Origin of the sequence: Nocardiopsis tropica, from assembly GCF_042660575.1 — a bacterium.
GTDB lineage: Bacteria > Actinomycetota > Actinomycetes > Streptosporangiales > Streptosporangiaceae > Nocardiopsis > Nocardiopsis tropica.
In genome coordinates this window covers 1-57671 of record NZ_JBHSUF010000032.1, presented here as the reverse complement: position 1 = coordinate 57671, position 57671 = coordinate 1, and the positions used below count along the sequence as shown (strand labels likewise).

36 protein-coding genes and 1 pseudogene (1 of these 37 running past the window's edge) are annotated in these 57671 nt (G+C 71.4%); 10 read left to right on the top strand and 27 right to left on the bottom strand.

All coding sequences use genetic code 11. The features are described 5' to 3' along the window. From ACFQBR_RS32310 to ACFQBR_RS32240, 15 genes and pseudogenes are all read right to left on the bottom strand, one after another. On the bottom strand, positions 1 to 4697 hold the 5' portion of the coding sequence (locus tag ACFQBR_RS32310; protein ID WP_344182080.1) for a DEAD/DEAH box helicase. Its footprint begins 208 nt before the window's first position; 4697 of the gene's 4905 nt are visible here — the first part of the coding sequence; the start codon lies at positions 4695 to 4697; its stop codon lies beyond the left edge, outside the window. 238 nt (positions 4698 to 4935) lie between these two features. Beyond that, positions 4936 to 6021, bottom strand: coding sequence for a hypothetical protein (locus tag ACFQBR_RS32305; protein ID WP_344182082.1), 1086 nt, complete (start codon positions 6019 to 6021; stop codon positions 4936 to 4938). Next, positions 6018 to 8045 (bottom strand): methyltransferase, FxLD system, encoded by a 2028-nt coding sequence (gene fxlM / locus ACFQBR_RS32300; protein WP_344182084.1) that lies wholly within the window; start codon positions 8043 to 8045, stop codon positions 6018 to 6020. The genes ACFQBR_RS32305 and fxlM overlap by 4 nt, the downstream gene beginning before the upstream one ends. Further along, positions 8038 to 9276, bottom strand: a complete 1239-nt coding sequence (locus ACFQBR_RS32295; RefSeq protein WP_344182086.1) for a lanthionine synthetase C family protein — start codon at positions 9274 to 9276, stop codon at positions 8038 to 8040. The genes fxlM and ACFQBR_RS32295 overlap by 8 nt, the downstream gene beginning before the upstream one ends. Next, entirely contained in the window at positions 9273 to 11471 is a 2199-nt protein-coding gene (locus tag ACFQBR_RS32290) for a lantibiotic dehydratase family protein (protein WP_344182088.1), read from the bottom strand. The genes ACFQBR_RS32295 and ACFQBR_RS32290 overlap by 4 nt, the downstream gene beginning before the upstream one ends. A gap of 60 nt (positions 11472 to 11531) precedes the next feature. After that, positions 11532 to 11690 carry an FxLD family lanthipeptide gene (locus tag ACFQBR_RS32285; RefSeq protein WP_344182090.1) on the bottom strand — a complete coding sequence of 53 codons (159 nt, stop codon included), beginning with the start codon at positions 11688 to 11690 and terminating at the stop codon, positions 11532 to 11534. A gap of 110 nt (positions 11691 to 11800) precedes the next feature. After that, on the bottom strand, positions 11801 to 12658 hold the full coding sequence (locus tag ACFQBR_RS32280; RefSeq protein ID WP_344182092.1) for a helix-turn-helix domain-containing protein: 858 nt from the start codon (positions 12656 to 12658) through the stop codon (positions 11801 to 11803). Further along, on the bottom strand, positions 12659 to 13183 hold the full coding sequence (locus tag ACFQBR_RS32275; protein ID WP_344182094.1) for a DUF6879 family protein: 525 nt from the start codon (positions 13181 to 13183) through the stop codon (positions 12659 to 12661). Beyond that, the gene (locus ACFQBR_RS32270; protein ID WP_344182096.1) at positions 13167 to 13361 is read right to left on the bottom strand and encodes a hypothetical protein; all 195 of its coding nucleotides are present in this window, start codon (positions 13359 to 13361) and stop codon (positions 13167 to 13169) included. The genes ACFQBR_RS32275 and ACFQBR_RS32270 overlap by 17 nt, the downstream gene beginning before the upstream one ends. Before the next feature lie 659 nt (positions 13362 to 14020). Continuing rightward, complete coding sequence (locus ACFQBR_RS32265; RefSeq protein ID WP_344182098.1) at positions 14021 to 14146, bottom strand: hypothetical protein; 126 nt, start codon at positions 14144 to 14146, stop codon at positions 14021 to 14023. Between the two features lie 77 nt (positions 14147 to 14223). Beyond that, positions 14224 to 14514 (bottom strand): hypothetical protein, encoded by a 291-nt coding sequence (locus tag ACFQBR_RS32260; RefSeq protein ID WP_344182100.1) that lies wholly within the window; start codon positions 14512 to 14514, stop codon positions 14224 to 14226. A gap of 11 nt (positions 14515 to 14525) precedes the next feature. Then, positions 14526 to 14855: a hypothetical protein gene (locus ACFQBR_RS32255; RefSeq protein WP_344182102.1), complete on the bottom strand. Its 330-nt coding sequence runs from the start codon at positions 14853 to 14855 to the stop codon at positions 14526 to 14528. Positions 14856 to 14995: 140 nt separating this feature from the next. Beyond that, positions 14996 to 15187: pseudogene (locus ACFQBR_RS32250) on the bottom strand (BldC family transcriptional regulator); the annotation flags it as partial. Positions 15188 to 15443: 256 nt separating this feature from the next. Further along, positions 15444 to 15671 carry a hypothetical protein gene (locus ACFQBR_RS32245; protein ID WP_344182104.1) on the bottom strand — a complete coding sequence of 76 codons (228 nt, stop codon included), beginning with the start codon at positions 15669 to 15671 and terminating at the stop codon, positions 15444 to 15446. Then, positions 15668 to 16153 carry an ATP-binding protein gene (locus ACFQBR_RS32240; protein ID WP_344182106.1) on the bottom strand — a complete coding sequence of 162 codons (486 nt, stop codon included), beginning with the start codon at positions 16151 to 16153 and terminating at the stop codon, positions 15668 to 15670. Before ACFQBR_RS32240 ends, ACFQBR_RS32245 begins: the two co-directional genes overlap by 4 nt. 277 nt (positions 16154 to 16430) lie before the next feature. On the opposite strand from ACFQBR_RS32240, the gene ACFQBR_RS32235 reads away from it, so the two are divergent. The 3 genes from ACFQBR_RS32235 (at position 16431) to ACFQBR_RS32225 (ending at position 17846) form a co-directional block, all read left to right on the top strand. Further along, positions 16431 to 17243, top strand: a complete 813-nt coding sequence (locus tag ACFQBR_RS32235; protein ID WP_344182108.1) for a helix-turn-helix domain-containing protein — start codon at positions 16431 to 16433, stop codon at positions 17241 to 17243. Further along, positions 17240 to 17419: a DUF397 domain-containing protein gene (locus ACFQBR_RS32230; RefSeq protein ID WP_344182110.1), complete on the top strand. Its 180-nt coding sequence runs from the start codon at positions 17240 to 17242 to the stop codon at positions 17417 to 17419. The genes ACFQBR_RS32235 and ACFQBR_RS32230 overlap by 4 nt, the downstream gene beginning before the upstream one ends. 88 nt (positions 17420 to 17507) lie before the next feature. Further along, a complete protein-coding gene (locus tag ACFQBR_RS32225; RefSeq protein ID WP_344182112.1) occupies positions 17508 to 17846 on the top strand; it encodes a hypothetical protein in 339 nt (112 codons plus the stop codon). On the opposite strand, the gene ACFQBR_RS32220 is transcribed toward ACFQBR_RS32225, so the two are convergent. Then, a complete protein-coding gene (locus ACFQBR_RS32220; RefSeq protein WP_344182114.1) occupies positions 17824 to 18279 on the bottom strand; it encodes a MarR family winged helix-turn-helix transcriptional regulator in 456 nt (151 codons plus the stop codon). The two genes, ACFQBR_RS32225 and ACFQBR_RS32220, sit on opposite strands and share 23 nt — an antisense overlap. Positions 18280 to 18478: 199 nt before the next feature. Between ACFQBR_RS32220 and ACFQBR_RS32215 the strand changes: the two genes are divergently transcribed. From ACFQBR_RS32215 to ACFQBR_RS32190, 6 genes are all read left to right on the top strand, one after another. After that, positions 18479 to 19681 (top strand): MFS transporter, encoded by a 1203-nt coding sequence (locus tag ACFQBR_RS32215; protein WP_344182116.1) that lies wholly within the window; start codon positions 18479 to 18481, stop codon positions 19679 to 19681. Between the two features lie 465 nt (positions 19682 to 20146). After that, the gene (locus tag ACFQBR_RS32210; protein WP_344182118.1) at positions 20147 to 20620 is read left to right on the top strand and encodes a nitroreductase family deazaflavin-dependent oxidoreductase; all 474 of its coding nucleotides are present in this window, start codon (positions 20147 to 20149) and stop codon (positions 20618 to 20620) included. Between the two features lie 346 nt (positions 20621 to 20966). Beyond that, a complete protein-coding gene (locus ACFQBR_RS32205; protein ID WP_344182120.1) occupies positions 20967 to 24404 on the top strand; it encodes a phosphodiester glycosidase family protein in 3438 nt (1145 codons plus the stop codon). A gap of 124 nt (positions 24405 to 24528) precedes the next feature. Beyond that, complete coding sequence (locus ACFQBR_RS32200) at positions 24529 to 24981, top strand: CoA-binding protein (RefSeq protein WP_344182122.1); 453 nt, start codon at positions 24529 to 24531, stop codon at positions 24979 to 24981. Positions 24982 to 25739: 758 nt separating this feature from the next. Further along, on the top strand, positions 25740 to 27086 hold the full coding sequence (locus tag ACFQBR_RS32195) for a condensation domain-containing protein (protein ID WP_344182124.1): 1347 nt from the start codon (positions 25740 to 25742) through the stop codon (positions 27084 to 27086). Positions 27087 to 27404: 318 nt separating this feature from the next. Beyond that, positions 27405 to 27677 (top strand): phosphopantetheine-binding protein, encoded by a 273-nt coding sequence (locus ACFQBR_RS32190; RefSeq protein WP_344182126.1) that lies wholly within the window; start codon positions 27405 to 27407, stop codon positions 27675 to 27677. A gap of 33 nt (positions 27678 to 27710) precedes the next feature. Here ACFQBR_RS32190 and ACFQBR_RS32185 read toward each other — a convergent pair whose 3' ends face one another. The 11 genes from ACFQBR_RS32185 to ACFQBR_RS32135 form a co-directional block, all read right to left on the bottom strand. Further along, positions 27711 to 28991, bottom strand: a complete 1281-nt coding sequence (locus ACFQBR_RS32185) for a condensation domain-containing protein (protein WP_344182128.1) — start codon at positions 28989 to 28991, stop codon at positions 27711 to 27713. Beyond that, the gene (locus tag ACFQBR_RS32180) at positions 28988 to 30130 is read right to left on the bottom strand and encodes an acyl-CoA dehydrogenase family protein (RefSeq protein WP_267944986.1); all 1143 of its coding nucleotides are present in this window, start codon (positions 30128 to 30130) and stop codon (positions 28988 to 28990) included. The genes ACFQBR_RS32185 and ACFQBR_RS32180 overlap by 4 nt, the downstream gene beginning before the upstream one ends. 73 nt (positions 30131 to 30203) lie before the next feature. After that, complete coding sequence (locus ACFQBR_RS32175; RefSeq protein WP_344182130.1) at positions 30204 to 31382, bottom strand: threonine synthase; 1179 nt, start codon at positions 31380 to 31382, stop codon at positions 30204 to 30206. Between the two features lie 106 nt (positions 31383 to 31488). Further along, entirely contained in the window at positions 31489 to 34170 is a 2682-nt protein-coding gene (locus tag ACFQBR_RS32170; protein WP_344182132.1) for a condensation domain-containing protein, read from the bottom strand. Position 34171: 1 nt separating this feature from the next. Beyond that, the gene (locus ACFQBR_RS32165) at positions 34172 to 35413 is read right to left on the bottom strand and encodes a class-II aminoacyl-tRNA synthetase family protein (protein ID WP_344182134.1); all 1242 of its coding nucleotides are present in this window, start codon (positions 35411 to 35413) and stop codon (positions 34172 to 34174) included. Between the two features lie 71 nt (positions 35414 to 35484). Further along, positions 35485 to 35736, bottom strand: a complete 252-nt coding sequence (locus ACFQBR_RS32160) for an acyl carrier protein (RefSeq protein WP_330157644.1) — start codon at positions 35734 to 35736, stop codon at positions 35485 to 35487. Positions 35737 to 35768: 32 nt separating this feature from the next. Further along, entirely contained in the window at positions 35769 to 36620 is an 852-nt protein-coding gene (locus ACFQBR_RS32155; RefSeq protein WP_344182136.1) for a 3-hydroxyacyl-CoA dehydrogenase family protein, read from the bottom strand. 46 nt (positions 36621 to 36666) lie between these two features. After that, a complete protein-coding gene (locus ACFQBR_RS32150) occupies positions 36667 to 42084 on the bottom strand; it encodes an SDR family NAD(P)-dependent oxidoreductase (protein WP_378554949.1) in 5418 nt (1805 codons plus the stop codon). Further along, entirely contained in the window at positions 42084 to 46706 is a 4623-nt protein-coding gene (locus ACFQBR_RS32145) for a type I polyketide synthase (protein ID WP_378554948.1), read from the bottom strand. Before ACFQBR_RS32145 ends, ACFQBR_RS32150 begins: the two co-directional genes overlap by 1 nt. Next, positions 46703 to 51271, bottom strand: a complete 4569-nt coding sequence (locus ACFQBR_RS32140; protein ID WP_378554947.1) for a type I polyketide synthase — start codon at positions 51269 to 51271, stop codon at positions 46703 to 46705. Before ACFQBR_RS32140 ends, ACFQBR_RS32145 begins: the two co-directional genes overlap by 4 nt. Beyond that, positions 51268 to 53862 (bottom strand): non-ribosomal peptide synthetase, encoded by a 2595-nt coding sequence (locus ACFQBR_RS32135; RefSeq protein ID WP_344185092.1) that lies wholly within the window; start codon positions 53860 to 53862, stop codon positions 51268 to 51270. The genes ACFQBR_RS32140 and ACFQBR_RS32135 overlap by 4 nt, the downstream gene beginning before the upstream one ends. A gap of 960 nt (positions 53863 to 54822) precedes the next feature. Between ACFQBR_RS32135 and ACFQBR_RS32130 the strand changes: the two genes are divergently transcribed. Further along, on the top strand, positions 54823 to 57671 hold a 2849-nt coding region (locus tag ACFQBR_RS32130; protein WP_378554946.1), incomplete at its 3' end, for a non-ribosomal peptide synthetase.

The following is a 57671-nucleotide window of genomic DNA, read 5'->3' as shown; positions in this document are numbered from 1 at the left end:
TAGCGGTAGGCGCGCTCAGGGATCCCGCTGACGGTCACCCGGTCGTTGTAGGTGATCGTGGACCGGTCGTCCTTGTCCGGGAACCTCATCTTCCGCACGCGGTACAGCTCGTCGAGAGGCGTGGGTGTGGGGCCGGTGACTTTCTCCTCCAGCGGGTACGGTTTCACGCTCTCGTAGCCGATGTGCAGCGTGGCGAGCCTGCGTCCCGCGTCGGCGAAGCCGTGGAAGTCCGTGACCTTGGGGACGCGTGGCAGGGACTTCTTCAGGTCCGCCGAGAACTGGCTGCGGTACTCGGGGGAGTGGAGGAGGCCGTAGGCGTAGTAGAAGACGTCGTCCTTGGTGACCCCGAGGCCGTAGGTCTTCCGGTAGTCGGTGAGGGCAGCATCGGTGATGTTGTCGACCCGCTCCAATCCCGGTTCTTCGGAGGAGCTGAACAGATCGTCGCCGTTGCCGGTCTCGCGGTAGGTGTACCGAGAGAAGAACTGGCCGTTGCTGGAGCCCCAGAAGGCGAGGTCAGGGATCTGGTCGACCATGCAAGCAGAGAAAGGCTTGTCCGAACCCATGCCGGTCACGTAGAATCCGAAGTTCTTTTCCTCAGGTGAGGGGAACATAGAGGGGAGCTGGTACGTACGCTCGTTGAGCCTGCTGTTGAAGTAAACCAGTTGCTTGTTGAAGGGTCGGTATGTGCCTGTGGCGATGGAATCGCCATCGAGGCAATATTTCTCCTTCTTCTTCAGCCTGCTCTTGTCAGCGGTGTTCCAGCTTATTTTGGTTGAGTCATAGTCGATGAATGACTCAACGTCTTTGGGTTCGGGCTGGATGATCCCTATCGCCTTGCAGTGATTCTGGAACGCGTCCACCTGACCGTTGTAGAAATCGATCATGCGCTCGACGTTGTGCTGAAGCTTGGCCCCGTCGTGGTTGTACACCCACGCGTCACGGTTGGTCTTCAACCCGCTGGAGTACGCCGCGAAGATCCCCTTGCCCGTCTCCCGGTCGCCGATGGCCCTGAACTTTAGGAACCGGGGATCGCGTTGGTTGACCCAGTCGCCCTGCTCGCTCGGGGTGAGCTCCTGCCAGTCAATCGTGTCCAAGTCGCTCTCGGCCACGATCCTGAGCTTCTGCTCGCGGGAAAGGTAGTCACCGATGTCCCTGTAGAACAGGCGGCACGGTCCAACAGCGCTGCTGTCCTTGACTAGGAGCAGAATCGCGACGGTGCTCCGGCTGCCCGAACCGAAGACCTTGCCGCCCTCCATCCGGGACTGCTCTCCTGCCGTGCGCTGGTTGCCGCGCAGGTTGAAGCAGTAGATCGTGCTGAACTCGTCGGTCAGGCTCTTACGGAGCCCGTCGGCGGTGTTGCCGTCGATGTAGCCGCCGTTGGACACAAAGCAGACGACGCCTTCATTCCCCACGCGGTCCGAGGCCCAACGGATCGCGCGGATGTAGGAGTCGTACAGCGAGTTCTTGTTCTGTGCTGTGGACTTGGCTGCGTAGGTGTCCGTGATCCGCTCGTCCAGCTTCGGATACTTCTGGTTCTGGTTGTTGTCGTTCTGGCTTGTCTGCCCGGACGAGTACGGCGGGTTGCCGATGATCACCCGGATGTCCTGGGCTCTCTGCCGACGCAGCCGCGCGTTGTTGTCGTCGAGCATGGTGCCCTCGATGGCGTTGTTGCTCTCGGTCAGCTGGAAGGTGTCGGTGAGCACGATTCCCTCGAAGGGCACGTACTCCCTTTCGTCCTCTCCGCTACCGTCCTCGCCGTGCTGCTGACCGTACTGCTGGTGGAAGGCCGCCTCGATGTTCACCGCGGCGATGTAGTACGCCAAGAGCACGATCTCGTTGGCGTGCAGCTCCTCGGTGTACTTGCGCAGCAGGTCCTCGGGCCTGATCAGCCCCGACTGGAGCAGGCGCACCACGAACGTTCCCGTTCCGGTGAACGGGTCGATAATGTGCACGCCCTCACCGGACAGCGTCTTGTCGAAGTGCTTGTACAGCGCCTGGTTGGTAGCCCGCAGGATGAAGTCGACCACCTCCACCGGGGTGTAGACGATCCCGAACGCCTCGGCGGTCTTGGGCAGGGCCTTCTTGAAGAACCGCTCGTACAGCTCGGTGATGATCCGCTGGCGGCCCTCGTGGTTGTCGATGCCCTCGGCGCGCTTGCGCACCGACGCGTAGAAGCCCTCCAGCGTCTCGGCCTCACTGCCGATGGACTGGTCCTCCAAGACCTGGAGGATCTTCTCCATGGCCAACGACACCGGGTTCCTCGTGGAGAACTCGTAGTCGCCGAACAGCGCGTCGAACACCGGCTTGGTGATCATGTGCTGGGCGAGCATGTCCACGGCGTCCTCGCGCGACACCCCGGGGTTGAGGTTGGCGCGCAGCTCGGCGAGGAAGCGCTCGAAGGCCTGAGCCTTGTCCGAGTCCGGATCGCCGATTGCGACCCTGATCCGGGTGACGTGGCGCTCGGCGATCGTGGCGATGTCGCCCGCCCAGTCCTCCCAATAGTGGCGCTCGCCGACCTTGGTCACGATCCGCGCGTAGACCATCTCGCGGAGCTGGCCCCAGTCGTAGGCGATCATCTCCTGCACGGCCTGGTCGGCCCCGCTGGTGCCGTCGGGGCCCGCGCCGCCCTCGCCCTGGCCGTCGCCGCCGATGCCGTCGCGGGTGCCGTCGAAGTCCTCCGCGGTGACCGAGCCGACCATGATGTTGTCCGGCTTGTTGCGGTTGAAGTCGATCTGGTTGACGGTGGCGTTGAACCGGTCGTCGTGGGAGCGCAGGGCCTGGAGCACCTGCCAGACGGTCTTGTAGCGCTTGTTGTCGCCCAGCGCCTTCTCGGGTTTCTCGGTGGTGGGGATGCCCACCGGCAGGATGATGTAGCCGTACTCCTTGTCGTCGGCCTTGCGCATGACGCGCCCGACCGACTGCACCACGTCCACCACCGAGTTGCGCGGGTGCAGGAACAGCACCGCGTCCAGGTCGGGGACGTCCACGCCCTCCGACAGGCAGCGGGCGTTGGTCAGGATGCGGCAGGTGTCCTCGCCCGGGTCGGCCTTGAGCCACTCCAGGAGCTTGTTGCGCTCCAGGGCGTTGAAGGTGCCGTCCACGTGCTCGATCTCGCAGCGCAGGCGGGCCTCGCCCCGCTCGTCGCGCTCGGTGTTGACCCCGTCGACGATCGTGGGGAACTTGTCCCGGATCTGCTTGGACTCGGCGATGCTGCGGGCGAAGGCCACCGCCCGGCGCATGGGGGCCTCGCCGGGCTTGAACCCCTCGCCCTCGGGGGTGTGCCCGGCCCGCTTGGACAGGCCGTTCCAGCAGCCGACGATCTTGGCGGCGTCGTCGATGTTGAGCTCGCCGTCCTCGGCCAGCTGGGACTGCAGCGTCGAGGACAGGGCGGTTTCGTCGACGTTGAGGATGAGCACCCGGTAGTCGGTGAGCAGATCGCGCTCCACAGCCTCGCCGAAGCCGAGCCGGTGGAACTCCGGGCCGAAGAGGGACTCGTCGCTCATCGAGCACAGGACGGCGTCCTTGTCCTTGGCGGCCTTCTCCATGTTCGGGTCGAACACCTTGGGGGTGGCCGTCATGTACAGCCGCTTGTCGGCGCGCAGGTAGTCGTTGTCGTGCACCTTGACGAAGTGCGACTCGGTCTCCCCGGCCAGGGTGACGCCGGTGGTGCGGTGCGCCTCGTCGCAGATGATGAGGTCGAAGTCGCCCAGCCCCGCCCGCTGTGCCTCGTGCACGGCCCCGATGGACTGGTAGGTGGAGAAGATGACCCGCAGACCCCCGTCGCCAGCCCCGGTGAGGCGGACCTGCTGGACGAGCTTGGCGGCGTCAGTGGTGGCGGGCAGGGACAGGTCGTGGGTGGCCATGTCCTGGAAGTCGGCCTCGGTGGCCCTCTTGCCAACCTTGGTGTCGGAGCACACCGCGAAGCTGCGCAGGGGCGTCTGGCACTGGGCGGACCACTCGCGCAAGGTCTGTGAGAGCAGGGAGATGGACGGGACCAGGAACAGCACCCGGGTAGGGCCCTCGCTCTCCTCGGCACGTTCACGGGCGAGGCGTTCGGCGATCTTGAGCGAGGTGAAGGTCTTGCCCGTGCCGCAGGCCATGATGAGCTGCCCGCGGTCATGCGAGGGGAGGTTGCCGAAGACCGCCTCCACGGCTTCATCTTGGTGGGGGCGCAGCTCCTTGTAGGGCGCGCGTTCGAGCTCGATCTCCACATCGAACGCGGGCCAAACCCGTTCCCACGCGATGGGGCTGGCGGAGATCTCGTCCAGGCCCAAACGTGCCACCGGAATCTGCTGCTGCTGGAGCGCGATCTCGGCGTTGGTCCCCCACCTGTCGGTGGTGGAGATGATCAGGCGTTCGGTGAAGGGAGCCTTGCCCGAAGCGGTGAAGAAAGAGTCAATATCGGTCTTTTGCAGGGTGTGGTGCGGCTCGTAGAACTTGCACTGGATCGCGCAGTAGCCGCCGTCGACGGTCCGGGCGACCAAGTCGATACCATCGTCGTTCCTCGCCGGAGCGTCGGGCCAGTCGGCCCAGCGCCACACCTTGTCGAACCGGTTGGTGTAGGTGGGATCAGTGGTCAGGTAGGCGACCATGAGGTTCTCGAAGAGGGTGCCGCGCTGGTGGTTGCTCGTCGAGATGTTTCGGATGTGCTCGACGATGTCGTGCACCGTCCTGGAGGGGCTGGTCGTTTCGGCCACTGCGCACCTTGCTTTCCGTACCGCTGACGGTGCGCTGTACCCACGCTGTACCCGCACCAGATCCTGAACCAGAGTAGTGCTCAGACCTGACTGACAAGCCGTCATGGTCCACACTGAGCTGAGCCACAAAGGAAGGTTTTACGGCCTTGCAGGTGGGTGATAGCTACCCCTTTCGTGAGGAGTATTGGCTCCGGGTACACGCAGGTCCCCGCAGCCCTTCGGCTACGGGGACCGTATGTCATGTAAGAACCGAGTGATCACCGAGTCTTCGGCTCGCTTTGTTGATCGCAGTGTGGAGCTCGTGGGACAGCTGCTCAGGGAAGGTTTGCCTGTCAAGGCCGGAAGATTCGAGTACAGGGTTCAAGCTACCCATCTGATCGGATGAAAGCTTCCCTCCCCATGCGGTGAGCAGGTCTCTGGCCGCGTACCCGTCCTGTGCGCGGACGATGGCGACGACCAGCTGCGAAGCGAGTTCGGAGACATCCCCTTGGAGATCTCCGAGGAGCTCCGTCGTGATGATCCCGAGTCGTGTCGTGAACACGACCCGGCCGTTGTCGACGTCACGGACACGGCCCAGAACCGTCTCGACGTCGGCGGTCGTGACCTCGACGGATTCCCTGCGACACCACAGAGCCAGGACCGCCTGGACGGCTCTCTCCCACGGTTCCCGAACCTCGCTATCCTCGGCCATGGCCAGCGCAGCTCTCGGATTACCTTTGGTCAGTGCCGCGATGACGGCGACCTGGCGGCCGTCGAAGAGACGGTTGCCGATCCCGCCGTGTTGCTGGGCGTGCTCGGCGGCCTCCTGCCACCTTCCCTCTGCTGCCAGAGCCCGCATTCCGTCTCCCAGCCAGACTGTCCACAGCCAGCGGTGCAGCTCTGCCCTGTCCCCGCTGGACGCGACGATTCGGTCCAGCGGGATCTCATGGCCGTCGATCACGGTGGCCGTGGCAGCGCGCACCCCCTCGCGCAGAGCGGTGAGCATCGCGAAGGCCTCTGTGCCGTCGCCCGCTCGGATGCGGAGCCGGGCCAGGTTGATCACCGGTTCCAGGGCGCGTTGAGCCATGATGGCGTTCAATGGCAGGTGCGTCAGGTACGCGTGTGTGTGCTCCCAGCACCAGTCGCGGGCCAGTTCGGGCAGGCCGACGTCGGAGGCGAGCAGGGCCGCGCCGTTGTAGACCTGCGCGGCGGCGGCCAGAGCCTCCTCCCCTGAGCTGAACCGCGCGGTCCGTCCCGCTGTGGTGAGGCGTTCTACGCGCGTGTTCAGGCTGCCCGCGGGCGGGCGCGGCCGGGGGATGAGCGGGAACCAGTGCGCGAATCTCATGCGGGCTCGCCCCAGGAGACCATCAGGGTGGAGTGGGCCCGTGCCAGCAATCGCCGAGTGGCGGTGGAGGGTTCGGGGACGGCGTTGTAGTGCAGGGCGAAGGAGAGTTCCTCGGTGCGGTGGGATTCCCAGGCCCGGATGTGTTCGGCCATCTGCTCGGCCAGCTTCTGCCCGGCAGGGGCGTGCCCGATGACGCCGACCTCGTGGCGGCCTTGCTGGCCTTGCACCGGGCGCATCGTCAGATACGCCACCCCCCGCTCGCCCGCGGGGACGCTGGCCATATCCCCCCAGGGCAGCCCGGGGGAGACCAGGCCGCTGGCCACGGCTTGAGGTTGGACCGGCATGCGCGAGACGCGGTTGTCCAGGCGGGTGGCCAGCCACAACCACATCGGGTCCAAAGGCTGTCCCTTGCCGAAGTTCACCCCCGTCCAGGTGGTGGTGGAGGGCTCGTCGAGCACGTGATCCACCTGCTCGGGTGTGATGCACTGGTCCTGGTTGCTCTGGAGCAGAACCGTCCCGTCGGAGTCCAGGGCCAGTATGCGGCGGGGGTCGTCACCGACGCCTCCGCCGCGCAGGGGCATGAACGTGCACAGCTGGCTGTCCACGGATACCCAGTGGTCGCCGCGGGCTTCGAAGACGATGGAGCGGGAGACGTCTCCGGCGATGCGCACCGGGGCGATGAGCCTGCCGCCGGGGGCGAGCTGGTCCACCCAGGCACGGGGCACGTCGTGGCAGCCCACCGTGGCGATGATCCGATCGAAGGGCGCCTGTTCGGGGTGGCCGAGCGCGCCGTCGCCCAAGACCACGGTGACGTTGGCGGCGCCGTTCTCCTTCAACCGGGCACGCGCGCCCTCGACCAGGTCCTGGTCGACATCGATGGTGGTGACCGACCCGGCCAGTCCGACCAGGTGGCTGACGAGGGCTGCGTTGTATCCGGTGCCGGCGCCCAGCTCCAGTACGCGCATGCCCGGTTCTAGTGCGGCCTGTTCCAGCATGGTCGCGACGACTCCGGGCTGGGATCCGCAGCTGATGGAGGCGCCGTTGTCGTCGTGCTTGATGTGTACGGGGGCGTTGGTATAGGCCTCCTCCAGGGTGGCGTTGGGGACGAAGGCGTGGCGCGGTACTGCGCGGAACGCTTCCTCTACCGTTGGGGTGGTGAGGACACCGTTCTCCCGTAGCTGCTGGATGAGGGCCTCGCGCAAGGCGTCAGCGGTTTCTGGTGCGGTGTCGTGGGTGGTGTCGGTCATGGCGGCCTCTCTAGCGGTGTGGGACAGGATGTGCTGGTCCCGGTAGGGCAGACCCCACCGGTTGAAGGCGAAGATCAGGTGATGGGCACACACCGCGCGCAGGCCCCGGTTCAACCTGCCCTGGGCGGCGAAATCGGCGAGGGCAGCTCCGGCCGTAGTGAAAACCTGCGCCCAGCTGCTGGTGTGGCGCAGCGGCCCCGACGCGGCAGTGGGGCGCGGATTGAGGGTCATGAGGGCGCGCGCTGAGGAGAGCAGCTGCTCTTCCATACGGAAGGGCTGTGGGAGGGCGCGTAGCGCGGCGATCTTGGCCCAGACGTCGGCCTGCTCGAACCAGTCCAGCCGTGCTCCGCGCAGGAAAGCACTGCCGAGCAGGAGGGCGAGTTCGCGACGGCCGAGCTCAGCATCGGGGGCCGTATCTCGGCGCGTCAGGTAGGCGAGGAAATGGCGGCTGTCCTCGCAGAACACGGCGTGGGCCAACGCCATCCCCGCCGCTCCGCCGAAAACCCCGGTTTCGGGTTCGTAGACACCGTGCACCCACCGCTCTACAGCTCCCTCGCGGTGGAGCTGCTGTAGTTCGGTGTCGAGGAACTGCCGGGCCGGACGGCCTCCGGTGTAGCGCAGCCGCCAGTGGGGCTTCTTACGGATGAACCACCACGACGGTACAAGCCCCTCTCTGTGGGCTCGCTCGAGCGCCGGGCCCAGGCTGTGAACAGCCCAGCGCTCGGTGGAGGCCCAGTCGGCCCACTGGATGAGGATCTGCGGCTGTTCGTCACCCATCACCGTGGTGCTCCTTGTAGTCGAGGAGAAGGAAAGCAGCCCATCCCATGTCGGGGGAGGGGGCGTGCAGTGTGTGCAGCGCGGTGGCGATACCGGCTGCCCCCTCCAGCAGGCCGGTCCCGGTTCCGGTGACCAGGTCGTCTGTCACCGCTGCGGCATCGCCGTCCGAGAGCGCGGCGCACAGCCCGGGAGCGTTGCCCAGCGCGGTGGAGTGGGCGAGTACCGCCAGACCGGCGCGGCCGTGGCACAGCGAAGAGTTCAGCGCCATGGGCGCCTCGGTGAAGACGCGGGCAAGGGCGCTCTGCGCAGTGGCGTAACGGCGCTGGTCCCCGAGTGCATCAGCGGCGAGCAGCTGCGCGCGGGCCACGCCCGCAGCGCCGTAGCACCACGACGGCCGCTGCGGGCCAATCAGGCCTCGGGTCCCGTCGAGCTGGGCACGGGTGACCCAGTACGGCCACCACGCCCCGGACGGAGACGTCTGTTCCCAGGTGTCGAGCCAGACCAGGATGTGATGGATGGCTTCCACGTGTCCGTTCGCCTCGATCCCGCGCCGCAGGGCGGCTGCGAGGAGGGTCAGGGGGCCGGCGATGCCGTGGGCCATGCCGGTGTTCGCGTGCCCACCCGGGAAGGCGGCGTTCTTCTTTCCACCGGGGCCGACCGGGCTCCACCAGCCGGGAAGCGTACGGCCGTGGACGGTGACTGGCGCGGTCAGCCGCACCAGATAGGCCAGCACATCGCGGAAGAGCGGGCCCTGCGGGTCGCGGGCCAGGAGCAGGGCGCCCAGTCCGGTCAGCCCTCGGATGGTGTCGAACTCCGCGAGCAGCGGAAGATCACCGGCGTCCATCCGCGCGTGCGCCTGTTCCAGGCGGGAGAGCACGATCCGTTCCACGGCCCTGTCCAGCCGGGCAAGCTCACGCTCACACCCAGGACGGACTGTCGCGGCCCGGTGCAGGACGAACGCCACCGCGGGCGCGCCGTAGTACAGGTGCGCGCTGGGAGAGGAGTCCGCGCCCTCGGCGATCGCGCACTCCAGCCACCGCTGGACGCGTTCCCACGGCCCGTGACCGGTGCGCGCCCGTTCGATGTGCAACAGCGCCACCCCGGCCGCGCCGTGTGCCAGCGACTGGGGCCACCACCGGTCTCCGGCCAGAGCACGGCCCTGCTCGGGTGTGGCCAGGCGGCCGGCCACCAGTCCCGCTATCTCCGTCGCTTCGGTGGTCGTGGTGGTCACGCGGCCTCCTTCCGGCAGAGCTGAACGAGAACCTCGGTCGGCCGCCCCTCGCACCATCCGGAGGAGCGCGGGTCGGGAGCCTCGGTGAGGACCGTGCCGCCTTCCTTGTCCACCTGGGCGCGCAGCAGGAACAGGTGCGCCGGTTCGGCAAGGTCCAGGCGCAGCCGCTGGTCGCCCTTGCCCAGGTCCACCACGCCGGGCAGGTTGCGGCGCTTCGCCCAAAGCGCCCACTCCCGCCGCCACCACGGCCACGGCGCGGTACGCGGGGGAAGGTCAGCAGCTCTGACACGCCAGCGGGCGTTGGCCAGGACCACGTTGCCCGAGCGCACACGGGGCAGGAACGGCAGCGAGGAGGCCGCGCCCCAGTCGAACCCGATAACCACCGCGCGTCCGGCACGGGGAAGTTCGGCCAGGAACCGGGCCAGCAACGGGGCGTAGCGCAGGTTCAGCGCGTGAGGCACGACAGGCTCAACCCTGCTCGCCAAAGTGCGGGACCACAGGAAGAGGCCGCCGTCATCGCACCCGACCGCGAGATCGCCCACACCCAGCTGTCCAGGCCCTGGACAGGGGTATTCGCCCACGCTGACGACGTGATCGAGAAGCCTCCCCGAGCGGACCAGATGGGCGCTGCGGGCTCGCAGCGGCGGGAACGACAGCTGTACCGGCACCGCCCCGGCGGAGGTGGTGCGCGAGACGGCTTCGCGCAGGCCGCCCCGGACACCGGCAAGGGCGGCAAAGCGGCCCGCCATGGTGGCCGCGCTGCGGGAGGCGCCCAGCACCGCGATGCGGAACCGGCCGCTGTCCAGTGCGGCTCGTGAGGGCGACTCCACGCGCAGGTTCAGTTCCGTGTGCCCAGGAGGTAGCGCGGACTGCCGGGCGGCTAGTTCGTCCAGGAGTGCGTCTGCGCTGATCTCCCGTCGCCGGTCCAGAGCGGCGGTCTGGGCCTGTTCCAGCAGCCGACGGTCACGACTGGTGAAGGGCTCGGCGCGGCCTTCGGCGTCGGTGATGGCGTATCCGGCGGGGAAGCCCAGCCCGGTCTGGGGGTGCACGACCTCGCGGACGGGCACGAGTGCGTCGCCGTACCGGTCGGCGAACTGCTCCCGGTACGCGCGCCACGCGGGCAGCCCGTCCGGGTAAGGGGACAGGACAGTCAGCATGTGCGCGGCCCGCTCCGCCGCGCGCGCCACCTCCACGGGCAGGGCCAGGTCGGCGTCCATCCGCACGTCCACTCCCAGCGGCTGGACCCGGGACACGCGCCCGACCGCCTTGCCGACCTCTCCCAGAGTGCTGGACCCGCCACTCCGGTTGTACTCCTCCACCGCCGTGTGCGCCTCCTGAAGAAGTGACACCAGCGGTCGGACTTCGGGTAGAGCGCAGCCGTTGATCTGGGTGAGGAAAGAGACGAGGCAGTCGAGGGGATCGGTTCCGGTGGACGCCGGAGCGAGAGAGGTGAGTAGTGCCTGCACCTGGACCAGCCGGATGAGCATGGCGTCAGTGCTCACGGCAGATTCATCGGGATACTCGGCGGTCAGTTTGGCCCGAAGCGTCGACCACGGCACCGGCTGGAGCGCTGCTTCCAAGGCCAGGCGTACAGCGCTGTTGACACGGACCTCGACCTGCTCCGTGTCCGCCCCGGACGCACCCGGGTCGGTGCGCACGTACTGGGGTACGACGAGGTGCCCGCGCTCTTCAACGGCGGCGTTGTTGACGACGACCAGCAGGTGCTCACGCACCACAGGCAGGGCCTCCAACGCGCTGACGACCTCGGCCACCCATGCCCCGCCCGGAGAGACCACCCTCCGGTGGGCGCCACCCCACACCACTCGTGAGCGTTCGGAGAAGGTCGCGGCGGTTACGCCGGCGAACAATCCGAAGGGAGTGGCACGGCTGTCGGCCCGCAGTACGTAGCGCAAAACGGAAGCGGTCGCCTTCCGGGCCCGGCGTACCCGCACCGCGGCCGGATCCTGGTCGAGCAGAGCCTCCACACCGGCGGCCAGGTCAGGCGAGGCGTTCCGGATCGCCTCGGTCAGACCCGGGTGCTCCCACACGCGGCGCAGCCACTCCAACCACGGATGCGGGTCACTACCGCTCAGGTCCGGTACGCCGCTCGTCGGTAGGTCGCTGAGCAGGCTCGCTCGCACCAGCGGTCGGTCGACCACACGCCAACCCACGTGCCGCTCCTCGCCAGAACCCATATTCCCTCCTCCCAGAAGTGCTGGTCGGCACCGGATCCAGGCCGGTGCCGACCGTGCCGATCAGTCCGCGGCGCTCGTGGTGCAGGAGTTGGGGCAGCTGGAGCCGCAGCCGTCGTCGGTGAGGTTGATCAGCTGGGCCAGGGAGTCGCTGTTCTCGATCAGCCGGATGTCGAGGGCGAAGGGAGATTCCGAACTGGCGCTGTCCTGCGTGTTCTGCACAGGTCTTTCCTTTCTCATGGGGCCTGTGAGCACAGCTCAGATTAGGGACCCGCACAAGACAGGTGAAGGAGTTTCCCGCCAGGGAATAAATTCGTTCCCCGAGGTGCCGGTTATGCCCGGTTGCGGTATTCCTGGGCAAGGCCGCGCAGGAATGACCTGGTGTTTTCACCTTCGAGTGCGTGTTCGTGGAAGAAGGCGAATATCTCCATGCTGTAGGAGATATCCTTCGGATCGCGCAGGGCGAGCTTGCCCGTGAACACCTCGACGGTCACCAGACGGTCGTCGTAGACGGTAAACCCGTTAAGGGGACCGCTGGGCACAGGAGGATCGGCAGGCACGACGCGGATGTCCACACTGGGCAGCTCGCTGAGCGAGGCGATCCGATCCATCTGCACCGCCATCGCCTCCGGACGGCACAGCGGCCAACGCAGGGCGGCCTCGGTCAGGAGGAACACAAAGCGCTTGCCCTCGTCGTAGAGCACCGTCTGGCGCTCCAAGCGCCGAGCGAGCGCCGTCTCCCAGCTCGCCCCGCGGTTCACCAGCGTGTGCGACAGGGTCTGACGCGCGTAGTCCGGGGTCTGCAGAAGCCCGGTGATCATGCAGGGCAGGAAGAAGCGGATGGTGGACGCCGAGGCCTCGATCGCGGCCAAGTCCCGCTGCGTCTCCCCGAGACCGCGCTGGAGCGCGGTACGAAACCCCTGGTAGTCGGTGTTGGCCACACGGGCCAACTCCAGCAGGCGCGCGGCCTCCTCCTCCCCGGGCGGAACGTCGAGCGCACGCAGGATGCGCTCGACGTCCAACGCGGAGGGCAACACGCGGCCGTTCTCGAGCTTGCTGACCTTGGCCTGGCTCATCCCGCTGCGGACGGCGAGTCGCGCACCGGTCAGCCCCGAGGCGCGGCGGAGGCTGCGAAGGGCCTCCGCCAGCTCGCTGCGCGGCTGTTGGGCACGGTCGGGCTCAAGCGTCAATCAGTCGGCCTTGTAGTACTCGGTGAAGGGGACGGCGTGACCCAGGGCCAGGTTCTTGTAGGCGACGTAGGGGACGGGGTCGACCCCCTCCAGGAGTTCCCGGCCTCTCTGGGTTCCGTCGGCAGCGTAGTGCATGAGCACCACGCGGGCGTCGTCGAAGAGCCAGAAGTCCTGGCGGGGCAGGCCGGGGTCGGGGGTGGTGGCGAAGTCCAGGATGTTGACCTCCTCACCGGCCTGCACGCTGAAGGCGTACCCCCATTCGAACTGGAACCGCAGGTGGTCGCTGAGAGGACTGGTCAGGGTGTGGACCCGTCGGATCCGGCGTCCGGACTCGATGTGGTTGCGCACGCGGAGCAGGTAGCTGTCGGTGTGCAGCTCCTCGGCCGGGCGGGTCTTCCCGGCCAGGAACCGGCGCAGTTCCTCTTCCTCCTCGGGCACGGTGTAGCTGGGCAGGGTCTCCAGGCGGAACGCCTCGTGCTGGAAGGAGTCGAAGAACTCCCGCCAGGCGTCACCTTCCAAGCGCACGGGCGGCCTCCTCGATCAGGTGCGTGGGGATCTCGACGGCGGCCTCTCCAGGGGAGGGGGTGAGGCCGGTGGTGTCGGTCAGGAGCGTGCCCTGCACGACGACGGTCCCGTTGTCGGTGGAGTAGATTCCCGGGCAGTCATCCCGGTTGCAGTCGCCGGAGAGCTTCTCGAACTTCATGGCATGGCCCTTTCTTGAAGGGTCGAAACGGAATTTACAGTAGAGAAGTGTGCGGGATCGGTCAATCTCTGGCCGGATATTCCTGCCTGGGAATAAAAACAGGTTGTGTGGTCGGCTGTGTACTGCTTTGGTGAAGCGATGATTCCGCGGAAGCTGGAGCGTTTAGCTGGTTATGCCACCTTCCTGCGGAAGGCTTCGAAGGCTGCGGCATTCCGTCACAGCTGTCTCAGCTCCTCGCGCAGGTTGGTGGCGAGGTCGGGATCGGCGATCCTGACCGCTCCGTCCCGGCGCCCGAAGCGGGTGTAGGCGTGCAGGTACACCACGGCCGCCTCGCAGAGGCCACCTCCGGCAGTGGCTAGTCGGCTTCTATGTGTCGTACCTGGTCTGGGCTTCCCACGAGGATGCGCCGACCGGCCTGGTTAGTCCGGTCTAGGGTCAACCAGGGTGTACGCCCGCAGCCGGTGAGGGGGCGGTTGGGTATCCACAGGGTTGTCAGAGACAGGTCGCAGGACGCGAACTCCGCACATTCGGCGGCGTGCCTTCCGCGCTCCGGGAGGAGTAGTTCCTCGGCCAGGTTGCTGGCCGTCGCTGGGGGCGTGTTCGGGGTGGTGGGGACGAGTTCGGATATCGGGGCTCCGGTCAGAAGAGGGAAGGTCCAGTCATGGTTGTTGGGGCGGGCCCAGCTGCTCGTCCCGCTCCGCTTTCTCCCGCTCCTGTTGTTCCTTGGCAGCGTCGCGGCGCTCCTGGGCGTCCTCAGGGTCGAATCCGGGAAAGCTCTCGGTCACGTGGCTCCGTTCGCAGTGGGCTAGCCGGGGGTGTGGTGTGGGGTCCGTGCGTCACCCCCACAACGCACGGACCCGGCTCAGGGGGTAGTGGCTAGGCGGTGCCACTGGCGGATGGCTGTGCCCAGGTGCGCGGTGTCGGCGGCGTCCACCTGTTTCCGTGCGGATTCCAGACGGGCCTTCGCGGCGTCGAACTGCTGCTGGGCAGCGATCTGCTCCAGGCGTGCCAGCCCGGCGGCGGCATCAGCGGCAGCCCGTTCCCGCTCGCGCATCACCGCGTCCGCGCGGTGTTCGGCGTACTCGGTGTAGCGGGGGATGATCGGGGTCCCGTCGCTGGCGTGCGCCGGCCTCGGCCGGGTCTGGGTGGTCACCGGCTCTCTCCCTACAAGCCGTGCTGGGAGCGGGCGGCACGGATGCGCTTCTTCAACTCGGGTGGGGTCTCGGCGTGCACCACCAGGCTCTCCGTGGGGTGCTGCGCCCATAGGCCGTCCAGGTGCTCCACGGGGGTGGTGCGGTGGAGGAAGCCCACGTACCAGCCGGGGTGGGTACGCTCGATCTCCTCCAAGGCGAGCAGTTCTGCGCGGACCTGGTCGGGGCGCAGAGTGCGGATGGTGTGCCACTCGTTGTCCCACGGGCGCCGGAAGCTCAGGGCGGGCCAGCCGTTCACGACGGTGTCGTCCATGCACCAGCTCACCGGGGGTGACGGAGTCATGAGGACTCTCCGGTTCCGGTGCGCAGGGTGGCGATGAGGGCCGCGATGTGCCCGGCGTCGCCCAGCGCCCCGACGTCCAGGGCGAGGGTGCGGACTTCCTCCAGAGCTCGGACGACCTCGCTGCTGCCCGTCCCGGCGTGCAGGACGTGGGTGATCTGTGCTCGGGGGTAGCGGCGGTGGCCGCCCAACGTTTTGACCGAGGCGAGGCGGCCGTTCTTCTCCCAGCGGGTGACGGTCTTGGGGTCAACACGGAACAGGCGGGCGACCTCGCCGGGGGTGAGAAGGTCGTCGGCGGTGTCGACGAGGCTTGGCCGGGGCGAAAGGGCGGGCACGGGGTCTCCATCTAGTCGGGTCGGGGCCGGGCCGGGGAAGTACGCCCGGCCCCGGGAGGGTGGGGCGGGGCCACCAGCCCCCTTGCTGGTGGCCCCGCGGGCTGGTGACGTCGCACCAGCGGGGAGTGGTCTTGGAACCCGGGCCAGGCGAACCACCAGCCACGGTCCGGGTGTGGTGCGGCAGCGAAACCCTTCGTGGGAGGAGGGCGCATCATCGCCGCACCGGCCGCTGAGTATGGGGTCCGGCGGGGTCTTCTCAGGGGGAGCGGCCGGCCGCCAGGATGTGGAGCACGTACCGCATCTGACGGGACAGCTGGTCGGGGTCCGCGTACCGCAGTGGAGCCACCTCGGCGGGACCGAGGAAGAACGCCACCCACATGCGCAGGGAGTAGGACCACATCACCCACCAGCCCGAGTGGTGGGAGGTGAGTGAGGCGGCGACCTGCCGGTACTCGCGGTCCAGCTCCGGCGTCCACCCGCTCACGAGTTCTCCACCTTCGCGCGGATCGTCAACGGCCCCCGGCTGGCCCCGGGGAGCGCCCAGCCCCATTCCCAGTACACGGCGAGCTGGTCCACCAGATGCAGACCGGGCAGCGGGGCCAGCCGCGGGTCACCGAGACGCGGGTAGGGGATGACGGAGTCCGGGCGGGGGCCGCCATCGGTGACCGCGATGGTGATGAGGAACGGGTCGATGTCCAGGACTACCCGCACGGTCCCGCCGGGGTCCCCGGACCGGGTGTGCTTGTGCGCGTTCGACACCAGGGCCTCGGTCACCTGGGAGACCGGGTTCGCGGCCCGGCGCGGGGCCTTGGCCCACACCCAGTTCGTGAGGGCGGTGTAGTCGCGGTCGTGGCCGAGGATGATGCCGTGCCGGTGGGGTTCGGGGAACTGGATGCGGTGCGGGTACGGGATGCCGGCCTCAGGGTCGGGGTCTTGGGGTGGTGCGGTGGTGCCGCTATGCTGCATTCGTCTCACCTCGTGTCTTTGCAGGACAGGTGGGGCTTTTGCCTCGGTGGTCGTTAACGGCGGCTTCCGAGGCTCTTTTATGCCCGAATGAGCCCACTGTCCTGTTCGATCGAACGCGGACAGAATGGCGCTCGCCTCCCGGCCAGAGGTGGCAGGAAGGTCTTTCATCAGGAACCTTGCCAAGGAGACCGCCACCCGGTCTATGCTTACCGCCCAAGACGGTAAAAGTTCTATTGCCAGCGGTTTCGTTGGGTAAGCGAGTGATGCATTGAAGAAAATGGAGGAGAGCGAAGAAGCGGCGCGACTTCGCTTCGGAAGGCTGTTGAGGAAACTTCGAGGTCAGGCGGGCCTTTCGCAGCAGGAGCTTGCCGCGCTGGCCACCGTTTCGCAGAGCACGGTCAGCGATTTGGAGCTAGGGAAAAAAGGGACACGTCGGGAACCAGTGGTTCGTCTGGATCACGCTCTTACCGCGCGGGGGGTTCTCATGGACGCGTGGGACGCGGTGTTCTCCGGCGTCGGCATGACCGCGTACTTCCGCGAGGTGGCCGAGGCTGAGCAGACAGCGGTCAAAATCCGTGACTACTCTCAGGGTCTGGTGCATGGGCTGCTCCAAACCGAGGGCTACGTCAGGGCCATCAACGAAATCGCGAAGCCGGAAGCCCCGCAGAGCAGCTTCGATCACATCGTCAAAGCCAGACAGCACCGTCAACGAGTTCTGGACCAGCCTCATCCGCCTGCGATGATGCTGCTCCTGGACGAAGTGGTCCTCCTGCGCCGCTTCCGTGACTCCCAGGTGATGAAGGATCAAATCAGCCGTCTCATCGACCTGTCCTACCGCCCTCGCATCAAGATTCAGGTAGTGCCGATCGCGACCGAAGGACATGCGGGTCTGGGCGGGTCCTTTACGCTGATTGAAGTACCGGACAGCCACCCGTTCGTCTACGTCGAAAGCCAGGAGACCGGGGTGTCACTCAAGCAGCAAGAGGTTGTGGCAAGCTACGAGCGGATATTCGCGGACCTGGGAAGCGCCGCTCTGCCGGTACCCGCGTCACGGTCCCGCATGGAAGAGATTCGAGGCACCATCACATGATGACCGAGGACTGGAACAAGTCCACCTACAGCAACGCGAACGGCGGCCAGTGCGTGGAGGCCCGCCGCGATCAGGCCGCGGTGCTGGTGCGTGACACTCAGAACCGGCCGCTCGGCCACCTGGAGGCCCCGGCCCCGGAGTGGACCGCGCTGCTGGCAGCGGTGCGCGGCCGGTAACACCCTGCGTACGCGAAGAACCGCACCCCGCCAGTCTCGATGGCGGGGTGCGGTTCTCGTGGTTTTGCGGCATCAGGCTACCCCGGGGGTGCGTTACACCACCAGGACCAAAGACCCCACCCTCCTACTGGACGCCCCGGTGCTCCGCCCACGCCTCAGCCGCCGCGAGGATTGCTTTCCGCCACTCTTTCTCCGATCGGCCCTCGACCACCTACTGCTGTATCTCCACATGCGCCAGGGAGAACATGGCCACCGCTTTCGTGTCAAAACCGTGGTGAGCGCCCATGCAGAACGCACCGACGCTCCCCAACCGGACTGGGCGGCCTGGGTCGACCACGCCGAGCTGGGCATCATAACCGGGCTGCGGGTCGAGGCCGCCGGTGACGACATGGGTTCACTGCGTATCAGCCTGGCAGCAAGGCGCTGATCGCCTCGCGCAGAGCGCCCTCGTCCTCCTCGGCGAGTGCGCTCTCCAGGGCGACCACGTAGCTCTTCCTGGCCTCCTCGACGGTGGCCCTGCCCTTGTCGGTGATCTGGGTGTAGACCCCGCGACGGTCGTCGGCGCAGTGGTAGCGCTCGGTCAGGCCGGAGCGTTCGAGCCGGCCGACCAGCCTGCTGAGCGAACTCTGGTTGATCGGGATGGAGTCGGCCAGGAACTGCTGGCGCAGGTGGCCGCCGTCATCGGAGTAGCGCAACGCGACCAGCGCGGAGTACTCCGAGCAGGTCAGCCCGTGCGGCTCCAGGGCCGTCTCCAAACGCTCGCGCACGCGCGCCTCGAACAGCCGCAGCTTGCGCCAGTTGGTCTCCAGTTCCGTGGGTTCCTGGATGCGGGGCTCGGTGCGGGCGGAGGCGGAGTTCATGTACGACTCCCGGTCGTCGTGGACTTTGCATCAGCATAGTCCTCGTGGACGCCTAGCGCCTGAGCGCATGCTTGTGAGAAAGAAGGCGCCCATGCAATAGTTGCACCGGCGCGGACTTTTGGGGGCGATCCCGCCCCGCCGACCCGCCCTGCCCCCGCGGGAAGGATCCGCAAAGCCGCAACCAACTGAGGAGCCAGCTATGCCCCTCGCCGTATTCGCCCTCATGGTCGCCAGCTTCGGTATCGGGACGACCGAGTTCGTGATCATGGGCCTTCTGCCCGAGGTCGCCGACGACATGTCGGTCAGCCTCACCAGAGCCGGCCTGCTTATCTCCGGCTATGCCCTCGGTGTCGTCTTCGGCGGTCCGCTGTTCACCGCTGCCGCCACACGCATGCCGCGCAAGAGGATGCTCTTGATCCTCATGGTGCTCTTCATCCTCGGCAACGCGCTCTCCGCGGTGGCCTCCGCCTACTGGATTCTCATGGCGGGCCGCATCCTGGCGGCGATCTGCCACGGCGCGTTCCTCGGTATCGGATCCGTCGTCGCCGCGGACATGGTCGACCAGGACAAGCGCTCCCGTGCCATCTCTCTCGTCTTCACGGGCCTGACCGTCGCCAACGTGTTCGGCGCGCCCATGGGCACCTGGATCGGACAGGCCTTCGACTGGCGCGCCACGTTCTGGGCCATCGCCGCGATCGGCGTGGTCAGCCTCATCGGCCTGGTCGCCCTGCTCCCCGTCCAGCCCAACGACGGATCCGTGCGCCTGCGCGACGAACTCGCGGTGTTCGGCCGCGGACAGCTGTGGATGGCACTGGCGATCGCCGGGTTGAGCATCGGGGCGCTGTTCGCCGCGTTCAGCTACGTTGCCCCCCTCATGACCGAGGTGGCCGGGTTCAGCCCCGGGATGCTCACACCCCTGCTCATGGTCTTCGGTGTCGGACTGGTCACCGGCAATCTCCTGGGCGGCCGGTACGCCGACCGGGCCCAGGTCGCCACACTGCTGACCGCGCAGGCCCTGCTGTTCGTCGTGCTGGTGCTCTTCGCCCTCACGGCGCAGTTCGCCGTGGCCGCTGTCGTCCTGCTCATGCTGCTGGGCGGCGCTGGCTTCGCCACAGTTCCCGGATTCATGACGCGGGTCATCGACAAGGCCAAGGGAGCGACCACCCTCGCCGCCGCCGTCGCCTCCTCCGCGGCCAACGCGGGCATCGCCGTCGGCTCCTACCTGGCCGGAACGACGATCGACGCCGGTTACGGCTACACCGCCCCCCTGGTGGTCGGCGCGCTCATGGCCGCCGCCGCGTTCGGCATCACCTTCGCCTCCAACGCCCTGGACCGCCGTTCCTCCCCCCGCGAAACCGGGAAGCCGACCTCGCCGGCCCCCCTCACCGGGGAGGCGCGGTGACCCCCGGGCAGTCCCGGGTACCCGGAGCCACGAACGGTGCCCTGCTCTCCGTCATCCCGCCCATGGGGCAGCTCAGCCTGGGTCTCGGACTGTCCTTGGACAACGACTGGTCGCCGACGGGGGAGTGTTCCAGGCGTGTTGCAGGCCGAGTCGGCGGAGAACCCGACATGGCTCCGCATGCTGAGCGCGCCCGTCTGGCCGACCGGTGGGGTTTCGCCACCCGCCCACGGGGCGTCCCCGCGAACTCACCGATGGGCAGGGAGAACGCATACGCGCGGCCTTGGAGGAAGGCGCGATGGAGGCTCCGCCGTGTGCAGGGACCGCCTTCCGTCAACCGTCATCTTCGGGCGCCCGCCCCCGGGGTGACCGGCTTCGGAGAGGGACTCGTGTCCGCGGTCCGGGGCCGGTCCGCCGTGGCGGCGTGGGCCATGGTGGATGTGGCCGCGCCGCCCGTACGATGCGGTCATGGGACTGTTGACCCCGCTCGCCGTGCGGATCGGCGCCATCTCGTGGATGCCGAGACTGCTGCCCCAGATCACCCGGTTCGATCGGTGCCTCCAACGGTTCAGCCGCGGGTACATCGGGATACTCGACCTCGCCGGCCTGCCGAACATCATGCTCACGGTCAACGGGCGGATCAGCGGTGAGCCCCGAAGGACGCCCCTGCTGTGTGTTCGCGACGGCGCGCATCTGCTCGTCGCCGGCTCGTCCTTCGGCGCGCCCAGGACACCTCAGTGGGTGCACAACCTCAGGGAGGCCCCCACCTCCCTCGTCGAGAAATCGGGGCGGAGTGTCGAGGTCGAGGCAGAGGAACTCACGTCGCACGAACGTGAGCGGGCCTGGGCGCTCATGTGCGTGGTCTGGCCCAACTACGCCCTGTACGAGCGACGCACGGACCGGATCATCCCCGTGTTCCGGCTGACCCCGGTCTCCGCCTGACGACCTGTCGGCTCAGGTGCGGACCGCCGTAGCAGGGGATGGGTACAGCCTCGCTCGCACCACCGCACTTCGGGGACGCGTGGGTCTGACGCGTGCGGTGGGACTCCGCATGACGAACGCGCTGTCTTCAGGTGAAATCTGGAGACGGGCGGTCCTGCCCGGGGACCGTTTCGACGCCGATGGCCGATGGGTGTGTCCGCTGGTCAGGCCTCCGCGTGGACGGCCCCGGCCAGGGGGTTGAACAGGATTCGGGGTCCGTTCACTTCCTACACAAACGATCGGCTTGATGGTAGGAAGTCAACGCACAGGGCTCTCCGCTATCCCCCGAGCCTTTCGGAGGCTTCCCATGATTCGCCGGTGGTCGATCCGCTCACGCACGGGTACCGCGGTGGCCGCGGGTTCCGTCCTGATCCTCACCCTCTCCCTCGCCCCGGTCGCCCAGGCGAGCACGGCGCGTGAGGACCCGCGCGAGCACACCGGGTTCAGCGAGACCGTCGAGATCCCGCCGGGCGGTTCGGCCGCCACGGTCGAGGATCCTGAGCCGCGGCTGGAGACGTTCAACGCGGAGCGCCCGGTCGCCCCCGGTGTCACGCTGAACTCGTTCGAGGCCTACGGGCCGGACGGCTACACCGGGACGCCCACCTGGTTGCAGGCCGACCTGTTGACCGCCGACCTCACCGGCGGGGTGAGCGTCGACTACCTGTTCCCCGGCCGGGTGACCGAGCGGGAGCCGTTGAGCGTCCAGGCGGACCGGGCCGGTGCGGTCGCCGCGGTGAACGGCGACTTCTTCGACATCAACGCCTCCGGTGCGCCGCAGGGCGTGGCCGTGCAGGGCGGTGAGGTGATCCAGTCCCCGGCCACCAACGACTACCGCGGGTCGGCGGCGATCTTCACGCCCGACGGGCTCGGCTCGATCGGGGAGGTGTTCTTCGAGGGGACCGTCGAGCTGCCGACCGGGGAGACGCCGTCGCTGGACGCGATCAACAAACCGGCCCTGGCGACCGGCGGGATCGCCGCGTTCACCCCGTTGTGGGGGACGTACTGCCGGTGCCGGGCGGTCGAGGGGGCGACGGAGACGCTGGAGGTCGTCGTCACCGACGGTGTCGTCTCCGAGATCGTGGAGGAGCCCCGCGAGGGCGGGATCGCCGACGATTCCTTCGTCCTGGTCGGTCGCGAGAGCGGCGCCGCAGCGTTGTCCGACCTGGCCGTGGGCGACCCGGTCGGCATCGACTACGACGCGCGGGCCGGCGGGGAGCAGGAGCTCCACGCCGCGCTGAACGGCCGTCAGCTGCTCGTCGTCGACGGGGAGGTCCAGCGGGCCGGCCAGGGCAACAACACCCCGGGCGCCCCGCGCACGGCCATCGGCTTCTCCGAGGACGGCTCGCAGATGTTCCTGCTCAGCGTGGACGGCCGGCAGCCGTCGTTCTCCGAGGGCGTCGGCCTGGACGAACTGGGCGAGATGATGGTGGAGGCCGGTGCGCACACCGCGCTCAACCTCGACGGCGGCGGCTCGACCACCATGGTGGCGCGGGAGCCCGGGGCGGAGCAGGTGCGGGTCGAGAACCGGCCCTCGGACGGCCAGGAGCGCCTCGTCCCCAACGGGCTCGCCCTGTTCGCCCCCGAGGGCAGCGGCCGGCTCGACGGCTTCTGGGTCGAGACCCTGCTCGAACCCGGACGCGGCGACGGCCCCGCCTATGTCGCACCGACCCGGCCCGACCGGGTCTTCCCCGGCCTGAGGCGGACGCTCACCGCAGCCGGTCACGACGAGACCTACGCGCCGGTTCAGGCCGATCCGCACTGGCGGTCCGGTGACAACCGGGTCGGCACGGTGGACCGGGACGGCGTGTTCACCGCGCGTTCGGCTGGCACCGCCACCGTCACGGCCCGCCAGCGGAGTGCCACGGGGGACATCGAGTTGACGGTGCTGGGCGAGCTGGCCCGGCTCGAGACCACGTCCGGGCGGGTGGGGCTCGCCGACGCCGAGGCGTCCGCGGTGGTCGGGGTGACCGGCTACGACTCCCGCGGGTTCGCCGCGCCGGTCGAGCCGGCCGATGTCGAGCTGGACATCGATGAAAGCGTCGCGCGGGTCTCGGTGACCGAGGACGGGCGGTTCGAGATCCGGGCCGCCACCGACAGCGGGGCCACGGTCGCCACCGTCCGGGTCGCCGGCGTGGAGACGAGCTTCGCGGTCACCGTCGGCCTGGAGGAGACCGTCGTCGCCGACTTCGAGGATGCGGCCGACTGGTCCTACTTCGGCGAGCGCGCGGACGGAGGCGTCGCGGTGGCCGAGGGTCGGGACGGCGCCGCGGTGGGTTTGACCTACGACTTCACCGCTTCGACCGGGACCCGTACCGGCGGTGTCCTGCCGCCCGGCAGGGAGCTGGAGATCCCCGGCCAGCCGCAGGAACTGCGTGCCTGGGTGCACGCCGAGGGCAACGGGGAGTGGGCCAGCCTCCAGGTCTGGGACGGCTCCGGCCAGCTGCTGCCCGCGCTGCGTGCCGGATACCTCGACGAACCGGGGTGGCAGCAGCTGGTCTTCGAGGTGCCGCCGGGCACGCAGTACCCACTGTCGCTGCGCCGCCTCTACTTCGCCGAGACCGATCCGGGCGCCGGCTATCACGGCGAGGTGGTCGTCGACGAGCTGACCGCGATGGTGCCACCGCCGGTGGACCTGCCGCCCGCCGAACCGGTCGTCGACCCGGTGGTGGCGCCCGGCCGGGCCGTGGCCGGCCAGGACTGGCGGTTCGCCGTCCTGTCCGACGCCCAGTTCGTCGCCCGTGCCCCGGACAGCGGGATCGTCGCCCAGACACGGCGCGCGCTCCGCGAGATCCGGGCCAGTGACGCCGAGTTCCTCGTCATCAACGGCGACCTGGTCGACGAGGCCGCCCCGGAGGACTTCGCGCTGGCCCGGCGCATCCTCGACGAGGAGCTGGAGGGCGAGTTGCCCTACTACTACGTGCCGGGCAACCACGAGGTGTCCGAGGGCACGCTGGACAACTTCCGGGAGGCGTTCGGGGAGACCCGGCACGTGGTCGACCACCACGGCACCAGGTTCATCTTCCTGGACACGGCGCGGTTCTCCTACCGGGCCGGCGACTGGTCGCAGTTGCCGCTGCTGCGCGAAGAGCTCGACCGCGCGGCCGACGACCCCGCCGTGTCGTCGGTCGTGGTGGCCCAGCACGTGCCCCTGCGCGATCCGCTGCCGACCCGGGCGAGCGAGCTGTCGGACCGCAAGGAGGCGGCCACCGTCGAGGGCTGGCTGGCCGAGTTCCAGTCCGGGAGCGGCAAGGGCGCGGCGTTCATCGGCGCGCACGTCGGCGTGTTCCACGCGGACCGGGTGGACGGCGTGCCCTACGTCATCAACGGCAACGTCGGCAAGAACCCCTCGGCCGGTCCCGCGGACGGCGGCTTCACCGGCTGGTCGTTGTGGGGTGTGGACACCGGCGGCGATCCCGCGGAGGACTGGGTGGTGGCCGAGCTGCGCCCCCACGTGGACGGGCTGGTACTGGAGGCGCCGGCCTCGGTGGGTGTCGGTGAGGAGGTCGAGGTCACCGCGACGGTGGACAACGACGGCACCGCGGTGCCGGTCGCCTATCCGGTGAGCGCGGACTGGTCCGGTTCCGACGGCGTCCACATCGGTCCGGCCGGGGATGCCGGGGCCGATGCTGTCGCCGCGTTCGACCCGGCGACGGGCCGGTTCAGTGCGCTGGGGGAGGGGACGGTCGACCTCGCCGTCACGGTGAACGGCGTCACCGAACAGGTGACCATTGCTTTGAAGCCTTGACGCACGTACCCCGGCCACGTGGGGGCGGGAGGGCGGGAGCCGCATAGGTGCCCCCGCCCCTCGTCCGCGTCCACCGCTCTCCCGGGGCCCGAGCCGGGGCGCGGGAATCGGTGGCACACTGGGGATGTTCTCCACGAACATGACCGAGCCGTGGCTGGACCCGAAGACCATCGACCACCTCCTCGACGACACCCGGACATGGGCCGTCGTCGGCCTGTCGAACGACCCGGGGCGTACCGCCTACCGGATCGCGGAGTTGCTGCAGGCCAGGGGCAAGCGGATCGTCCCGGTCCACCCCGGGGCCGCCGCCGCGGGTGAGGAGGTCCTCGGGGAGAAGGCCTACGCGACGCTGGCCGACGCGGCCGCTGCCGTCGGCACCGTCGACGTCGTCGACGTCTTCCGCCGTTCGGAGGCGGCCGGCGAGTTCGCCGACCAGGCCGTCGCGATCGGCGCCGGCGGTGTGTGGTTCCAGCTCGGCGTCCTCGACGAGGAGGCGTTCCGGCGCACGCGGGAGGCCGGGGTGCCGATGGTGATGGACACCTGCCCCGCCATCGAGTGGGGCAAGCGCGGCGCCTGAGCGGTGGCGCCCGGTCGTGCCGGGTGGCGTTCCCCGACGACTCCCGGCACGCACCGTCCAGGACGCCGGGTCACGGTCTCTTCCCGCGTAAGAGCTCCTCTCGAAGGCCCTGCGAGGTGCCCTGCGCCTAGCGTGATCACACGCTGTGAGTGCTGTGTTGCCCTAGGGGCTCCGGGGGATCCTCCGGCCACCGCCGCCTCGAGCACCGGAGCCGGTACACGCCGGAGCCTCCATCACACCCGGCAGGAACGATCCGGCGGGGGCCGTAGGCGGCGTGCGCCGGCCCGCCGGACGTGATCGGCCTTCCACGACCAGCGCGAACGTCACCGCTCACCGAAAAGGAAACTGTCCTGGGCGGTGTCTGTCCGCTCGCCGCCCTGTCCGTGCTCGGCGCAGACCCGAACTGTTCGAAGGGCGTCCGTCCGGGACCGGGCCGACCCCGAAACCGTAACTCTGCGAATTCGGCCCCGGTATTCGTCCGTGGCCATTGCGCCCCTCTCGCTGTCGACGCCTCCCCGGCTGCTCTATGCTGCCCCACGCATTGCGGGAGTGTTCGGGAAGCGGCGGTGCGTCTTGTCGGGAGAAAGGCCTGGAAATTTCGGATGGAACTGCTAGAATTCTCCGCAAGCATTATTTTCGGGAATCCGGTGTCCTGCTTTTTCGAAGGCAGAGCAACGGCGGGTTTCGAACGAAGTCCGAACGCCGGTCCCCGCAGCGCTCGTTGACGAGACACCCGCTCCGACGGAAGAGGGTCCACCATGGTCGCCGACCGCCGCGCCGACATCCCCTTCGAGGCGTGGGGCGGCGCAGATCCGCAGTACGGCAGGCTGACCTGCGGTCAGCGTTTCATCTGGGACATCATCGCTGACCTCGCCCCGAACGACGAGCACCTCAACTCCGAGCTCCTGTTGGACGTTCCCGGTGGCACGGAGCTCGAGGTGGTCCTTCGTTCGGTCCGCGCGCTGGTGGAACGCCACGCCTCGCTGCGCACCCTGTACACCGTGGACGAGGAGGGGGAGCCCGTCCAACAGGCGCACGCGCGGGGGACGATCCCCGTGGCGGTGATCGACACGGAGGAGGACGCCGAGCGGGTGGCGGAGGAGACCGCGCGGGCGAGCGCGGGCGAGCGGTTCTGCCTGGACACCGAGTTGCCGGTCAGGTTCTCGGTGGTCACCCAGGAGGGAGCCCCCCGGGTCCTCGTCCTCGTCCTCTCGCACATCGTCGTCGACATCTGGGGCCTTCGCCTCCTCGTCGAGCAGACCGGCAGGCTCCTCGAAGGACAGCACCCCGACGACGTCCTTCCCGCCGACCCGTGGCAGCCACTGGACCAGCTCGCGTACGAGGAATCACCCGCCGGTCGGCGCAAGCTCGAGCGGGCGCACAGATTCCTGCGTGAGAGCCTGGCCGACGTCCCCGCGGGCCCCTTCCCCGATTCCGCGCGAGTGCGGCCCCAGCCGAACCGCTACTGGATGGGCGAGCTCCTCTCGCAGGCGCCCGACAAGGCCGCCCGCCTCCTGGCCCGGCACCTGGGCGTCAGCGCCTCGTCGGTCCTGATCGCCGTCGCGGCGATCACCCTGCACCGGCTCTGCGGGGTGACGGAGTTCGGTTTCTCGCTGCGGACCCTCAACCGCTACGACGCCAGGACGCAGACCGCCGTGGGGCACTACTCGCAGGAGCTCCCGCTCGTGCTGCGCCGTCTGGACCGGGAGCTGCCCGACATAGCGGGCGAGGTGCAGCGCAGTGCGGTCTCGATGCTGCGGTGCCCCTACTACTGGCCTCCGGAAATGCGCCGCATCAGGGAGGAGGCCGTGCCCCCCGCGCGTTCGAACGCCACGATCAACTACATCGGCAAACCGGGCGGCGGGCCGGCGGAAGCGGAGGACATCCCCGCCGCGGAGCTTCTCGCCGACGCCGGGAACGCCCGGTTCCGATGGCTGTTCGAACACAGCGAGGAGAAGATCCAGTTCCTCCTCTCCTCGCATCCGCGCAGCCTCTCATGCCTCGTCGACACGGCCTTTCTGCCGCCCGAACTCGCGGAACGGTACCTGCGCACGGTCCAGGACTCGCTCGTGGACCTGGCCCTCTCGGCGGTCCACGGACACTAGCGGGGGCGGGATCCGACGGCCGCGGTTCGCGCGCGTGCGGGTGGGGAGCGGTCGCTCCCGCGGTCCGTCCTCCGCCGTGTCCACGGCCGGGGAGCCGCCGCGCCCCCTCACGGGGAGGGGCACGGGGAACCGGCGACCGTGCCGCCGACATCGGCGGCCCCCACGTGTGCGGGTCCCTGCCGACGGCGCGAGGACGGCCCGGCACGAAGTCCTTTCGTCATCCCTGTTTCCCCGAGGAAGGGCTGTTGACAGTTCTGCGGGCCGCTCAGTACTGTTCACTCGAAATGCCGGGAGCACAGAGGGTTGGGCGGTCGATTCATGGGATCCGATGTTCGTGCTATTACCGACGAGGAAGTCCTCGGCGTCGTCATATCCGGTCTTCCCGGTTTCAGGAACACCGAACTGCTGACCCCGCAATCGGACCTCTGGGCCGCCGGGATGGATTCCCTGTCCAATATCTCCGTCATGGTGGCGATCGAAGGCGAGTTCGATATCGAATTCCCGGACGAGTTCCTGACGCCCGAGGTTTTCGCCAGCGCTGCGAACATCGCGGAGGCGGTCCGCGCGATCCTCGGCGGCCGGACCGGCTGACGGCCCGCCCGCGGTGCGGGCGGGCCGCGCTTCTCACACCTGTCGCACCGGGTCCAGGCCCACCTCCCGCAGGGTCTGGGCGGACCCCTCGGCGATGCCGATCAGTCCGGCCTCGATGGCGGCGGCCGTCCTGGCCGGGCCGTCGCCGGGCATGAGGCGCTCGCTGGCCCCCACGCCGATCAGCACCCCCTCGCCCACGGCGATCGCCAGGTGCAGGTTCGCGCCGGTGCGCTGGCCGGACCCGCGCCACTGGGCCCCGGTCAGCAGGGGGGAACCCGGCGCGGGCTCCGCGTCCACCGCGCCCAGGAAGTTGAAGTGCCTGGAGAAGCCGGTCGGCTCGGGGTCGGGCTCTCCCTGGTCGCGCAGCCGCGCCGCGAGCGCGTCGACGTCGTAGGAGCCGTGCATGTAGGCCGACAGGCACTGCACGTAGGTGGCCTTGAGGAAGTCCAGGGGGTGGGTGTCCTCGTCGACGGCCACGGTCACCGGGGCGTACTGGTTGAGCGAGCCGACCACCCTTGCCCAGCGCTCGTCGACCCGGTTGGCGGCCATCAGCGCGAAGGTGGGCCTGTCGCGCGCCTCGAACCGGGAGACCGCCAGGGCGCCGACGCCGAGCAGCACGGACTGGACCGACACCCGCAGGTCCTCCGAGAGCTTCCGCGCGGCGGCCAGGCCCTCCAGGCTGTAGACCGAGGCCCGGCGGCGCCTGCTGGTGTCGGCCGGATCGCGGTCCCCCAGGTCCTTCCAGACCCCCGCCCAGTGGCGCAGGCTCCGCTCGCCGGCCTCAGGGCGCTCCCGCTGCTCCAGGGCCAGGTCCAGGGGCTGGGGCCCGGGCTCGGGGTCCCGCCCCTGGAGGAGGCGGCCGAAGTCCTCCTCCAGGACGGCCAGCGCGGCGTTGTCCGCAGCCACGTGGTGGATGGCGGTCACCAGGTAGAGCGGTTCGCCCTCGAAGGTGGCCACGGCCGCGCGCCAGGGCCGGCCCGCGTCGACCGGGATCGGTTCGGCCGCGTACCCGGCGGCCAGTCCCAGCGCGGCGGCCGCGGTGTCCTCGGCCAGTTCGACCGCCGGGACCTGCGACGGCTCGAAGGGGTGCACGCGCTGGGCGGGGGTTCCCTCGGCCGTGTACGAGCTCCGCAGGCCCTCGTGGGCCTCGACCAGGCGCAGCCAGGCGTCCATGACCTGGGCGGTTCCGACCCCGAACGGCACCTCCCAGGCGCTGGTCAGGTTCGCGACCGCCTGTGCGCCGGGGCCGTGCACGGCGAGGGAGCGCAGGACGGAGAGCTGGCCGTGCGTGAGCGGCCCGGTCCGCGCGCTCATGAGCGGGCCGCCTTCATGGCGTAGGCGCTCAGCAGGGTCTGCTGGATCTGGGAGGTGCCCTCGATGATCTCCAGCACCTTGGCGTCCCGGTAGTACCTCTGCACGGGCGCCTCGGCGCCGATGCCCTGCGCCCCGTGGATCTGGACCGCGTGGTCGGCCGCCCGCACCGCCACGGTCGAGCTCCGGTACTTGGCCATGAGGGTGTGGTGCACGGCGTCGGGGTCGCCCTGTTCCACGCTGACGCCGGCGTGGTGGCACAGCAGCCGTGCGGCCATGGTGTCCGTGGCCATGTCGGCGAGCATCTGCTGGACCAGCTGGTGGTTGGCGATCTCGGTCCCGTACTGCACGCGCCGGCCCGCGTACCGGGCGGACTCCTCCAGGCAGGCCTGTGCCAGGCCCACCGCGCCCCAGGCGGTGCTGTACCTGCCCAGGTCGAGGGCGTTGGAGGCGACGAAGGCGAGTCCCATCCCGGCCCTGCCGAGCAGTCGGGCGGAGGGGATGCGGCAGTCGTCCAGGGTGATGCGGCCCAGCAGCGATCCGCGCAGGCCCATCAGCCCCCGGACGGGCTCCACGGACAGGCCCGGGGTGTTGCGCTCCACGAGGAAGGCGGTGTGCTGTCCCTCGAGCGAGGCGAACACGAGGAAGAGGTCGGCGGTCTGCGCGAAGCTGATCCACTTCTTGGCGCCCCGCAGGACGATCTCCTCGCCGTCCCGGGTCGCGGTGGTCGCGACCGCTTTGGCGTCGCTGCCCACACCGGGTTCGGTCAGGGCGAACGCGGCCGTGACCTCGCCCGAGACGATGCGCCCCAGCCACCGGTCCCGCTGTTCCGGGGTGCCCCACCTGGCCAGGGACAGCGCGACCATGTCCTGGCACGCCACGAAGTTGCGCACGGTCTGGCAGGCGCGGCCGAGCTGCTCCGAGAGCAGTCCGTACTCGACCATGGGCATGCCCGCGCCGCCGAGCGCCTCGGGGACGGTGGCCCCGAGGTATCCCCGCTCCGCGAGCAGGGCGACCACCTCGGGGGAGAGGGTCTGCTCGGCGTCGAAACCGTCCGCGAGGGGGGCCAGGTGTTCGTCGGCGAAGGCGCGGAACCCGCCGAGGCGGTCGGACTGGTGCTTGGTGAGGTGTGTGAGTGTCAACGGGGTCCTCGGCGTGGTGCGGTTCTGTGGGTCGGTGGTCCGGGTCCGCCCGCTGCGGTCCGCGGGCGGCGCGCTAGTCGGGTCTGCGTGCGGTGCGGGGGTCGTCTCCGCCGGTCAGGTTGGCCAGGACCACCTGGTCGGGGGTGAGGCGTCCGGCCGCCGCCTCGTTGCGCAGGGCGGCGACGGTGGCGGCGGAGGAGTGGCACACGTCCAACCCCTCCAGCTTGTGGAGCAGTGTGCGCGCCTCGACCAGCTCCTCCTGGCCGACCTCGACGATGCCGCCGCCGGTGCCGGCGGCGATGTCCCTCATGTACGGGTAGGTGGCCCGGGCGTCGCCCAGCAGGATGGCGCGGGCGAGGCCGACGGGGTCCTTGACCACGTCGTCCTCGGTGAGCTCTTCGCGCCCCTCCCGCCATGCCCTGGCCATGGGCGCGCAGGTGTCCTGCTGGACCATCAGCATGCGGGGCACCGCGGTGAGCCGTCCGGTCGCCACGTACTCCTCGGCGCCCTTGCGCGCCGCCAGCATCCCCATGCCGCTGCTGACGGCCTGCACGACGACGTCGGGCTGGACGTCCATGGAGTCGAAGGCCTCCAGGTAGGTCAGCTTCAGGCCCTCGCGGCGGGCCCAGTTGAAGAAGCCGCCCTCCCACACGAGCCCGTTCTCCTCGGCGAAGCGCTGCGCGGCGCGGCTGGCCTCCGCGTAGCTGCCGTCCACGACGGTGAGGGGGGTGCGTTCGCCGGGGGCGGCGCGGTGGTCGCCCGCGAACTCGCGGCCGCAGAAGAAGTGCGCGCGCATCGAGCCGTCGTGCTCGACGGCGCGGGCCAGGGACGTGGAGCTGTTGCCGGTGCTGGAGGCCACCCACTCCTCGATGCCGAACTGCCGGAACACGGCCAGGACCACGGAGGCGAGCCGGTCCTTGGTGGTTCCGGTCGGCTGGCGGGACTCGTCCTTGACCCAGAGGTTGGGCAGGCCCAGCAGGGCGCCGAGCTCGGGGGCGGGGCGGCAGGGCGTGCGCACGCTGATCCCCGCCGCGGGGAGGAACCGCGGCTCGACCGGCAGGAAGTCCTGGTAGGCCAGTTCCGGTCGGCCGCTCTCGCGCGGGGCGGCGCCGTCCAGGTCCAGGCGGGGGTCGAGCGCGCCCGTACATCGTTCGCAGCGCAGTGTGAACTGCGGTTCGCACTGCCATCCGCAGAGGAGGCAGGTCAGGGCGAAGGCGGGGGAGGGGGCGGAGGCGTCGGCGTCCACGGGCATGGGGGTCCTTTTGCGCGAGAAGGATCGGGGGTCGGGCGCCGGCTCTTCCGGTGGCGGGCGCGGGCGGGCGGCGCCGTTGCGGGCGGTCGGCTGGTTCGGTTCGGGGTCAGGCCGGCGGGGGAGGGGTGTCGCGGCGGACGCGCACCCCCAGCTTTTCGAGGTTCTCCAGGGCCTGGAGGAGGCCGGTGCGGTCGTCGGGGCCCTGGCGCATGGTGGTCAGGACGGTGGCCCGGCCGCCGTGCGCCCGCACGCTCTGTTCCAGTGCGGGGGCCAGGACGGGGTGTGCGCTGATCTCGACCAGGACGTCGTGCTCGGCCAGGAGGAGCTCGGTCGCCTCCGCCAGCAGGACGGTGTGCCGCAGGTTGCGTGCGAAGTAGGCCGCGGTGGCCTCCTGCCACTCCAGTTCCCGCCCGGTGACCGAGGAGATCATGGGGAGCCGTCCCGGCCGGGGGCGGAGTTCTCCCACGGCCCGTTTGAGGTCGTCCATGACCGGGTCGATGGCCGGGCTGTGCGCGGGCAGGTCGACGCGGACCATCGCGCACAGCACGTCGCGGGCCTGGAAGTCGGCGACGACGGCCCGCAGTTCGGCGCCGTCCCCGGCCAGCACGGTGGTCCTGGGGCCGTTGTGGGCGGCCACCTCCACCGTCGATCCGCGGGCGTCCAGGTGGGCGACGAGTTCCGCGGCCGACAGCTCGAAGACCGCCATGCCGCTGCCGCGGCCGGCGACGCGGCGCTGCTGGTCGCTGTAGTGGTGGATCAGCCGCATGGCGTCCGGGATGTCGAGGACGCCGGCGATGACGCAGGCGGCGACCTCGCCGAGGCTGTGGCCCGCGACCGCGCCCGGCCTCACGCCCGCGTCCTCGAGCCAGGCGGCGATGCCGATCTGGACGGCGCACAGCAGTGGCTGCATCACCCCCACGTCCCCGGACCGGATGTGCGGTTCGTCGAGGTGGAGCTCCTCCAGGAGGGACCAGCCGGTGTGCCGGGCCAGCTCGGCGTCGCACTCGCGCAGCACCGAGCGGAAGACCGGTTCGGTGCGGAGCAGTTCGCGTGCCATGCCCGCCCACTGCTGGCCGTAGGGGGAGCACACGAAGGCCACGTTCGGCGCCTGTGCGACGGCCGCGGTCGGCCTGCCGGTGTCCGGGGCCTGCCGGGCGCCCTCGCGGCCCAGCTCGCTGATGCGCAGGTCGGGGGTGGAGGCCGCCGCCTCCAACAGGTCCAGGAAGTCCTGTGTGAGCTTTTCTGCGTCCTGGTGGGTGTACAGGTCGCGGGCGTAGGTGAGGCTGGTGTCCACCCCAGCGGGGGTCCTGTCGTCGGTGAAGTCCTCGATCAGCTCGAAGCGCAGGTCGAAGCGGGTGATCCCCTCCTCCACGGGTTCGCGCTCCACCGTCAGCCCGGGCAGTTCCAGGTCGGCGGCGGCAGTGTTCTGGAAGGCGAGCATGACCTGGATGAGCGGGTGCCAGGCGGGGGAGCGCTGCGGGGCGAGCGCCTGCACCAGGTGGTCGAAGGGCACGTCCTGGTGGGCGAAGGCGGCCAGGCACCTGCCGTGCGTCTGGGAGAGCAGTTCGCGGAAGGTCGGGTCGCCGTCGGTCCGGTTGCGCAGGACGAGCGTGTTGACGAAGAAGCCGACCAGGTCGTCCAGCGCCTCGTCGGTGCGGCCCGCGGTCGGGGTGCCGATGGCGATGTCCGTGCCGGCGCCCCTGCGCGTCAGCAGCGCGGCCAGCGTCGCCTGCACCACCATGAACACGCTGGTGCCGGTGGAGCGCGCCAGTTCCTGCAGTGCGCGGTGGGTGCGGGCGGGGACGCGGGCGGGGACCCGGCCGCCCCGGTGCGAGGGCACCGCTGGCCGGGGGCCGGTCGCGTCGATCTCCAGCCGGTCTGACAGCCCCTCCAGCTCCTCGCACCAGAAGCGGGTCTGCCGGTTCAGCGGGCTCTGCGGGTCCTGCGGTGAGCCGAGCAGCTCGCGGTGCCACAGGGTGTAGTCGACGTACTGGACCGCGAGGTCGGTCCAGGGCGGTTCCGCGCCGGCCCTGCGGGCGGCGTAGGCGGCGCCGATGTCGCGGACCAGCGGCGCCAGCGACCAGCCGTCGCAGGCGATGTGGTGCACCACCAGCAGCAGCACGTGCTCGCGTTCGCCCAGGCGCAGCAGCCGGGCGCGCAGTGGGGTCTGCGCCGTCAGGTCGAAGAGGTGGCCGGACTCCGCGGTCAGGATCCGGGCGAGGTCCTCCTCGCGGACGCGGTCGGCCTCCAGGCCGACCGGGGCCTCCTCGGGGTCGAGCACGATCTGCTGGGGCCGCCCGTCCCAGTCCGGGTAGGCGGTGCGCAGGCTCTCGTGGCGGGCCACCAGGTCCTCCAGCGCCCGGCGCAGCGCCGCGACGTCCAGCTCGCCGCGCAGCCGGTAGGCCATGGGCATGTTGTAGTTGCCCGCGCCGCCGTGCAGGCGGTTGAGGAACCACAGCCGCCGCTGCGTGTACGAGAGCGGGATCTCCTCGGGCCGCTCGGCCGGGGCCAGCGGCGGGCGCGGGTCCTGGCCGGCCTCTCCCAGCCGCTCGGCGAGCTCGGCGACGGTGGGGGCGTCGAAGACCGCGCGCACGGGGAGGTCCACGCCCAGGACGGCCCGGATGCGCGTCGTCAGCCTGGTGGCCAGGAGCGAGTGCCCGCCCAGGTCGAGGAAGGAGTCGTTCACGGAGACCGACTCCACCCCGAGGACCTGGGAGAACAGGGAGCAGAGGAGGTCCTGCACCCGGTCGCGGGGCGGTCGGGCACCGCCGGTGCCGGTGGCGCCCATCTCAGATCCCGCCCGCGGCGCGCACGCCCGTACGGACCGGGTCCGGCCAGTCCTGCTCGTCGGTCCCGAACTGGCTCAGGAAGGCGAACACGAGCCGTTCCAGGCCGAACCCGACGCACCCGCTGTGGGCGGGCCCCTCCCCGCGGGTGATGTCGAACGCGCGGCCGAACAGGTCGTCGTGGAAGTTGAACGAGCCGACCGCGATGCTGCGGTCGGGGCCGACGGTGAGCCGCAGCTCGTACTTGAGCTCCTGCAGGCGCTGCGACCAGATCCGCGCGGAGGTGTCGGAGCCGCTGAAGAAGGGGTCGTTGCCCACCTCGCACCAGCCGCTCAGGCCGAGCTCCTCGAGGAAGGCGAAGACCTTGCGCATGTAGCGCTCCCGCGCCCGGGCGACGTCCTCGCGCGATCCGAGGAAGACGATCTCCCGGATGGTGAAGTCCCAGAGCCGCTCCAGGGTGGTGGAGTAGCCCGCCTCGAACCGGAAGGACTTGCCGCGGGAGGTGACCACGTGCAGGCCCTCGCCCTCCAGCGCCCGCCCGCCGTACTGGGCGAAGGTGTGGTAGCACATGGTCGGCGGCAGGCAGTAGTCCACGTTCCCACACGACTGCAGCACCGAGGGGCCGATGCCCGTCCGGGGGTAGGACTCCTGGAAGGACCGGTAGACGTCGATGTCGTTGTGCAGCCGCGTGACGAACATCAGGTGCTGGGGGAAGGACGTGAAGTACCCGGCCCTCTCCAGGGTCGAGGTCCTGATCAGCGTCGGGTACCGGAACTCGCGTGCGGAGTGGTCCTGCGCCAGGATCCCCAGGACCGCGCGGTCGAAGTAGGCGAACAGGGACAGCAGGGGTTCGCCGACGGCGACCTGGCCCTCGCCGACCTCGGCGACCGCTCCGGCCGCCGCCAGGCGCTCGAACGTGTCGCCGTCCGCGGCGCGCCCGTGCGGCGAGGTCCACACGGACTTGGGCCGGGTCGGCATCTGCGGGCGCACGTCGTTGTCGACCATCCGGTTGACCTTGGCCTCGAGCCCGTCCTCCCCGCCGGGCCCGCGGGTGGTCAGGTCCACCGCCGTCACCGTGTCGCCGTCCCCGACCAGCGCGAAACCGGAGATCTGCGGGGACACGAAGTACAGCCGCCTCTCGATCTCCGGCCCCAGCGTCCCGGGGACGGGGGTGTGCAGGGCGACGCGTGTGGGGCCGCCGCGGGCCGGGGCCGGCGGCTGGTCGTTGCGGTGCGTGTGGTTCACGGGGGTGCCTTACTCGCCGTTCGGAAGCGGGGAGGACGCGCGGGGGCGGGGGCAGCCGGTGCGCGTCGGGGTCAGCTCTGCGCGTCGGTCCTGGACGTGGCCAGGCGGACGAGCCCGTTCACCGTGCGGAAGTTGTCGAAGTCCATGTCGTCCGGGCCGAGCGTCAGCGCGAACTCCTTCTCGACGAAGGCGGCGAGCTGCATCGCGAACAGGGAGTTGACATAGCCCAGGGCGAAGAAGTCGTCGGTGTCGGCCAGCGGCTGCCCGCCGGTGTGCTCGCGCAGGAACGTGTGGATGCGCTCTCGTGCGTTCTCGGTCGTCATGTCCGTGTCTCCTGTCGGGGGTCGGAAGGGGGTCAGTAGGTGTGGAAGCCCTGGCCGCTCTTGCGTCCGAGCAGGCCGGCGTCGACCATCTTCTGCAGGAGCGGGGCCGGGCGGTACTTGCTGTCGCGGAAGCTGTCGTGCAGGACGGTGATCGAGTTGAGGATCGTGTCGAGGCCGATGAGGTCGCCGGTCTCCAGCGGCCCCATCTTGTGGCCGAAGCAGCCGCGGAACATCTTGTCGACGTCCTCGGCCGAGGCGATCCCCTCCTGCACGCAGAAGATCGCCTCGTTGATCGTCAGCATCAGGACGCGGTTGGTGATGAAGCCGGGGGCGTCCTGGACGACGATCCCCTCCTTGCCGAGGTCCTTGAGCAGGCCCAGCGCCGTGTCCAGGGTCTGCTCGGAGGTGAAGTGCCCCTGGACGACCTCGACCGTGTCCATCAGCGGCACGGGGTTCATGAAGTGCAGTCCGAGGATCTGGGGAGCGCGTCCGGTCACCGACCCCACCCGGGTGATGGGCACGGCCGAGGTGTTGACGCCGAAGACCACGCCGGGGCGGCACAGGGAGTCGATCTCCTCGTAGACCTCGCGTTTGACGTCCCAGTCCTCCGTCACGTTCTCCACGACGAAGTCGGCCTCCGCCATCGGCGCGAGCCCGGTGCCGGTCCGGATGCGCGCCAGCACGTCCTCGGGGGGCTCCGACGAGGTTCGGCCGCTCAGCATGCCGTTGACGAGCAGGTCGCGCCCGATCTGGCTGATCGCGCTGTCGATCTGTGCCTGGGAGACGTCGACGAGGACCACGTCGAACGACGCCTCGGCGAAGGCCTGGGCCACGCCGCGCCCGATGGTGCCGGCGCCGATCACGCCCACGGTGCGCACACTCACGCGGTACCGCCTTTCCTGGTTCGGGGTGGGGGAGCAGGGATGTGGTTCAGTCCTGGGCGTCCTCGCCGTCGAGGTGGGCGGCCAGGTCCGCGACCGTGGTGAAGCGGAACAGGTCGACCATCGACACCCTGACGTCGAGGGACTTCTGGATGCTCTGGGCGATCCGCAGCGCGGACAGCGAGTCGACGCCCAGGGCGAAGGAGCTGTCGTGGACGTTGACGTCGGTCAGGTCGAGCTCGCGCGCCCAGATGTCGCCGAGGGCCCGTTCGGTGTCGGTGTAGGCGCCGTCCTGCCTGCCGAACAGGGTGGCGCCCGCGGCGGGGGCCTGCGGTGACCCCTCCCGGCGGGCGGCGCCGCGCGCCGCGGCCAGGGCGGTCCGCACGGGCGGGGAGAGCACGAAGGGCGCGCGCCGCAGCAGCTCGTCCAGGCCCCCCGCGCCGGGCCGGCCCAGGCGCGCGTAGTTGACCTCGCCCACGATGACGTTGCCGCGGGCGTGGGCCATGACCTCCTCGAAGCTGTTCAGCGCGTCGGCGGTGGTCAGGGACCGGAAGAAGCCCCGGTCCTCCTCGACCCCGTGGTCGAAGGCCATCCCGGTCTCGCTCCAGTCGCTCCAGTCGACCGTGACCGTGCGCAGGCCCCGTGCGGCGCGCTCCTCGGCGAAGTGGCCGAGGTAGCTGTTGGCGGCCGTGTAGTCGGACTGCCCGGCGGCTCCGAAGACCGACACCGTCGATCCGAAGAGGACCATGCACGCGGGCGGGTCGTCCCGGGTGACCAGGTCGAGCACCGCGGCGCCGAGCACCTTGGGGGCCAGGGTGCGCCGGAAGGTTTCTTCGTCCTTGCGGAAGAGGAAGCCGTCGCCCGCGATCCCCGCGGCGTGCAGCACGCAGGAGATCGGCCCCTGCTCCTCCCGGACGAGCCGCACGACCTCGGCCATCCGCTCCGGGTCGGCGACGTCGCCGCTGTAGCTGCGGACCCGGGCCCCGTGCTCCTCCAGCTCGCGCACGGCCCGGATCCGCTCCAGGAGCCGGGTGTCGTCGGCCGGGACGCCGTCCCACTCCTCGCGCGGGGGGAGCCCGGTGCGGTTGACCAGGGCCAGGCGCACCCCGGGCACGGTGCGGCTCAGGTGGCGCGCGGTGGCCAGGCCCAGGCCGCCCAGGCCGCCGGTGATGACGTGGACCCCGTTCTCGGGGAGGGGGTCCTGCGCAGGGGTGTCGCGCAGGTCGACCGGGACGAGTTCGGCGACGTGGCGCACTCCCGCGCGCAGGGCGACGACGGTGGGCGTGCGCCGGGCGAGCAGGAGGTCGCAGACGGGCCCGGGGCCGGTGTCCCCGTCGGTGTCCACGCACAGGACCTCGGTCCCCTCGCTCTCCATGCCGATGACCTTCGCCAGGCCGAAGAGGGTCGCGTGCACGGGGGCGGTGGCCTCCTCCCGGCCGGTCACCCTGGCCACGCGGGGCGCCACGACGCTGAACCGGCCGGGGACGCCGCCGCGTTCCCACAGGCGGCGCACCAGGTGGAAGACGCTGTGCACGCCGTGGTCGAGGCGGTCCGCGAGCTCCGCGGGGCCGCCGCAGGGGCCGTCCGCCGGGGCGGCCACGTGCACGACCTCCTCCGGCGGCCTCTCCCGGAGGGCGTCCAGCAGCCTGTCGAACCCGTCGGGGGTCGGTTCGACTCCGTGGACGTCGCCGCCCGGGGAGCTCCGGGCGCCGGTGAGCTCGGCCTCGGACACGTGCACGCCCCGGGCGCGCAGTTCCGCGGCCAGGGCGCTGCCCCGGCCCGCGCGCTCGGAGACGACCAGGACCGAACCCGGTGCGTCGCGGGGCTCCAGGGCTTCGGTCGCGCGCCGCCAGCGCAGCGCGTGGTGGCGCGTGTGCGGGCGCAGCCGTGCGACGGTCCGCCGGGGGTCGGCCACGCGCTTGGCGGTGAAGCCGCGGATCTCCACGCAGGTGGTTCCGTCGTCGTCGCAGATCAGGACGTCGGCCCTGCGTACCTCGGCGTTGTCGGCCTCCGGGCGCGTGCGGACCAGGCTCAGGCCGGTGGCGGGGACGGGCGCGTGGACGAGCAGCTCGTCGTAGCCGACGGGGAGGAAGAAGTCCGCGGCCGGGTCCGGGCCGTCCTGCCGTCCGGCCCCGTCCCGCAGGGCGAGCCCGCTGAAACCCGTGGCCAGGTCGAGCAGTGCGGGGTGCAGGGCGTGGTCCCCGCACTCCGGCCGGTACCGCTCGGGCATGTCGAGGCGGCCCAGAGCGGCGCGGACGCCGACCCGCACGGTGCGCAGGCTGCCCGTCCACCGTTCGCCGAACTCCATGACCCGGTGCCCGTCCTGGCGGGCGCCGACGTCCACGGTCTCCAGGGAGCACAGCTCGTGCAGCGCGGCCGTGTCCTGGACGGGCGGTGCGTCGAGCGCGCGGACGCCGACGGTCCCGCGGACGTGCTCGGTCCAGTGTCCGCCGTGCGGGGAGAGGCTGGCGACGGTGAACTCGGCCTCGTCCTGTCCGGTCTCCCGGACGGTGGTGTGGACCGTGCGGGGGGCGTTCTCCTGGACGAGCAGCGGGACGAGGAACGTCACGTCCCGGATCCGTGTGACGGGGCGTCCCAGGTGGAGGGCGGCCGCCGCGCGGGCCATCTCCAGGTAGGTGGTGCCCGGGACGATCGCCTCGCCGGACATCATGTGCTCGGAGAGCACCCAGTGCCGCTCCGTGGCGAACTCGGTGGCGAAGACCGACTGCCCCATCGAGCGCAGCAGCTCCCGGTCGAGCAGCGGGTGCGGGCCGCTGCCCTGTACTTCGGCCGCCCGGGGCTCCGCTTTCTCGAGCCAGTGCTTCCTGCGGTGGAAGGGGTGGGTGGGCAGGGGGATGCGGCGGGGGTTGCGGTCGGCGTGGTAGGCGTCCCAGTCGGGTGTGGTGCCGTGGAGCCAGAGCTGTCCGAGGGTCTGGTGCAGGGTCTGGACGGCGGTGCGGGGGTCGCGCTTGTGGGGCAGGCTGTTCAGGGTCGTCGCCGGGTGCTCGTGCCCGTTCAGGACGCGCCGGGCGAGGCTGCGCAGGGTCTGGCCGGGGCCGACCTCGAGCAGGGTGGTGTGGGGTGGGGCGGCTGCGGTGAGGACCCCGGCGGCGAACTCGACGGTGGCCAGGATGTGCTGTCCCCAGTACCCGGGATCCTGGGCCTGCTCCGGGGTGATCCAGTCGCCGGTGACGTTGGAGACGAAGGGAATCACCGGGGGGCGCCGTTCGGCGGCGGCCACGGCCGCGGTGAACTCCTCGACCATCGGCGCCATGAGCTCGGAGTGGAAGGCGTGGGAGGTCGTCAGGGGCTGGGTGGGCCACCCGTGTTCGCGGGCGGTCTGCGCGAAGGCGTCGAGCGCCTCCCGCGGGCCGGAGACCACGCAGTCCCGGGGGCCGTTGTGCGCGGCGAGGGAGAGCCCGGGGCCCAGGGCCTTCTCCACCTCGTCCCGGTCGGCCATGGTGTTGAGCATGGCTCCGGGGGCCTGGTCCTGCATGAGGCGTCCTCGGAGGGCGACCAGGCGCAGGGCGTCGGGGAGGGTGAAGACGCCGGCGAGGGTGGCGGCGGTCCATTCGCCGAGGCTGTGGCCGAGCATGCCGGTGGGGGCGGCGCCCCAGTGGAGCCAGAGCCGGGCCAGGGCATACTCCAGGACGAACAGGGCGGGCTGGGTCCAGCGGGTCCGGTCCAGCTGTGCGGGGTCGGGGGTGGTGAGGAGCAGGTCGCGGATGTCGGCGTCGAGCAGGGGTCGCAGGATGCGGGCGCACTCGTCGACGGTGGCGCGGAAGTGCGGCTCGTCCCGGTAGAGGTCGTGGGCCATGCGGGGGTGCTGGGACCCCTGGCCGCTGAACAGGAAGACCAGCGGGGTGTTCCCGTGTGCGGTGTGGGCTGTGTGGGTGTGTGCCGGGTCGCGTGTCTCCAGGGCGGCGGCGACGGCGTGTGTGTCGGGGCCGGTGACGGTGCGCCGGTGGGGGAACTCGCGGCGTCCGACCGCGAGGGTGTACCCGGCGTCGGTGAGGTCGGGGTCATGTCGGCGCAGGTGGGCGGCCATGCGGTCGGTGAGGTCCTCCAGCGCCTCGGGGGTGCGCGCCGACAGGGTCAGCAGCGCGGTGCCGCGCGGGGCCGCGCCGGCCGGTTCCCCGGGCTCCTCCGGGGGCGCCTCCTCGAGGACGAGGTGGGCGTTGGTGCCGCCGAAGCCGAACGCGCTGACGCCCGCGCGCCGGGGGTGCTCGCCGCGCGGCCAGGGCGTCAGCTCGGTGGTGACCCGGAAGGGGGTGGAGGCGAAGTCGATGTCGGGGTTGGGCGTGCGGTGGTTGAGCGTGGGCGGCAGCTCCCCGTGCTCCAGCGCCAGTACCGTCTTGAGCAGCCCGGCGATGCCGGCGGCGGCGTCCAGGTGGCCGACGTTGCCCTTGACCGTGCCCAGGCCGATGCGGCGGTCGGTGTCCAGCGCCCGCGCCAGCGCCTGCACCTCGATCGAGTCGCCGATCAGGGTCCCGCTGCCGTGCGCCTCCACGTAGCCGATGCTCCCGGGATCGGCGTCGGCCGCGGCCAGGGCCTCGGTGACCACCTCTGCCTGGCCGGACGCCGTCGGCGCCGTGAAGCTCGCCTTGACCGCCCCGTCGTTGTTGACCGCCGATCCGCGGATGACGGCGTGGACCGTGTCGCGGTCGGCGAGCGCGTCCTCCAGCCGCTTGAGCACCACCACGCCCACACCGGAGCCGAACACCGTGCCGCCGGCGTCGGCGTCGAAGGGGCGCACGTGGCCGTCCGGGGACAGGAACGACCCCTCCTGGTGCACGTAGCCGGTGTTCTCGGGGACCTTGTAGGAGACCGCGCCGGACAGGGCCATGTCGCACTCGAAGTTGAGCAGGCTCTGGCACGCGGTGTGCACCGCCACCAGCGCACTGGAGCAGGCGGTCTGGACGGGGAAGCTCGGGCCGCGCAGGCCCAGCTTGTAGGAGATCCGGCTGGTGAGGAAGGCCAGCTCGAATGCGAGGCCGACGTTCTCCCCCTTGATCCTCTCGCCCTGCTCCAGGTTGCTCATGAGGTTGTCGAGGTAGGCCGTCGTGCTGGCGCCCCCGAAGACCCCGATCCGGCCGTCGTGGCGGGCAGCGTCGTAACCGGCGTCCTCCAGCGCCTGCCAGGACGTCTCCAGGAACAGCCGGTGCTGCGGGTCCATCATCTTCGCCTCGCGGGCGGTGTAGCCGAAGAACTCCGCGTCGAACTCGCCGATCCCCTCGAAGCGCGGCGCGGCCCGCACGTAGTCGGAGCGCCCGAACACCGCGGGGTCCACCCCGGCGGCCTCCAGCTCCTCCTCGCTCAGGCGCCCGATCGACTCCACGCCCTCGCGCAGGTTCGCCCAGAAGGCGGACAGGTCCGGGGCTCCGGGGAAGCGCCCGGCCATCCCGACGATGGCGACACCCTCGTGCTCCGGGAGATCCTCGGACCCCGGCTCGGCCGCGTCGGCCATCACTGCCCCCTTGCCTTGCGGCGCCGCTGCTGGTGCCGGCGCCGCTTCTGCGCGTTCTCTCTGCGTTCCCGGAGCGCGTCGTCCGCGCCGTCCTGCGGGCCGTCGCCGTCCCGGGCCGGCTCCGGCGGCGCGGCGACCCCGGCCAGGTGGGCGACGGTCAGCCCCTCGTAGAGGTCGCCCAGCGTCACCCTGCTGCCCAGCCGGGCGTTGACGGCGCCGACCAGCTGGATGGCGATCAGGGAGTCCCCGCCCAGGTCGAAGAAGCTGTCCTGGGCGCCGACCCGCTCGACGCCCAGCAGGTCCTGCCACACCTCGCGGATCACCGCCTCCGCGCCGGGCCCCGGAGCCGCCCGTCCGGCGGCGGCACCGCCCGGAACGGCCGCCGGGTGCCGGGCCGGTACGGTCGCGGGCCGCGCCGCCAGGGCCTCGGCGAACAGCGCCGACAGGTCGGCGGGCGAGACCACGACCTGCGGCTCGCCCGAGTGCGCCAGGACCGTGTCGAGTGCGCGCAGTCCTTCGAGTGCGCTCATGCCGAGCCGTTCCACGCGCAGGCGCCGGCTGTGCTCCACGGAGGAGGGCAGGGCCGTGGTGACGGACATGCCGACGTCCTTCCAGGCGCCCCAGTCGACGGCGACCACCCGGCTCCGCCGGCCGCGGTCCTGTGCGAAGGCGTCCAGGAAGCAGTTCGCGGCGCAGTAGTCCACCTGCCCGGCGCTGCCGATGTTGGCGCCGTTGGAGCCGAACAGCACCAGGTGGTCCAGGTCCTGGTCGGCCAGGACCTCCTCCAGGACGAGCGTGCCCCGGACCTTGGGCCGCAGGACCTCGGCGGCCTCGCGCAGGTCCTTGAGCTGGATGAGGCCCCCGCCCGCCAGCCCGGCGGCGTGGAAGACGGTGTGGACGCCGCCCCAGCGCCGGACGGCCTCGTCCACGACCGCGCGCATCGCGTCCCGGTCGGTGACGTCGGCGCGGACGACGAGCAGCTGCGCGCCGCGGTCCCGGAGCCGCTTGAGGCGGTGCACGATCTCGGTGGTCCGGCGGTCGCCCGTGCCCGCGTCGAGCCAGGCTCCCCACTCCTCGGCGGGCGGGAGGCCGGTGCGCGAGGTCAGGACGATGCGGGCCCCGTCGGACGCCAGGTGCTCGGCCAGCGCCAGGCCCAGGCCGCCGGTGCCGCCCGTGATGAGGTGGACGCGGTCCCTGCGCGCGCCCGGAACCGTGCGGGCCGGGGGCAGGGGGTGGGGCAGGAAGTGCTGCGCCCAGCGGTGGGGGCCGCGGTGGGCGACGGTCTCCGTGCCGGGGGCGGGCTCGCTCGCCAGCTCCGCCGCCAGCCGGTCGACCAGCCGCGGGTCGGGCGCCGGCCCGCAGTCGATGTCGACGCTGCGGCAGGCCGTGTCCGGCAGCTCGCGGGACATGACCCGGCAGGGGCCGAGCAGGGTGGCCTTGGCCGGGTCGAGGACCTCGTCGCCGGTGACGCAGTGCAGCCCGTTGCTGAGCACCCAGAATCGGCGCGGCTCCCCGTCGGCGTGGCGGGACAGGGACGTGGTGAGGCGGACCAGGCTCTCGAAGCCGAGCCGCAGCGCCGTGTCCGGGTCGCTCCGGTCCGCACGCACGGGCGCGGTCACGCTCCAGCAGTGGACGATGCGGGTGGGCACGCCGTCCGGGCCGTCGGCGAGGGCGGCCAGGAGCCGGTCGTGGTCGGCGCCCGAGGCCGGATCGACGGTGAACCGGCCGTAGCCGTCGTCCGTCCAGGCGTCGGAGGCGGCCACCTCGGTGACCCTGGCGCCGCCCTCGCGCAGCCGTCGCGCGAGCGCCCCTCCCACGCCCAGGCCGTCGGTGAGCACCATCCAGTGCCGGCTGTGGTCGGGGGCGGTGCGCAGGGGCAGCGGGGCGCGCTGCCAGGACGGGACGTGGAACCAGTCCGCCGTGTTCTCGTGCCGGCGGGGGACGCCGTCCTCCGCCCCGTGCTCCTGCTGCGCGGCCGGCTCGACCTTGTCCAGCCAGTGCTTCTTGCGGTGGAAGGGGTGGGTGGGCAGGGGGATGCGGCGGGGGTTGCGGTCGGCGTGGTAGGCGTCCCAGTCGGGTGTGGTGCCGTGGAGCCAGAGCTGTCCGAGGGTCTGGTGCAGGGTCTGGACGGCGGTGCGGGGGTCGCGCCTGTGCGGCAGGCTGTTCAGGGTCGTCGCCGGGTGCTCGTGCCCGTTCAGGACGCGCCGGGCGAGGCTGCGCAGGGTCTGGCCGGGGCCGACCTCGAGCAGGGTGGTGTGGGGCCCGTGTGCGGCGGTGAGGACGCCGGCGGCGAACTCGACGGTGGCCAGGATGTGCCGTCCCCAGTACCCGGGATCCTGGGCCTGCTCCGGGGTGATCCAGTCGCCGGTGACGTTGGAGACGAAGGGAATCACCGGGGGGCGCCGTTCGGCGGCGGCCACGGCCGCGGTGAACTCCTCGACCATCGGCGCCATGAGCTCGGAGTGGAACGCGTGCGACGTGGCCACCTCCTGCGTGCTCCACCCGTGTTCGCGGGCGGTCCGCGCGAAGGCGTCGAGCGCCTCCCGCGGGCCGGAGACCACGCAGTCCCGGGGACCGTTGTGCGCGGCCAGGGACAGTGGGGGCGGGAGGACCGCCTGCACGGCTTCGCGGTCGGCCACGGTGTTGAGCATGGCCCCGGGGGCCTGGTCCTGCATGAGCTGCCCGCGCAGGGCGACCAGGCGCAGGGCGTCGGGCAGGGTGAAGACCCCGGCGAGGGTGGCGGCGGTCCATTCGCCGAGGCTGTGGCCGAGCATGCCGGTGGGGGTGATGCCCCAGTGCTGCCAGAGCCGGGCCAGGGCGTATTCCAGGACGAACAGGGCGGGCTGGGTCCAGCGGGTCTGATCCAGCTGTGCGGGGTCGGGGGTGGTGAGGAGCAGGTCGCGGATGTCGGTGTCGAGCAGCGGCTGCAGGATCCGGGCGCACTCGTCGACGGCGGCGCGGAAGTGGGGCTCCTCCCCGTAGAGGCCGTGGGCCATGCGCGGGTGCTGGGACCCCTGGCCGCTGAACAGGAACACGACAGGGGGGCCGTCGCGGAGGACCCGCGCGCTGTGCGCGGACGCGGGGTCGCGTGTCTCCAGGGCGGCGGCGACGGCGTGTGCGTCGGGGCCGGTGACGGTGCGCCGGTGCGGGAACTCGCGGCGTCCGACGGCCAGGGTGTACCCGGTATCGGTGAGGTCGGGGTCGTGCATGCGCAGGTGGGCGGCCATGCGGTCGGTGAGGTCCTCCAGCGCCTCGGGGGTGCGCGCCGACAGGGTGAGCAGCGTGGTGCTGCGGGCACTCGTGGAGCGCGTGGGCGGCGCAGGGGCCTCCTCCAGGACCAGGTGGGCGTTGGTGCCGCCGAAGCCGAACGCGCTGACGCCCGCGCGCCGGGGGCGGTCCCCGCGCGGCCAGGGCGTCAGCTCGGTGACGACGTCGAACGGAGTGGCCGCGAAGTCGATGTCGGGGTTGGGCGTGCGGTGGTTGAGCGTGGGCGGCAGCTCCCCGTGCTCCAGCGCCAGCACCGTCTTGAGCAGCCCGGCGATGCCGGCGGCGGCGTCCAGGTGGCCGACGTTGCCCTTGACCGTGCCCAGGCGGACGCGCCGGTCGGTGGTGTAGGAGCGTGACAGCGCCTGCACCTCGATGGGGTCCCCCAGCGCCGTCCCGGTCCCGTGGGCCTCCACGTAGTCGACCCCGCCCGGGTCCAGGCCGGCGCGGGCCAGGGCCGCCGCGACCACCGCGGCCTGGCCGCTCACGCTGGGCGCGGTGAAGCCGACCTTGACCGCCCCGTCGTTGTTGACCGCCGATCCGCGGATGACGGCGTGGACCGTGTCGCGGTCGGCGAGCGCGTCCTCCAGCCGTTTGAGCACCACCACGCCCACGCCCGTGCCGAAGACGGTACCTCTGGCGTCGGCGTCGAAGGGGCGCACGTGGCCGTCCGGGGACAGGAACGATCCCTCCTGGTGCACGTAGCCGGTGTTGAGCCCCGGGTCCACGTGCACGCCGCCGGAGAGCGCCATGTCGCACTCGCCGTCGAGCAGGCTCCGGCAGGCGGTGTGCACCGCCACCAGCGCCGTCGAGCACGCGGTCCGCAGGGACAGGCTCGGCCCCTTCAGGTCCAGCTTGTAGGAAACCCGTGTGGAGAGGAACCCCAGCTCGTTGCCGACGAGGACCTGGGTCCGGCCCAGGGTGTCCACGAGGCGCCGGTGCGAGTGCACGTGGGCCAGGTACCGATTGGCCCCCGCGCCGCCGAACACCCCGATCGCGCCGTCGTGGCGGGCCGCGTCGTAACCGGCGTCCTCCAGCGCCTGCCAGGACGTCTCCAGGAACAGCCGGTGCTGCGGGTCCATCACCTGCGCCTCGCGGGCGGTGTAGCCGAAGAACTCCGCGTCGAACTCGTCCGCGCCCTCGAACCTCGGCACGGCCCTGACGTAGTCCGGCTTGCCGGACTCCTCGCCGGGAACCCCGGCGGCCTCCAGCTCCTCCTCGCTCAGGCGCCCGATCGACTCCACGCCCTCGCGCAGGTTCGCCCAGAACGCGGACAGGTCCGCGGCTCCGGGGAAGCGCCCGGCCATCCCGACGACGGCGACGCCCCCGCGCGGCCCCCCGCCGCCCGCGGCCGTCACCGCTCCTCCCCGCGGCCGTCGACGAGCTCGCCGAGGGTGCGCACGGTGGGGCCCTCGTAGACGATGGTCAGCGGGACCGCCACGGCGAGCTCCTGGCGCAGCCGGTGCACGACCTGCAGGCCGAGGAGGGAGCTGCCGCCCAGCTCGAAGAAGTTGTCGTGCACGCCCACGGACTCGACGCCGAGGAGCTCCTGCCAGATCCGCGCGATCCGCTCCTCCGTGGCTCCGGCCGGGGCGACGTAGGGGTTGCGCAGCTGGGGCCGCTCGTGCAGGCGGACCGGGGCCGGCGCGTCGGCGACCGGGTCCGCCCACAGCCGCACGCGGGCGGCCAGGTCCCCGGTGGAGACGGCGACCTGGGGCATGGGCGCGGAGCGCAGCAGCCGCTCGAAGACCCGGCGGCCCTCCTCCGGGGCCAGGGCCAGTTCGCGCACGGCGGCGCCGAGGTCGGTGCGCGCCCGCCCCTCCTCCCGGGCGAACAGCCAGGCCTCCCAGTTCACGCTGGTCCACGGCTGCTCCGGGCCGTGGTGCCGCTGGGCGAAGGCGTCCAGGGCGGCGTTGGCGGCGGCGTAGGCGGCGAACCCGAGCCCGCCCAGGATCGAGGCGACCGAGGAGCTGATGACCGCGAAGTCCAGGCGCTGTCCGGCGAACACCTCGTGCAGGACCCGGGCGCCGTGCAGCTTGGGGCCGAAGTGCCACGCGCACTCCTGCGGCCCCAGCTCCGTGATGGTGCGGTGGGCGTCCTGCCCTGTGGTCCCGGCGCAGTGCAGGATCCCGTTGACCGGACCCAGCTCACGGGACACCCGCTCCCGGACCGCGCGCACGGCCGCGAGGTCGCCGACGTCGGCGGCGACCACCGTCACCGTCGATCCGAGCTCCTCGATCCCGCGCACCGCCCGGACGGCCGACGCGGTGGGCCCGGGCAGCGCCGGGTCGTCCCACTCCTCGCGGGGCGGCAGGCCCCTGCGCCCGAGCAGGACCAGGTGCACCCGCTCCTGTTCGGCGAGGGCCCCGGCCATGAGCAGTCCGATCTTCCCCAGGCCGCCGGTGACCAGGTAGACGCCGTCCCTCCGGACCGGAGGGGCCGTGCCGCCCCGGAGTTCGACCGGTTCGTAGCCCTGGGCCCACAGGTGCCTTCCGCGCAGCGCGAGGACGGGCTCCTGCGGGGGGTGGGCCAGGTGGTCCAGCAGGCGGCCGGCGAGCTCGGGCGGCCCGGCGGGGCCGTCCGTCCGCACGTCCAGGTGGACGCACTCCAACGACGGGTACTCCTGGACGGCCACCTTGCAGATGCCCTGGACCGCGGCCTTGGGCGGGCAGAGCGGTTCGTCGCCGAGCACCGGGTGGACCTCGCTGGAGACCACGTCCCAGCGCTGCGGCCCGGCCATGAGCTCGTCCGCGCACGCCTGCGTCCAGTGGACCAGGCTGGTGAAGGCGCGGTCGAGCAGGTCCTGGACCTGTGCGGGGTCGGCGGCCCGTCCGGCGTCGGCGCCGACGCTCCAGCAGTGGACCACCCGCTCGGGCACCGCCCCCTCGGCGCGCAGCGACTCGGCCAGCCGGGTGAAGTGCTCGGGCCGCGCGGGGTCCAGGACGTAGGAGTCCTCACGGTCGCGGCTCCACCCGTCGCCCGCCCGCACGGTGCGCACCGCGGCGCCCGTGTGCGCGAGCCGCTCGGCGAGCGCCGAGCCCAGCCCCGTGTCGTCGGCGAAGACCAGCCACCGCTGTGCGGCCAGGCGCCCGGCGTCCGCCGCGGGGGCGGGGGGCAGCCGCCGCCAGGAGGGGGCGTGGAACCAGTCGTCCGGCGATCCGACGCGCTCCTGCACCGACCTGTCGCGCAGGCCGTCCCGCCGACCCGGTTCCAGCCAGTAGCGGCGGCGCTCGAAGGGGTAGGCGGGCAGGGGCACACGCCTGGCGGACCCGCGCGGAGGGGAGGGGAGCTCGCGTCCGGCGAGCCAGAGCCGGCCCGCCGCTCCGAGCATCGCGGCCCGGTCGCTGCCGCCGAGGAAGGTGTTCGGCAGGGAGGGCACGACGACCCGGTCGGTGGCCGCCGCGGCGGGGTGCTGCAGGACGTCCGGGGTCAGGGTGGGGGCGGGGCCGACCTCGGCGACCACGATGTCCGGAACGGACCACAGCGTCCGCAGCCCGTCCGAGAAGCGCACGGTCAGCCGCATGTGCCGTGCCCAGTAGTCCGGGTCGACCGCCTGCTCGCCGGTGATCCACGTCCCGGTCGTGTTGGACACGAAGGGCCGCTCGGGCGGGTGCAGCTCCACCGAGCGCACCAGCCGCGCGTACGGTTCGACCACCGCGTCCATCGCCGGAGAGTGGAAGGCGAAGCGCGTGTTCAGCCGGCGGCCGGGGGTGCCCGCCTGCTCCAGGTCGGCGGCGGCCTTCTCGATGCCCTCGACCGTGCCCGAGAGCACGCAGTTCCGCGGCCCGTTGACGGCCGCCAGCCCGACCTCGTCGCCGGTGTGGCGCTGGGCCGCCTCCTCGGAGAGGGGGACGGCGAGCATCGCGCCCTCGGGCTGCTGCTCGATCAGGCGTGCGCGCTCCACCACCAGGCGCAGCGCGTCGGGCAGGGAGAACACCCCGGCCGCGCAGGCCGCCACGTACTCGCCCAGGCTGTGGCCGATCATCGCCTCGGGGGCCACGCCCCAGGAGTCCCACAGCCGGACCAGCGCGTACTCGAGGGCGAACACGGCCGGGTACCCGAGGAGCGGCCGGTCGACGGGGGCCCGGCCGCGCGCGGGTTGCTCCAGCATGCGCCGGAAGTCCGGGGAGGGCGGGGCCGCGGCGTCGTCACCGGCGAACATGTGCTCGCGCACGTCCTGGCCGAGCAGCGGCTCCAGCAGCGCCGCGCACTCGTCCACGGCTTCCTTGAACACGGCCTCCCGGGCGTACAGGCCCCGTGCCATGCCCGGGTACTGCGAGCCGAAGCCCGTGAACACGAACCCCACCGGCCGGTGGGCGGTCTCCGGGGCCAGGGCGGACAGCAGGCGCCCGTCGTCGCGGGCGTCGAGGGCGCCGAGCGCCTCCTCGGTGCTGGAGCACACCACCATGCGGCGGTGGGGGAAGGCCTTGCGCTGCCGGAGGGTGAACGCCATGTCGCGCAGGTCGGTGTCCGGGTGGGCGCGGAGGTGCTCCTGGAGCCGGTCGGTGGCGCTCTCGAGCGCCTCGGGGCTGCGGGCGGAGAGCACCAGCAGCTCCTCCCGGCCGGGTTCCGACGGCTCCTCGGACCGGGGGCGGGGCGGGGCCTGTTCGAGGACGACGTGCGCGTTGGTGCCGCCCAGGCCGAAGGAGCTCACCCCGGCGCGCCGGGGCCCGTCCCCCTGGGGCCAGTCGCGCAGCCGCGTGTTGACGTAGAAGGGGCTCCCGTCCATGCCCAGCCGCGGGTTGGGCTCCTCGAAGTGCAGGCTGGGCGGGATCTGCCCGTGCTCCACCGCGAGCACCGTCTTGATCAGCCCGGCCACCCCGGCCGCGGAGTCCAGGTGCCCGATGTTGCTCTTGACCGAGCCCAGGGCGCACCCGTGCGCCGGGAGTCCGGCGAAGGCGGAGGTGAGCGCGGAGAACTCGATCGGGTCCCCGAGGTTGGTCGCGGTCCCGTGCAGCTCGACGTAGCCGATGCTGCCGGGGTCGACGTCCGCGTTGGCCAGCGCGGTGGCGATCACCTCGGCCTGGGTCGCCGCGCCGGGCGCGCTGAACCCGGCCCGGCGTGAGCCGTCGTTGTTGAGCGCCGTGCCCTTGATGACGGCGTGGATGTGGTCGTCGTCGGCGAGCGCGTCGCCCAGCCGCTTGAGGACGACCATGCCCGCGCCCTCGCCGCCGACGGTGCCCCGGGCCCGCGCGTCGAAGGTGCGGCAGTAGCCGTCGGGGGACAGGATGCCGTCCTGGCGGAAGAGGTAGCCGTCGCGGCGTGTGGCGTCGACGGCCACTCCGCCGGCCAGGGCCATGTCGCACTGGAAGGCCAGCAGCGACTGGCAGGCCTCGGCGACCGCGACCAGCGAGGTCGAGCAGGCCGACTGCACGTTGACGCTGGGGCCCCGCAGGCCGAGCTTGTAGGAGATCCGGCTGCTGACGAAGTCGGAGCGGTTGCCGATCACCGTCTGCTTGTCGCCCAGGAGCCGCTCGGCGTCGGGCTGGGTGGCGACGTTGAACAGCAGGTAGGTGTTGTTGCCCGCGCCCGCGTAGACGCCGATCGGTCCGTCGAAGCGGTCGGGGGCGTGCCCGGAGCTCTCCAGGGCCGACCAGGCGCACTCCAGCAGCACCCGGTGCTGCGGGTCCATGATCTCGGCCTCGCGGGGGGAGTAGCCGAAGAAGGCGGCGTCGAACCTCTCGGAGTCCTCCAGCAGGTAGCCCGCGGCGACGAAGTCCTCGTGGCCGCGCACGTCCGCGGGCACGCCCCGCGCGGCCAGCTCCTCGTCGGAGAAGCGGGTGTCCGAGCACACCCCGGCCTTGAGGTTGCTCCAGAACTCCCCGACGTCGCGGGCCCCGGGGAAGCGTCCGGCCATGCCGACGACCGCGATGTCGAGGCTGTCGTCGTGCTCGTCGCCCGTGTCGGGCGCCGGCTGGTTCATGCCCGGCCTCGCTTCGCTCGTAGCTGCTGTTGGCGGCGGCGCAGCAGCGCGTTCTGCTGCGCCCCCCGTGCCGCTTCCGGCGGGAGCGGCTGTTCCGGCTCCCCGGAGGCGAGGAACGCGGCCTGCGCGCGCACGGTCGTGTGCTGGAACAGGCCGAGGAGGTCGATGTCGCGGCCGGTCCCGGCCCGCAGGCGGTGCTGGAGCTCGACCAGGAGCAGCGAGTGCCCGCCCAGGTCGAAGAAGTTCTGTTCCATTCCCACCTCCTCCACCCCGAGCAGCTCCCGCCACGCGTCCGCGACCAGGCGCTCCAGCCCGTTCGCCGGCGGCAGGGGGGCGGAGGCGGCCGTCGTCGGCGCCGGCACCGGGGGCAGGGCCGAGCGGGCGACCTTGCCGTGCCCGGACAGCGGCAGGCGCTCCATGGGCACCACCGCCTGCGGGACCATGTGCGGGGGGATCCGCTCCCCGAGGTGCCGTTCCAGGTCGGCCCGGTCGAACGAGGCGGGGGAGTGCGGTTCGACGTAGGCCACGATCCCGCGGCCGCCCGCGAGGTCGTCGCGGACGACGGTGGTGGCGTTGCGGACCTGGGGGTGGGACTTCAGGGCGGAGTCGATCTCGCCCAGTTCGACGCGGAAGCCGCGCACCTTGATCTGGTCGTCGCGGCGCCCGAGGAAGGCGATGGTGCCGTCGGGCAGGCGGCGCACGATGTCGCCGGTGCGGTAGAGCCGCTCGCCCGCCCGTGGGCCGAGGGTGTCGGGGACGAACGCCTCCCGGGTGAGGTCGGCCCTGTCGTGGTAGCCCCGGGCGAGGTTGGCGCCGCCGATGAGGAGTTCGCCCGAGACGCCCGTGGGCACCTGTTGCCCGGCCGCGTCCACCACGTGGGCGCGGGTGTTGGGGAGGGGCACGCCGATGGGCGCGGTGTCCCACTCCGCCCGCAGGTGGTCGCCGACGGCGAGGGCGAGGACGCCGACGGTCGTCTCGGTGGGCCCGTAGTGGTTGTAGACGCGGCAGTGGGGGACCGAGCGCTGGATCCCGCGCAGCCACCGCCAGTCGGAGGGCTCTCCCCCCACGATGAGCAGGCGGCGCGGCAGGAGCTCCGCGAAGCGCGGGGAGGACTGCAGCGCCCGCAGGTGGGAGGGGGCGATCTTCAGGCAGTCCACGCCCCGGTCCCGGACCCAGTCCGCGAGCCGGTCCGCGTCCAGGGCGGTCTCCCGCGGGATCAGGTGCACCTGCCCGCCGGTGCACAGGGGAGGCACGAGGGCGGTGACGCTGGAGTCCACCGTCAGCGGCTGCACCATCGCGAAGCTGAGCGGTTCGCGCAGGCCGAACCTGTCGATGACGGCGAAGGTGTAGCTCAGCAGCTGGCGGTGCTCGATCACCACGCCCTTGGGCCTGCCGGTGGAACCGGACGTGTAGAGCAGGTACGCGGCCGTGTCGAGTCCGCAGGACCCCTCGGCGGGCCTGTCGTCGGGGCGGCCCCGGAGCACGGACCAGTCGCGGTCCAGCTCGACGACGCCGCGGCCCGGTCCGAAGGAGAGGGCGGGGTCGGTGGTCACCACGGTCCGCACCGCCGCGTCGGCGAGGATCGCGGCCCTGCGTTCGGCCGGGTCGGCGGGCTCCAGCGGAACGTAGGCGCCGCCGGCCTTGAGGATGCCCAGGACGGCCACCACCAGCCTGGCGCCCCGTTCCGAGCACAGGCCCACCGTCGTCTCGGCGCCCACGCCCTGTTCGCGCAGCAGGTGGGAGAGCTGGTTGGCGCGCCGGTCGAGCTCGCTGTAGGTGAGCGCGGCCTCGGGGGTGCGCACCGCGACCGCGTCGGGGGTGCGCCGGGCCTGGGCCTCGAACAGCTCGTGGAAGGGCTGTGCGGGGACGGCGGTCTCGGTGCTGTTGAGCGCGGCGGTGAGGCGCTCCTCCTCCGCGGTGAGCACGGGCAGGTCGCGGACGGCCCGGTCTGGTGAGCCGGTCACGCCCTCCAGGAGCCGGAGCAGGTGTCCGCAGGCCCGCCGCGCGGTCGCCTCGTCGAACACGTCCGCGGCGTAGACGACCCGGCCGGCCAACCGGTCGCCGTGGTCGGTCAGCCGCACGTCCAGGTCGCAGCGGGTCGTGCGGACCGGTTCGGGACTGCCGCCGGTCTCAGGGGGGCCGTCGGAGCGGGTGAGGCCGAAACCCGGCCAGGGCAGCGCGGTCGCGCCCTGCTGGTGGTGGCGGCCGTCCTCCTCCGCCCGGCGCAGGCTCTGCCCGGCGCGGTCGACCAGTTCGCGGAAGCTCTCCGCGCCGGTGACCCGGGTCCGTGTCAGCAGAGTGCCGCCGGAGGGGCCGGGGACGGCGACCACGAGGTCCCGCGGGCCGCCGTAGCGGTGCAGCAGGACGAGGTAGAGGGCGAGGGCCGCGGCCTCGGGTCCGCCGCCGGCCTCTCCGGCCAGTGCCCGCAGCCCGGCGGTGCCCGGTGCGGGCACCTCGAACGCCACGGAGCCCGCTCTCAGCTCGCGCCGCGCGGGCGCGGGCCGGTCCCAGGGCAGCACGGTCGCGGGAAGCGGCTCGGTGGCGCCCGCGGGCTCGGGCGGACTGGTCGACGGGGCGGGGGGAAGCGTCATGGGGCCGCCTTGCGGACGTCGGGGGCTGGGCACGCGGATCACGTCGGCCGGGGGTGGGACAGGAGGTCCGTGCCCGGGGGCGGGGGTGTCTCCTTTTTCGCGTTCCAGGACACGGTTGCGGGGACCGCGCGGCCCGGGGAGGGGGCTCCTCCGTGGCGGAACCCTGTATCAGTCCGGATTCCCGCTCCTCGGGACCGCGGTATCCGCATTCCGGTGCGCCGTCGTCATCGCGCAGCCCGTTCTGTATTCGGGGAAACGGTTCCCGAGGGTAATCGGAAGCGTGGTCGGACTACGTGGAGATCACTCACGAAACCCATCCCACTCCCCTCGCCGTGGCATTGTCGGCCCACTCGCAACCCGGGCGCAGCGAAACATCAGACCGTATGGAACGAGATACCAGAACGTCGTTGTGCGGCGCAATGGCACAACGGGTTCGAGGTTCTCGCGCACCACCGCGGACCGGTGATCCCTGGCGCATAGTAACGGTTTCCCTGGTGGAGCGGAAGCCTCTGTGAACAGCCGATTCATCGGCAGTCGGGGATTCCCGGCCGGTGTGCCGTGCGCTATCATCGCCGACGACGCAGGGCTTTTATCAGGTGGGGGTGCTTGTGCGTGCCGTGTTCGCGGGCCGATCCGACCGGCGGGAACCCGGTGGCATTACCGCGTCGGGAAGGTACAGGTCAACCCCGGGGAACCGATCCGTTTCACGCCTTCTCGCCGAGTCTTCCGGAGGGGGACCGGCCAGTGGTCGCGCCTTGCGTATTTTCGGGACGGCGGTCCGGAATCGGTGATTTTGCGAGTGTGTACTCGCGTGGTTGACCGGTGGTCGTTGAAACCGATATGTCGAAATCGTGACGGTTCGAAACAACAGGCACCCCCCTGACGTTCCGTGCCCCGCTGCGGGTGCGGCGCCGTGGGGAACGGCTGCGCCATCACGGTGCAGGACGGGAAGGACGGCCAGTGAACGACGTCAGCGGGGCCCGGCCCCTGACCTTCGGGCAGGAGCGCCTGTGGTGGCTCCAGCAGCTCGACCCGCACGACGTCAGCCACAACCTGGTCCTGCGCCTGGACTTCGACCCGGGTGTCGCGGAGAACGCCCTGCGTGCGGCCCTGGACCGCCTCGTCGAGCGGCACGAGGTCCTGAGGACGGCCTACTCCGCCGACGCGGAGGGGGTCCCCCGGCAGCACGTCCTCACGGCGTTCACCCTGGAACCGGACCACGCGCGCGCCGACTCGGGCGAGGCCGTCCGGGACGCGGTCCGCGCAGCAGCCGCGCGGCCCTTCGACCTCCAGGGCGCCCCGCCGCTGCGGGCGCTGGTCGTCCGCCGCGCTGGCGGACCGGACACCTTCGCCCTGGTCGTCCACCACCTGGTGGTGGACGGGCGGTCCCTGGACATCCTGGAGCGCGACCTGCGGGCCCTCTACGGCGCCGCCCTGTCCGGAGGCGACGCGGGACTCGCGCCGGCGCCCGCCCGGTTCTCGGACGTGGCCGCGGCGCAGCGCACGCCCGACGCCGTCGCCGAGCTGTCCGAGCACGTGGACCACTGGCGCCGGGAACTCCAGGGCTTCGAACGCCTGGAGCTGCCGACCGACACGCCCCGTTCCGACGACTCCGTCCCCGAGGCGGACCGGGTGCGCTTCGAGCTGTCGCCGCAGACCACCGCCGCACTGCACCGGTTCGCCCTGCGCATGCGGGCGGCCCCCTCCAGCGTCCTGGCGGCCGCGTTCCAGTTCCTCCTGTCCAGGCAGTCGGGACAGACCGACGTCACCATCGGCACGGTCTTCACCGGCCGCACCGGCCCCGACCTCCAGGACGTCGTCGGCTTCCTCGTCAACACCACCGCCCTGCGCGCGGACCTGTCCGGGGTGCGGACCAGCGCCGAACTGGTACGCCTCGTGCAGGGCGGGCTGGCGCGGGCCCAGGCGCACCAGCACGCCCCGTTCGAGCGGGTGGCCGCGGCGGCGACGACCGCGCGCGACTCCCACCGCAACCCCGTCTTCGACGTGGTCTACGTCCACCACGGCGGGCCCGCCGAACCGGGCGGACCCGAGGGGGACCGGAGCGTCGCAAGGGTTCCGTGGAACGGTGCGGCGGCCCAGTTCGACCTGGAGTTCAGCACGGCCGTGGCCGACGGCTGCCTCCGGGGAGTCCTGACGTACCGCACCGACCTGTGGCGGCGTTCGACCGTCGAGGCGATGGCCGAGCGCCTGCGCAGGTCGATCGAGCTCGTCATCGCCGACCCCGACACCGCGATCTGGCAGTGCGACCTGCTGTCGGACGAGGAGCGCCGTCAGTTGGTGGAGGGTTGGAACGGGCCCCGCGCGGAGGCTGCTCCGGCGTCCTTGGCCGGGCTGTTCGAGGCGCAGGTCGCGCGGTCCCCGGAGGCTCCCGCCGTGGTCACGGACGAGGGGGTGACCACCTACGCCGAGCTCAACGCGCGGGTGAACCGGTTGGTCCACGAGCTGGTGGCCAGGGGTGTGCGGGTCGAGGACCGCGTCGCGGTCCTGCTGCCGCGCGGCGTGGACATGGTGGTCTGTGCTCTGGCGGTGCTCAAGGCCGGCGCTGCCTATGTGCCGGTTGATCCGGAGTTCCCTCCCGAGCGCGTCCGCTTCATCCTGGAGGACGCCCGGCCCCGGGTGGTGCTGGACGAGGGGTTCCTGGCCTCGACCGACCTGTCCGGGCGGTCGGAGGAGAATCCGGCTGCCGCCGGGTGTCCGGGGGCGGGCGCGGTGCAGGTGCTCTACACCTCCGGCTCGACGGGGCGGCCCAAGGGCGTGACCGTCACCGGCGGCTCACTCGTGAACCTGCTGTTGTCGGTGAAGCGGAACCTCCCCTTCACCGCGCACGACCGCTTCCTGGCCAGCACCACGTTCGGTTTCGACATCGCCTCGGTGGAGCTGTACCTGCCGCTGGTGTGCGGCGGCGCGACGGTCCTGGTGACGCGTGACGCGCTGCTGGACCCCCGCAAGCTGTCCGAGGCGGTCTCCACGCACGGTGTCACCCACATGCAGGCCACCCCCAGCTTGTGGAGGACCCTGCTCGAGGCGGGGGTCGACCTGTCCGGCGTGCATGCCGTGACGGCGGGAGAGCCCGTCACACGGGAACTGGCCGACGCGCTGGCCTCGGCCTCGCGGGGCGTGACCAACGGCTACGGGCCCACCGAGACCACGGTCTACTCGACCACCTGCCGCCTGTCCGCGGATGCCCCGGTGACCATCGGCACCGCGGTCGACAACACGCGGGTGTACGTGCTGGACGGTGCGTTGGCGCCCGTGCCGGTAGGGGTCGAGGGCGAGTTGTACATCGCGGGCGCGGGTGTGGCGCGCGGGTACCACGAGCGTCCCGGCCTCACGGCGGGCCGGTTCGTGGCCGACCCCTACGGTGAGCCGGGTTCGCGGATGTACCGCACCGGTGACGTGGTCCGGTGGAGTCCCGAGGGCGCCCTGGAGTACGTGGGGCGCTCCGACTTCCAGGTCAAGCTGCGTGGTTTCCGCATCGATCCGGGTGAGGTGGAGGCTGTCCTGGCGGCGCACCCGCAGGTTGCGCGAGCGGTGGTGGTGCTGCGCGAGGACACCCCCGGGGAGAAGCGCCTGGTGGCCTACCACGTTCCCGTCGAGGGTGCGGAGGCCCCGGAGAGCGGGGAACTGCGCCATCTCGCGGGCGTGGACCTGCCCGCCTACATGGTTCCGTCGGCGTTCGTGGCCCTGGAGACGTTCCCGTTGACGCCGAACGGCAAGGTGGACCGGGCCGCACTGCCGGCCCCCGAGGCCGGGGACACGGTCGGACGGGGGCCGCGGACCGCGCGGGA

Excerpts from the sequence above, each read along its gene's own strand:
- ACFQBR_RS32200 (WP_344182122.1), top strand. The coding sequence starts at position 24,529 with ATGTTCTCCACGAACATGACCGAGCCGTGGCTGGACCCGAAGACCATC.
- ACFQBR_RS32175 (WP_344182130.1), bottom strand. The coding sequence starts at position 31,382 with ATGCCCGTGGACGCCGACGCCTCCGCCCCCTCCCCCGCCTTCGCCCTG.
- ACFQBR_RS32160 (WP_330157644.1), bottom strand. The coding sequence starts at position 35,736 with ATGACGACCGAGAACGCACGAGAGCGCATCCACACGTTCCTGCGCGAG.
- ACFQBR_RS32240 (WP_344182106.1), bottom strand. The coding sequence starts at position 16,153 with ATGCAGCATAGCGGCACCACCGCACCACCCCAAGACCCCGACCCTGAG.
- ACFQBR_RS32170 (WP_344182132.1), bottom strand. The coding sequence starts at position 34,170 with ATGGGCGCCACCGGCACCGGCGGTGCCCGACCGCCCCGCGACCGGGTG.
- ACFQBR_RS32230 (WP_344182110.1), top strand. The coding sequence starts at position 17,240 with ATGATGACCGAGGACTGGAACAAGTCCACCTACAGCAACGCGAACGGC.
- ACFQBR_RS32190 (WP_344182126.1), top strand. The coding sequence starts at position 27,405 with ATGGGATCCGATGTTCGTGCTATTACCGACGAGGAAGTCCTCGGCGTC.
- ACFQBR_RS32255 (WP_344182102.1), bottom strand. The coding sequence starts at position 14,855 with ATGACTCCGTCACCCCCGGTGAGCTGGTGCATGGACGACACCGTCGTG.
- ACFQBR_RS32195 (WP_344182124.1), top strand. The coding sequence starts at position 25,740 with ATGGTCGCCGACCGCCGCGCCGACATCCCCTTCGAGGCGTGGGGCGGC.
- ACFQBR_RS32185 (WP_344182128.1), bottom strand. The coding sequence starts at position 28,991 with ATGAGCGCGCGGACCGGGCCGCTCACGCACGGCCAGCTCTCCGTCCTG.
- ACFQBR_RS32305 (WP_344182082.1), bottom strand. The coding sequence starts at position 6,021 with ATGAGATTCGCGCACTGGTTCCCGCTCATCCCCCGGCCGCGCCCGCCC.
- ACFQBR_RS32220 (WP_344182114.1), bottom strand. The coding sequence starts at position 18,279 with ATGAACTCCGCCTCCGCCCGCACCGAGCCCCGCATCCAGGAACCCACG.
- ACFQBR_RS32135 (WP_344185092.1), bottom strand. The coding sequence starts at position 53,862 with ATGACGCTTCCCCCCGCCCCGTCGACCAGTCCGCCCGAGCCCGCGGGC.
- ACFQBR_RS32205 (WP_344182120.1), top strand. The coding sequence starts at position 20,967 with ATGATTCGCCGGTGGTCGATCCGCTCACGCACGGGTACCGCGGTGGCC.
- ACFQBR_RS32270 (WP_344182096.1), bottom strand. The coding sequence starts at position 13,361 with ATGAAGTTCGAGAAGCTCTCCGGCGACTGCAACCGGGATGACTGCCCG.
- ACFQBR_RS32150 (WP_378554949.1), bottom strand. The coding sequence starts at position 42,084 with ATGGCCGACGCGGCCGAGCCGGGGTCCGAGGATCTCCCGGAGCACGAG.
- ACFQBR_RS32215 (WP_344182116.1), top strand. The coding sequence starts at position 18,479 with ATGCCCCTCGCCGTATTCGCCCTCATGGTCGCCAGCTTCGGTATCGGG.
- ACFQBR_RS32290 (WP_344182088.1), bottom strand. The coding sequence starts at position 11,471 with ATGGGTTCTGGCGAGGAGCGGCACGTGGGTTGGCGTGTGGTCGACCGA.
- ACFQBR_RS32140 (WP_378554947.1), bottom strand. The coding sequence starts at position 51,271 with ATGAACCAGCCGGCGCCCGACACGGGCGACGAGCACGACGACAGCCTC.
- ACFQBR_RS32210 (WP_344182118.1), top strand. The coding sequence starts at position 20,147 with ATGGGACTGTTGACCCCGCTCGCCGTGCGGATCGGCGCCATCTCGTGG.
- fxlM (WP_344182084.1), bottom strand. The coding sequence starts at position 8,045 with ATGGGTGACGAACAGCCGCAGATCCTCATCCAGTGGGCCGACTGGGCC.
- ACFQBR_RS32235 (WP_344182108.1), top strand. The coding sequence starts at position 16,431 with ATGGAGGAGAGCGAAGAAGCGGCGCGACTTCGCTTCGGAAGGCTGTTG.